Annotated in this window: 57 protein-coding genes (1 of these 57 cut by a window edge); 20 read left to right on the top strand and 37 right to left on the bottom strand. The window is 37.0% G+C overall.

What is annotated here, in order from left to right; genetic code table 11:
* The 4 genes from B3C16_RS07080 to recA form a co-directional block, all read right to left on the bottom strand.
* Window positions 1-1,075 carry the 5' portion of a hypothetical protein gene (locus B3C16_RS07080; protein WP_291130293.1) on the bottom strand. It extends 557 nt beyond the left edge of the window, so only the first 1,075 of its 1,632 coding nucleotides appear in the window; its start codon is at window positions 1,073-1,075; its stop codon lies beyond the left edge, outside the window.
* Window positions 1,072-1,623 carry an RNA polymerase sigma factor gene (locus tag B3C16_RS07075; RefSeq protein WP_291130291.1) on the bottom strand — a complete coding sequence of 184 codons (552 nt, stop codon included), beginning with the start codon at window positions 1,621-1,623 and terminating at the stop codon, window positions 1,072-1,074. Before B3C16_RS07075 ends, B3C16_RS07080 begins: the two co-directional genes overlap by 4 nt.
* Window positions 1,624-1,649: 26 nt before the next feature.
* A complete protein-coding gene (locus tag B3C16_RS07070) occupies window positions 1,650-2,060 on the bottom strand; it encodes a hypothetical protein (RefSeq protein ID WP_291130288.1) in 411 nt (136 codons plus the stop codon).
* Between the two features lie 102 nt (window positions 2,061-2,162).
* Complete coding sequence (gene recA, locus B3C16_RS07065) at window positions 2,163-3,167, bottom strand: recombinase RecA (RefSeq protein ID WP_291130286.1); 1,005 nt, start codon at window positions 3,165-3,167, stop codon at window positions 2,163-2,165.
* 247 nt (window positions 3,168-3,414) lie between these two features.
* Here recA and B3C16_RS07060 point away from each other — a divergent pair, with 247 nt between their 5' ends.
* From B3C16_RS07060 to B3C16_RS07050, 3 genes are read left to right on the top strand one after another with little or no spacing between them, the layout of a single operon-like run.
* Window positions 3,415-4,149, top strand: coding sequence for a lysophospholipid acyltransferase family protein (locus B3C16_RS07060; protein ID WP_291130283.1), 735 nt, complete (start codon window positions 3,415-3,417; stop codon window positions 4,147-4,149).
* Window positions 4,150-4,152: 3 nt separating this feature from the next.
* Window positions 4,153-5,142 carry an acyl-ACP desaturase gene (locus tag B3C16_RS07055; protein WP_121312262.1) on the top strand — a complete coding sequence of 330 codons (990 nt, stop codon included), beginning with the start codon at window positions 4,153-4,155 and terminating at the stop codon, window positions 5,140-5,142.
* 49 nt (window positions 5,143-5,191) lie between these two features.
* Complete coding sequence (locus tag B3C16_RS07050; RefSeq protein ID WP_121312263.1) at window positions 5,192-5,836, top strand: HD domain-containing protein; 645 nt, start codon at window positions 5,192-5,194, stop codon at window positions 5,834-5,836.
* Between the two features lie 68 nt (window positions 5,837-5,904).
* Here B3C16_RS07050 and B3C16_RS07045 read toward each other — a convergent pair whose 3' ends face one another.
* The 5 genes from B3C16_RS07045 to B3C16_RS07025 form a co-directional block, all read right to left on the bottom strand.
* Window positions 5,905-6,687: an enoyl-CoA hydratase/isomerase family protein gene (locus B3C16_RS07045; RefSeq protein ID WP_121312264.1), complete on the bottom strand. Its 783-nt coding sequence runs from the start codon at window positions 6,685-6,687 to the stop codon at window positions 5,905-5,907.
* A gap of 51 nt (window positions 6,688-6,738) precedes the next feature.
* Window positions 6,739-8,208 (bottom strand): sensor histidine kinase, encoded by a 1,470-nt coding sequence (locus B3C16_RS07040; protein ID WP_233549715.1) that lies wholly within the window; start codon window positions 8,206-8,208, stop codon window positions 6,739-6,741.
* 57 nt (window positions 8,209-8,265) lie between these two features.
* A complete protein-coding gene (locus B3C16_RS07035) occupies window positions 8,266-8,805 on the bottom strand; it encodes a CopD family protein (protein ID WP_291130276.1) in 540 nt (179 codons plus the stop codon).
* 68 nt (window positions 8,806-8,873) lie between these two features.
* Window positions 8,874-9,887, bottom strand: a complete 1,014-nt coding sequence (gene hemH / locus B3C16_RS07030; RefSeq protein WP_291130274.1) for a ferrochelatase — start codon at window positions 9,885-9,887, stop codon at window positions 8,874-8,876.
* Window positions 9,888-9,986: 99 nt separating this feature from the next.
* Window positions 9,987-10,859 carry an AraC family transcriptional regulator gene (locus B3C16_RS07025; RefSeq protein WP_121312268.1) on the bottom strand — a complete coding sequence of 291 codons (873 nt, stop codon included), beginning with the start codon at window positions 10,857-10,859 and terminating at the stop codon, window positions 9,987-9,989.
* A gap of 228 nt (window positions 10,860-11,087) precedes the next feature.
* On the opposite strand from B3C16_RS07025, the gene hemA reads away from it, so the two are divergent.
* The 10 genes from hemA (at window position 11,088) to B3C16_RS06975 (ending at window position 19,287) form a co-directional block, all read left to right on the top strand.
* On the top strand, window positions 11,088-12,347 hold the full coding sequence (hemA, locus tag B3C16_RS07020) for a glutamyl-tRNA reductase (RefSeq protein ID WP_121312269.1): 1,260 nt from the start codon (window positions 11,088-11,090) through the stop codon (window positions 12,345-12,347).
* A gap of 62 nt (window positions 12,348-12,409) precedes the next feature.
* A complete protein-coding gene (hemC, locus tag B3C16_RS07015) occupies window positions 12,410-13,342 on the top strand; it encodes a hydroxymethylbilane synthase (RefSeq protein WP_291130565.1) in 933 nt (310 codons plus the stop codon).
* A gap of 1 nt (window position 13,343) precedes the next feature.
* On the top strand, window positions 13,344-14,015 hold the full coding sequence (locus B3C16_RS07010) for a uroporphyrinogen-III synthase (protein WP_121312270.1): 672 nt from the start codon (window positions 13,344-13,346) through the stop codon (window positions 14,013-14,015).
* A 30-nt stretch (window positions 14,016-14,045) separates the two neighbouring features.
* Complete coding sequence (gene hemE, locus B3C16_RS07005) at window positions 14,046-15,071, top strand: uroporphyrinogen decarboxylase (RefSeq protein WP_291130268.1); 1,026 nt, start codon at window positions 14,046-14,048, stop codon at window positions 15,069-15,071.
* Between the two features lie 3 nt (window positions 15,072-15,074).
* A complete protein-coding gene (locus tag B3C16_RS07000; protein WP_291130266.1) occupies window positions 15,075-15,497 on the top strand; it encodes a hypothetical protein in 423 nt (140 codons plus the stop codon).
* Window positions 15,498-16,412, top strand: coding sequence for an oxygen-dependent coproporphyrinogen oxidase (hemF, locus tag B3C16_RS06995; protein WP_291130263.1), 915 nt, complete (start codon window positions 15,498-15,500; stop codon window positions 16,410-16,412).
* A gap of 33 nt (window positions 16,413-16,445) precedes the next feature.
* Window positions 16,446-17,441, top strand: a complete 996-nt coding sequence (hemB, locus tag B3C16_RS06990) for a porphobilinogen synthase (RefSeq protein WP_291130260.1) — start codon at window positions 16,446-16,448, stop codon at window positions 17,439-17,441.
* 146 nt (window positions 17,442-17,587) lie between these two features.
* Window positions 17,588-17,962, top strand: a complete 375-nt coding sequence (locus B3C16_RS06985) for a c-type cytochrome (protein ID WP_291130257.1) — start codon at window positions 17,588-17,590, stop codon at window positions 17,960-17,962.
* A gap of 74 nt (window positions 17,963-18,036) precedes the next feature.
* Window positions 18,037-18,507, top strand: a complete 471-nt coding sequence (locus B3C16_RS06980; RefSeq protein WP_121312276.1) for a methylated-DNA--[protein]-cysteine S-methyltransferase — start codon at window positions 18,037-18,039, stop codon at window positions 18,505-18,507.
* A 66-nt stretch (window positions 18,508-18,573) separates the two neighbouring features.
* Complete coding sequence (locus tag B3C16_RS06975) at window positions 18,574-19,287, top strand: 3'-5' exonuclease (RefSeq protein ID WP_291130252.1); 714 nt, start codon at window positions 18,574-18,576, stop codon at window positions 19,285-19,287.
* Between the two features lie 49 nt (window positions 19,288-19,336).
* Here the strand turns inward: B3C16_RS06975 and B3C16_RS06970 are convergent, their stop codons facing one another.
* The gene (locus B3C16_RS06970) at window positions 19,337-22,279 is read right to left on the bottom strand and encodes a S8 family serine peptidase (protein ID WP_291130249.1); all 2,943 of its coding nucleotides are present in this window, start codon (window positions 22,277-22,279) and stop codon (window positions 19,337-19,339) included.
* Window positions 22,280-22,510: 231 nt separating this feature from the next.
* On the opposite strand from B3C16_RS06970, the gene B3C16_RS06965 reads away from it, so the two are divergent.
* Together B3C16_RS06965 and B3C16_RS06960 are read left to right on the top strand one after the other, a co-directional pair.
* Window positions 22,511-23,953 carry a nucleoside recognition domain-containing protein gene (locus B3C16_RS06965; protein ID WP_291130246.1) on the top strand — a complete coding sequence of 481 codons (1,443 nt, stop codon included), beginning with the start codon at window positions 22,511-22,513 and terminating at the stop codon, window positions 23,951-23,953.
* Between the two features lie 183 nt (window positions 23,954-24,136).
* Window positions 24,137-24,526, top strand: a complete 390-nt coding sequence (locus B3C16_RS06960) for a hypothetical protein (RefSeq protein WP_291130243.1) — start codon at window positions 24,137-24,139, stop codon at window positions 24,524-24,526.
* An 80-nt stretch (window positions 24,527-24,606) separates the two neighbouring features.
* On the opposite strand, the gene B3C16_RS06955 is transcribed toward B3C16_RS06960, so the two are convergent.
* The 19 genes from B3C16_RS06955 to B3C16_RS06865 all read right to left on the bottom strand — a co-directional run bounded on the left by B3C16_RS06955 (window position 24,607) and on the right by B3C16_RS06865 (window position 44,220).
* On the bottom strand, window positions 24,607-25,263 hold the full coding sequence (locus B3C16_RS06955; protein WP_121312283.1) for a 3-oxoacid CoA-transferase subunit B: 657 nt from the start codon (window positions 25,261-25,263) through the stop codon (window positions 24,607-24,609).
* Window positions 25,264-25,265: 2 nt separating this feature from the next.
* Window positions 25,266-25,967, bottom strand: coding sequence for a CoA transferase subunit A (locus tag B3C16_RS06950; RefSeq protein WP_121312284.1), 702 nt, complete (start codon window positions 25,965-25,967; stop codon window positions 25,266-25,268).
* 248 nt (window positions 25,968-26,215) lie between these two features.
* Window positions 26,216-28,531: a penicillin-binding protein 1A gene (locus tag B3C16_RS06945; protein WP_291130237.1), complete on the bottom strand. Its 2,316-nt coding sequence runs from the start codon at window positions 28,529-28,531 to the stop codon at window positions 26,216-26,218.
* 5 nt (window positions 28,532-28,536) lie between these two features.
* On the bottom strand, window positions 28,537-29,028 hold the full coding sequence (locus B3C16_RS06940; RefSeq protein ID WP_291130235.1) for a gliding motility lipoprotein GldH: 492 nt from the start codon (window positions 29,026-29,028) through the stop codon (window positions 28,537-28,539).
* Window positions 29,006-30,202, bottom strand: a complete 1,197-nt coding sequence (locus B3C16_RS06935) for a PSP1 domain-containing protein (RefSeq protein ID WP_121314961.1) — start codon at window positions 30,200-30,202, stop codon at window positions 29,006-29,008. Before B3C16_RS06935 ends, B3C16_RS06940 begins: the two co-directional genes overlap by 23 nt.
* 109 nt (window positions 30,203-30,311) lie before the next feature.
* Entirely contained in the window at window positions 30,312-30,542 is a 231-nt protein-coding gene (locus B3C16_RS06930) for a ferredoxin (RefSeq protein WP_121312287.1), read from the bottom strand.
* A complete protein-coding gene (locus B3C16_RS06925) occupies window positions 30,543-31,784 on the bottom strand; it encodes a peptidase U32 family protein (protein WP_291130232.1) in 1,242 nt (413 codons plus the stop codon).
* Window positions 31,784-33,145, bottom strand: a complete 1,362-nt coding sequence (locus B3C16_RS06920; protein WP_291130230.1) for a rhodanese-related sulfurtransferase — start codon at window positions 33,143-33,145, stop codon at window positions 31,784-31,786. Before B3C16_RS06920 ends, B3C16_RS06925 begins: the two co-directional genes overlap by 1 nt.
* 206 nt (window positions 33,146-33,351) lie before the next feature.
* The gene (locus tag B3C16_RS06915) at window positions 33,352-33,762 is read right to left on the bottom strand and encodes a BrxA/BrxB family bacilliredoxin (protein WP_121312290.1); all 411 of its coding nucleotides are present in this window, start codon (window positions 33,760-33,762) and stop codon (window positions 33,352-33,354) included.
* 134 nt (window positions 33,763-33,896) lie between these two features.
* Window positions 33,897-34,490, bottom strand: coding sequence for a bifunctional phosphoribosyl-AMP cyclohydrolase/phosphoribosyl-ATP diphosphatase HisIE (hisIE, locus tag B3C16_RS06910; protein ID WP_121312291.1), 594 nt, complete (start codon window positions 34,488-34,490; stop codon window positions 33,897-33,899).
* Window positions 34,487-35,239 carry an imidazole glycerol phosphate synthase subunit HisF gene (gene hisF, locus B3C16_RS06905; protein ID WP_291130225.1) on the bottom strand — a complete coding sequence of 251 codons (753 nt, stop codon included), beginning with the start codon at window positions 35,237-35,239 and terminating at the stop codon, window positions 34,487-34,489. Before hisF ends, hisIE begins: the two co-directional genes overlap by 4 nt.
* Window positions 35,233-35,946 (bottom strand): 1-(5-phosphoribosyl)-5-[(5-phosphoribosylamino)methylideneamino]imidazole-4-carboxamide isomerase, encoded by a 714-nt coding sequence (gene hisA, locus B3C16_RS06900; protein ID WP_121312293.1) that lies wholly within the window; start codon window positions 35,944-35,946, stop codon window positions 35,233-35,235. Before hisA ends, hisF begins: the two co-directional genes overlap by 7 nt.
* On the bottom strand, window positions 35,943-36,521 hold the full coding sequence (gene hisH, locus B3C16_RS06895; protein ID WP_291130221.1) for an imidazole glycerol phosphate synthase subunit HisH: 579 nt from the start codon (window positions 36,519-36,521) through the stop codon (window positions 35,943-35,945). The genes hisA and hisH overlap by 4 nt, the downstream gene beginning before the upstream one ends.
* On the bottom strand, window positions 36,518-37,609 hold the full coding sequence (gene hisB / locus B3C16_RS06890; protein WP_121312295.1) for a bifunctional histidinol-phosphatase/imidazoleglycerol-phosphate dehydratase HisB: 1,092 nt from the start codon (window positions 37,607-37,609) through the stop codon (window positions 36,518-36,520). Before hisB ends, hisH begins: the two co-directional genes overlap by 4 nt.
* Window positions 37,606-38,619 (bottom strand): histidinol-phosphate transaminase, encoded by a 1,014-nt coding sequence (gene hisC, locus B3C16_RS06885; protein ID WP_291130216.1) that lies wholly within the window; start codon window positions 38,617-38,619, stop codon window positions 37,606-37,608. Before hisC ends, hisB begins: the two co-directional genes overlap by 4 nt.
* Window positions 38,612-39,901, bottom strand: coding sequence for a histidinol dehydrogenase (hisD, locus tag B3C16_RS06880; RefSeq protein ID WP_291130213.1), 1,290 nt, complete (start codon window positions 39,899-39,901; stop codon window positions 38,612-38,614). Before hisD ends, hisC begins: the two co-directional genes overlap by 8 nt.
* Window positions 39,902-39,916: 15 nt before the next feature.
* Window positions 39,917-40,774: an ATP phosphoribosyltransferase gene (gene hisG, locus B3C16_RS06875; protein ID WP_121312298.1), complete on the bottom strand. Its 858-nt coding sequence runs from the start codon at window positions 40,772-40,774 to the stop codon at window positions 39,917-39,919.
* A gap of 258 nt (window positions 40,775-41,032) precedes the next feature.
* Window positions 41,033-42,172: a lycopene cyclase family protein gene (locus tag B3C16_RS06870; RefSeq protein WP_291130210.1), complete on the bottom strand. Its 1,140-nt coding sequence runs from the start codon at window positions 42,170-42,172 to the stop codon at window positions 41,033-41,035.
* Window positions 42,172-44,220, bottom strand: coding sequence for a TonB-dependent receptor plug domain-containing protein (locus tag B3C16_RS06865; protein ID WP_291130207.1), 2,049 nt, complete (start codon window positions 44,218-44,220; stop codon window positions 42,172-42,174). The genes B3C16_RS06870 and B3C16_RS06865 overlap by 1 nt, the downstream gene beginning before the upstream one ends.
* 85 nt (window positions 44,221-44,305) lie before the next feature.
* Between B3C16_RS06865 and B3C16_RS06860 the strand changes: the two genes are divergently transcribed.
* Complete coding sequence (locus tag B3C16_RS06860) at window positions 44,306-44,953, top strand: metal-dependent transcriptional regulator (protein ID WP_121312301.1); 648 nt, start codon at window positions 44,306-44,308, stop codon at window positions 44,951-44,953.
* 2 nt (window positions 44,954-44,955) lie between these two features.
* Window positions 44,956-45,774, top strand: a complete 819-nt coding sequence (locus tag B3C16_RS06855) for a ZIP family metal transporter (RefSeq protein WP_121312302.1) — start codon at window positions 44,956-44,958, stop codon at window positions 45,772-45,774.
* Here the strand turns inward: B3C16_RS06855 and B3C16_RS06850 are convergent.
* From B3C16_RS06850 to B3C16_RS06835, 4 genes are all read right to left on the bottom strand, one after another.
* Window positions 45,771-45,896 (bottom strand): FeoB-associated Cys-rich membrane protein, encoded by a 126-nt coding sequence (locus tag B3C16_RS06850; RefSeq protein WP_121312303.1) that lies wholly within the window; start codon window positions 45,894-45,896, stop codon window positions 45,771-45,773. The two genes, B3C16_RS06855 and B3C16_RS06850, sit on opposite strands and share 4 nt — an antisense overlap.
* A 1-nt stretch (window position 45,897) precedes the next feature.
* Window positions 45,898-48,003: a ferrous iron transport protein B gene (gene feoB, locus B3C16_RS06845; RefSeq protein ID WP_121312304.1), complete on the bottom strand. Its 2,106-nt coding sequence runs from the start codon at window positions 48,001-48,003 to the stop codon at window positions 45,898-45,900.
* A gap of 6 nt (window positions 48,004-48,009) precedes the next feature.
* The gene (locus tag B3C16_RS06840) at window positions 48,010-48,246 is read right to left on the bottom strand and encodes a FeoA family protein (RefSeq protein WP_121312305.1); all 237 of its coding nucleotides are present in this window, start codon (window positions 48,244-48,246) and stop codon (window positions 48,010-48,012) included.
* A gap of 74 nt (window positions 48,247-48,320) precedes the next feature.
* Window positions 48,321-48,995 (bottom strand): SCO family protein, encoded by a 675-nt coding sequence (locus B3C16_RS06835; RefSeq protein WP_121312306.1) that lies wholly within the window; start codon window positions 48,993-48,995, stop codon window positions 48,321-48,323.
* Between the two features lie 139 nt (window positions 48,996-49,134).
* Here B3C16_RS06835 and B3C16_RS06830 point away from each other — a divergent pair, with 139 nt between their 5' ends.
* On the top strand, window positions 49,135-51,186 hold the full coding sequence (locus B3C16_RS06830) for a M13 family metallopeptidase (RefSeq protein ID WP_291130199.1): 2,052 nt from the start codon (window positions 49,135-49,137) through the stop codon (window positions 51,184-51,186).
* 62 nt (window positions 51,187-51,248) lie between these two features.
* Here the strand turns inward: B3C16_RS06830 and B3C16_RS06825 are convergent, their stop codons facing one another.
* The 4 genes from B3C16_RS06825 to B3C16_RS06810 form a co-directional block, all read right to left on the bottom strand.
* A complete protein-coding gene (locus tag B3C16_RS06825) occupies window positions 51,249-52,058 on the bottom strand; it encodes an SDR family oxidoreductase (protein WP_121312308.1) in 810 nt (269 codons plus the stop codon).
* Window positions 52,058-54,445, bottom strand: a complete 2,388-nt coding sequence (locus B3C16_RS06820; RefSeq protein ID WP_291130194.1) for a M28 family peptidase — start codon at window positions 54,443-54,445, stop codon at window positions 52,058-52,060. The genes B3C16_RS06825 and B3C16_RS06820 overlap by 1 nt, the downstream gene beginning before the upstream one ends.
* A gap of 76 nt (window positions 54,446-54,521) precedes the next feature.
* Entirely contained in the window at window positions 54,522-54,872 is a 351-nt protein-coding gene (locus tag B3C16_RS06815; protein WP_121312309.1) for a DUF2116 family Zn-ribbon domain-containing protein, read from the bottom strand.
* Between the two features lie 22 nt (window positions 54,873-54,894).
* The gene (locus tag B3C16_RS06810) at window positions 54,895-56,421 is read right to left on the bottom strand and encodes a bifunctional GNAT family N-acetyltransferase/carbon-nitrogen hydrolase family protein (RefSeq protein WP_121312310.1); all 1,527 of its coding nucleotides are present in this window, start codon (window positions 56,419-56,421) and stop codon (window positions 54,895-54,897) included.
* 189 nt (window positions 56,422-56,610) lie between these two features.
* Here B3C16_RS06810 and B3C16_RS06805 point away from each other — a divergent pair, with 189 nt between their 5' ends.
* On the top strand, window positions 56,611-56,943 hold the full coding sequence (locus tag B3C16_RS06805; protein ID WP_121312311.1) for a single-stranded DNA-binding protein: 333 nt from the start codon (window positions 56,611-56,613) through the stop codon (window positions 56,941-56,943).
* A 200-nt stretch (window positions 56,944-57,143) separates the two neighbouring features.
* Window positions 57,144-57,572: a hypothetical protein gene (locus B3C16_RS06800; protein WP_291130189.1), complete on the top strand. Its 429-nt coding sequence runs from the start codon at window positions 57,144-57,146 to the stop codon at window positions 57,570-57,572.
* The last annotated feature ends 99 nt before the right edge of the window (window positions 57,573-57,671 follow it).

Below are 57,671 nucleotides of genomic sequence, written 5' to 3'. Positions count from 1 at the left end.
ATCCGGTTCTAACAGTAAGTTTTTTACTGACCGCATAACTTACACCAATACCATAACCAACTCCTGTATTATATGATTTTGAATTGTTTATGAGCGTTGAATCAATTGGCGAACCATTAGAGGTTGAGCCTAAGAAAATAGGGGCGACATTTGAGGTGAGTTGCCACCTATTTAGCTTAGATTCTTGTTTTAATTTTTCTTCTTTTTTATTTAGCAATTCTTCCAACTCATTTTTGGCAATACTTTTATTGGTGGTAGTATCGTTAATTTTGTTTTCGATTTCCTTGGTTGCAATTTTTGAATTATTGTTTCCTTTTAGACCATCAAGATTGAGGTCTTTATTGATTAATAGAGGATTGATAGTATTGGATTGGTTGTTATCATTTTTGTCGGTTTGAACAAGCGGATTGGTTTCATTCAGTTCGCCTTTGGCTCGAATGTCATTAATAGATTGGTTGTTTTTTTCTTTATTGACAACTAATTGAATCTCTTCTTTGTTTAATGTTTCGTTCACCGAAGTTTTATTTTTCCCCAAATTCAATTTATTTTTCGAAGAACTGTTTTTGTTTGATTTACCGTGGGCAATGGTTGCTTTCGAATCATTAACCATTGGAGAAGGAATCAATTTTCCTGACGATTTTTGTTCGTTTGAAGTTTTGTCGACTATAACGTCATCAGAAGTATTGTCTGATTTTGGGGTAATATTCTTTGTTGTTCCGCTATTTTCTGAAACTGCTTCAGCTGTATTGGTATTCAGTTTTGGATTGACTCCATTTGTTCCCTCTTTTTCTAAAATACCATCAGTTGCTTTTCCTTTGTTTTGATTTGAATTATCCTCAACTACAATTGGATTACTTGGCGCAATGTCATCATTTAAAACTTGGTTGCCAATCAAGATTCCAATCAGAAATACAGCCGCAACGCCTGAGAATTTCCACCAAAACGGAATCACTCTTTTACGCTTTTTTTCGTCGAGCTTTGCTTCAATATTGTTCCAAAAATCATTAGCCGGATTGGCTTCGAAATCTCTGAACTTTTCTTGAAAAAGTCTGTCTATGTTCTTTTTATTACTCATTTTGCAGAAGGAAACTTTTTAGTTTCTTCATTTTTGTATTGTTCTATTTTTTCTTTTAAAATCATACGGGCTCTGGCCAAATTTGATTTTGAGGTGCCAATATTAATGGTCAACATTTCAGCAATTTCAGCATGCGAAAAGTCATCAATTACATAAAGGTTGAAAACCAATCGATACCTGTCGGGCAATTCCTGAATGATTTTCAGCAAATAATCCATTGAAATACTGTCGTCTTCGATTTCAATTTCTTGTTCATCAGCCACATCTTCATTGACTAAACTCAAAAAAGTCTGATTCCGATATTGTTGTAAAACATTGTTAATCATAACTCTTTTTAACCAACCATCGAAAGAACCTTTAAATGAAAATTGTTCAATTTTTTTAAAGATGAGAATAAACCCATCTTGTAAATTGTCTTGTGCCTCAGCATAATTGCGCGAATATTTCAAGCATACAGCAAACAGTTTTGGTGAATAAATTCGGTATAACTGTTCTTGTGCTTTCCTATTGTCATTTTTGCAATCATTTATGAGTTGTTTTAAATCCAATTTTCAAAAATTGATTGTTTAATAGTTTAGTTAACCACCGGAATTTCATATTCTAAAAATATATTATTTCCTTGATCATCTTGTCCTTGATAAAATTTAAAAAGATAAGACCCATTACTGGTTACTAAAAAGTTAAAGTGACATTCAACTAGATTGTCCTCAGTAAGCTCTTGGCAATCGTTTTCTTGTCTTACAGCACTTTCAATGGCGATGGTTCTTACATTTAAATTCTTGTCATAATAAATGGTGTTGAAGGTATGACAGGATGTCGGCCTTCTGTAATACATTCTAATTTCATAGGTTGCGCCTAGGGTAAACTCCGTCGGAATCTCAACACTCTCAACGGGCAATAATTCAAATAAATAATCCGTTTGATCTTCAGGAACACAAGAATTGAATAAAAAAATTAAAGCTATAAGAGAAACTATTTTTTTCATAATGGTAAATGATTTTTTGTGTTAGATGGAAATGTTCACAAATGGTTGCGTTAAATTAATAAAAAAAAACGTCCCGTTTTTCAACGAGACGAGTTTAAATTTTTAAGCATTATTTTCTTTGATGAGGTCTTTAATTTTTTGTTCTAATTCATCGGCTAATTCAGGATTATCCTTAATTAAAACCTTGACAGCATCTCGACCTTGCCCAAGTTTAGTGTCGCCATAACTGAACCAAGAGCCTGCTTTTTTAATCACTTCGAATTCAACGGCTAAATCCAAAATCTCTCCTGTTTTTGAAACACCTTCGCCATACATGATGTCAAATTCGGCTGTTTTAAATGGCGGAGCCACTTTGTTTTTTACCACTTTTACTTTGGTTCTGTTACCAATTACGTTTTCACCGTCTTTAATTTGTGACGAACGACGAATGTCTAAACGAACCGAAGCATAGAACTTCAATGCATTTCCACCGGTCGTTGTTTCGGGATTTCCAAACATTACGCCGATTTTCTCTCTCAACTGGTTAATGAAGAAAACGGTACAATTGGTTTTGCTGATGGTTCCGGTTAATTTTCTTAAAGCTTGTGACATTAAACGAGCATGTAATCCCATTTTAGAATCACCCATTTCGCCTTCGATTTCGCTTTTTGGTGTCAAAGCAGCAACAGAGTCAATAACCACAATATCAATCGCCCCTGAACGGATTAAGTTTTCAGCAATTTCCAAAGCTTGTTCTCCGTTATCCGGTTGGGAAATAATTAAGTTTTCGATATCTACGCCTAATTTCTGGGCATAATTTCTATCAAAAGCGTGCTCTGCATCAATGAAAGCTGCAATTCCACCGGCTTTTTGGGCTTCAGCAATAGCATGTAAGGTTAAAGTAGTTTTACCCGAAGATTCCGGGCCATATATTTCTATAACTCTTCCTCTTGGATAGCCGTTTACGCCCAAAGCTAAATCCAAACCAAGCGAACCCGAAGGAATAACTTCTACTTCTTCAACGGCTTTATCGCCCATCTTCATCACGGTTCCTTTGCCGTAGGCTTTGTCTAATTTATCTAGTGTTAGTTGTAATGCTTTTAATTTGGCTTCTTTTTCTGAACTCATTTTTTAAAAATTTAGTGGCATAAAAATAATGCTTTTTTTGATGTCCTAAGAGACTAACTAGAGGAGTTTTGAACAAATTGTTTAAACTTTTAAAGTAGCCACACTTATTTTTTTAAAGATAAAAGATTTTGGTTTTACAGTGATATACTAAAAGTGTATATTTTGTTAAATTTTTAAACTCTTTTTTCTCTTCACTTTATTCTTCATCCCTTGATTTTTCCTTACTTTTGTGTCCAATTTTTAAGTCATGGAAAAACTTATATCCTATCCAATTTCAGTAATTTATTATTTGTGTTTCGGATTGACATTGGTCATTTTTCACCCAATTCAGTGGGTTTGTGTTAATGTTTTTGGCTACCAAGCCCATAAAAAAAGTGTCGATTACTTGAATTTTTTTCTAACCAAATGCACTAATATTTTAGGAACGACTTACACTTTTGAGAACCGAGATATCATCCCCAAAGATGCGCCAATTATCTTTGTAGCCAACCACCAAAGTTTATACGATATCGTCGGAATCATTTGGTATTTAAGACGATTCCACGCCAAGTTTGTTAGCAAAAAAGAATTAGGAAAAGGCATTCCTAGTGTTTCCTATAATTTAAGGAATGGCGGTTCTATTTTGATTGACAGAAAAGACCCTAAACAAGCCATTCCGCTAATCAAAGGTTTGTCTGAATACATCGAAAAACACAAACGTTCCGCAGTAATTTTTCCCGAAGGCACGCGAAGTAAAAACGGTAAACCTAAAGAATTTGCCCAAAGTGGTTTAAAAATCCTATGTAAATATGCTCCTTCTGCTTATGTTGTGCCAATTACCATTAATAATTCGTGGAAAATGGTTAAATTTGGTGCTTTCCCGATGGGCTTAGGCAATCGTTTGCAATTTATCATTCACGAACCAATAGCTGTAAAAGATTATTCCTTTGAAGAATTAATGGCGAAAACAGAACAAGCGATAGTAGAATCTATAAAAAAATAAAAAATGCCTCAAAAAAATGTTAGACTTGAAGTCATGCAATTTCTGGAAAAAGACGTCGACAAATTTGTTGATGAGTTTCTGATTCCGGTAGAAAAAATATGGCAACCTTCAGACTTACTTCCCAATTCCGAAAGTGAAAATTTCTTTGAAGAAGTAAAAGAATTAAGAGAAATTGCCAAAGATTTACCCTATGATTTTTGGGTAGTGTTGGTTGGTGATACCATTACAGAAGAAGCTTTGCCAACTTACGAAGCTTGGTTGATGGATGTTGAAGGCATTGATAATGTGGAAAGAAATGGCTGGGCAAAATGGGTTCGCCAATGGACCGGTGAAGAAAACCGCCATGGTGATTTATTGAACAAATACCTATATTTATCCGGTCGTGTGAACATGCGCGAAGTGGAAATGACAACACAACATTTAATCAATGACGGATTTGATATTGGAACCGGTCGCGATCCTTATAAAAATTTTGTGTACACTAGTTTTCAAGAATTGGCCACTTATATTTCACACAACAGAGTTTCGCAAATTGCCAAACAGTATGGCGACAAGAAATTGTCAAAATTGTGTAAAATGATCGCCGGAGACGAAATGCGTCACCATCATGCCTATAGTGAATTTGTGAACCAAATTTTCAAAGTTGACCCAAGCGAAATGATGTTGTCGTTTCAATACATGATGAAACAAAAAATCGTGATGCCTGCGGTTTTCTTGAGAGAATCAGGAGAAAAAATAAGCACTGCTTTTGAAGAATTTTCTAACTCAGCACAAAAATTAGGTGTTTATACTGCTACGGATTATGTAGACATTTTGAAGAAATTGACTGAAAAATGGGAGATTGATAAAATAACTAATCTTACAGCGGAAGCCGAAAAAGCTAGAGATTATTTGATGAGATTACCTGAAAGAATGGCAAAAATTTCTGAAAGAATGGTCTTGCCAGAAGAAACTAAAACATTCAAATGGGTTGAACCTGCTTTGATTCGATAAATAGACTTTTAAATCCTTTCCAACGAAAGGATTTTTTTAAACCCAACAGATGTCAGTAATTGATAAAACCATACTTTTTGTAAAAGAGAAACTCGAAAACGCTGAAGGCGGACACGATTGGTTTCATATTGAACGCGTATACAAAAATGCCATTTTGATGGCGAAGGATGAAGATTGTGATTTAACGGTTGTTAAACTTGGCGCATTGCTTCATGATATTGCCGACAGTAAATTCCACGATGGCGATGAAACAATCGGGCCTAAAACGGCTCGTGCTTTTTTAGAAGTCGAAAAGGTGGATGAAGCCACAATTGTGCATGTGATTAATATTATCGAAAATATCTCGTTTAAAGGCGGCAATTTTGAAAAGAAATTTAGTTCAATTGAACTCGAAATAGTTCAAGATGCAGACAGATTAGACGCAATCGGGGCAATCGGGATTGCAAGATGTTTTAATTATGGCGGATTCAAAAACAGAGCGCTTTACAATCCGGCGATTGCTCCCAAATTAAACATGAGCAAAGAAGAATATAAGAATTCAGAATCGCCAACGCTGAATCATTTCTACGAAAAATTATTGTTGCTAAAAGACAAAATGAACACCGAAACCGGCAAAAAAATCGCATTGGAACGCCATAAATACATGGAAAACTTCCTGTCGCAGTTTTATGCGGAATGGGAAGGCGAGAAGTAGTATGCAGTGTTCAGTTGTTAGTAAGCAGAAGAACTGAACACTAATTGCTGAACAATGAACACTAAAAATTATTTCCCTGTAAAACTGGCTTTCCTTTTTTCCAAAAATGCCGTTGTTCCTTCTTTAAAATCTTCTGTTCCAAAACATTTTCCAAAGTTTCTGATTTCCACATCAAAACCGTCAACATCGTGTTTGTAATTGGCATTGATTGCTTTTATCGCTTTTCCGATAGCGTTTGGAGAATTGCGCATGATTTTCGAAGCAATGTTTTGGGTAAATTCTAATAGTTCGGCTTGAGGCACTACGTGATTGACCAAGCCATAAGACTTAGCCGTTTCTGCATCAATCATTCCTGCAGTCATTATCATTTCCATGGCGCGTCCTTTTCCGACTAATTGTGGCAAACGCTGTGTTCCGCCATAACCCGGAATAACACCTAAAGAAGTTTCAGGCAATCCCATTTTAGCATTATCGGAAGCAATTCGGAAATGACAAGCCATTGCCAATTCTAAGCCGCCGCCAAGCGCAAAGCCATTCACAGCTGCAATAACCGGAGTTCTCAATTTTTCTACAAAATCAAATAATAATTCTTGTCCTTGAGCCGCTAATTGTGCGCCTTCTTCAATAGAAAAACTAGCAAATTCCGAGATGTCAGCGCCGGCTACAAAAGCTTTTTCGCCTTCGCCAGTGATGATAATTACTCGAACATCAGTATTGTTTTCTAGGCTTTCAAAAGCATCGTGTAATTCCTGAATAGTTGCTTTGTTCAAAGCATTTAATTTTGCCGGACGATTAATAGTAATTTGTCCGATGCCGTTGTCAATAGCAACAAGTATGTTTTCGAAGTTCATAGTTTATAGTTTTAAGTAAAAACAATTTGTGGTAATTTGTGAAATCTGTGTTTATTTAACAATAGGAAGCGACACAATAAACGTTGAGCCTTTTCCAAGTTCGGTTTCAAATGTAATAGTTCCTTTGTAATTTTCTATAATGTTTTTGATAATTCCCAATCCCAATCCCATACCGCTGGTTTTGGTGGTGAATTTTGGTTCGAAAATATAATCGATGTTTTCTGAACTAATTCCGATTCCATTGTCTTTAACCGAAATAATGACATTGTCTTTCACTTCATTTACCGAAACCAAAACCTGCTTTTCTTCTTGATCTTCCGGAATGGATTGCGTGGCATTTTTAACTAAATTGGTAATGATTCTAATCAATTGTGTTCGGTCCAGTTTCGATATAATTTCTTCTTTATCACTTTCAAAAACGATATAATCTTCATTAAAAATATCCAAAGCCAATTCAACCACATCAACCACATTCAGATTTTCATTCTGCTGCGCCGGCATCGAAGCAAAGTTAGAAAACGCCGATGCGACTGAACTCATCGTGTCAATTTGCTGAATCATGGTTTTAGAATAATCATTCAGTTTTTGCTTCAAATCAGGATCATTTGGGTCAAATTTTCTTTCGAAACTTTGCACCGTTAAACGCATTGGTGTCAACGGATTTTTGATTTCGTGGGCGACTTGCTTTGCCATTTCACGCCAAGCTTGTTCACGTTCGCTTTGGGCCAACATGGAGGCACTTTCTTCCAGTTTGTCTACCATTTGGTTATAAGCATTGATCAAAGAGTTGATTTCTTTACTATTGGCTTCAATGACAATTTTTTCGTTTTTTTGGTTCAGACTGGTTTCGTTGATTTTATCCGAAATGGTTTTCAGCGATTTGGTGATATAACTGGATAGAAAATAGGCCAAAGCGAAAGCAATAACCAACATAAAAGAATATACCTGACTCAAGCGGAGTAAAAATTCACGCAGTTCAGTCTCATAAAAACCATCGTCTTCAACATAAGGAAGATTTAGAATGCCCAAGGGTTTAAATTTGTCATCTTTGATTTGGCTATAAGAGGAACGGTTTTTTACACCGTCAATATTTTTAATGTCAACATATCTTTTGTCAACAGAAGATTGAACGAGTTTCAGGATATAGTTAGGAATTGGCGGCGCCACTTTATCCACGGAAAAGGTTGACTTAGAAGATTTGACCAATTTTCCTTCTAAAGAATAAATATTGATTTCAAGGTTGTGAATGTCTGACAGTTCGTGTATTTTATCCTTAAAAATCAATCGAAGATTTTCAGGTGTCAGCGGATACGTTGTCGTGGAAAGCACATAGTTGATGTGCTCTTTGATGGCAAATTCTTTTCTGTCTAACCGTTCTTGATGGTAATCTTTGGCTTCATTCTTAAACTGAATAATCGAAATAGAAGCCATCAAAATCGAGGCAATTAATATCAATATAATCATCGACAGGAAAATCCTGATGCGAAGCGAAAGCATTGACATTTTGAAGCCGTTTATCATTTTTATAGGCATTAGGCATTAGGCATTAGTTACTATTACCTAGTGGCTTTTACCTTATTATTTTTTCTCCCGAATTCGTTTGTAAAATTTAAAACCAAGCATAATCAAAATCGAAAACAAAACAATTCCGACCACGCCATAAATCCAGTTGAAAGCATTTTTTAAAATTACTAAAAAAACGACAGAAAATAGGATAATCGTGGCGCCTTCATTCCACAGTCGCATAAAGTTAGAGCTGTATTTGAATTCGTCATTTTGCAACTGATTGTAAATTTGATGGCATTTGAAATGATAAGCAAATAATAAAACTACAAAACCTAATTTCACTTGCATCCAAGGCATATGAATCCATGCGGGCATCAAATGTAACAACCACAAAGCGAATATTGTTGCCAAAACCGCACTAGGCCAAGTGATGATATACCAAAGACGGTAAGTCATAATTTTGTATTGCTTTTGCAAAATTTCTTTCTCAGGCGAAGGTTTGTCGTTGGCTTCAATTTGGTACACAAACAAGCGAACAATATAAAACAAACCCGCAAACCAAGTGATGACAAAGATGAGATGCAAAGATTTTATGTAGTTGTAGAGTTCCATTCGTTTAATTTATAAACCGCAGATTCGCAGATTAAAATAAAATTTGCGAATCTGCGGTTAATTTTAATTTATTTACTCCAATCTTTTACCCAATTGGCCACCACTTGACACCATTCGTCTTCGTCGTTCAAACAAGGCACCGCAAAGAATTCTTCGCCACCGTGTTCTTTGAAATCTTCATTGGCACGCATGGCAATTTCTTCTAAAGTTTCCAAACAATCGCTAACGAATGCCGGCGTAACTACGGCTAATTTTTTAATGCCTTTTTCGGGCATTTTATTGATTTCAACATCGGTGTAAGGTGTCAACCATTTGTCACCGGCTAAGCGAGATTGGAAAGTCTGACTGTATTTGCCTTCCGGAATTCCTAGTAATTCAACCACTTGTCTTGTCGTTTCATAACATTGGTGTCGATAGCAAAATTCATGTGCCGGCGAAGCGGTTACACAACATTTACCATCAATAGTACAATGTGATTTGGTTATATCGGTTTTGCGAATATGACGTTTCGGAATGCCGTGATAGGAAAACAATAAATGATCGTATTCAAATCCGGCTAAGTGTTTTTTAATCGAATGGGCTAAGGTTTTGATAAAATCAGGTTTGTTGTAAAAAGCCGGAACTTTGGAAATCGTCATTTCAGGGAAATGTTTCTGTTGCAATTCATCGGCTAAAGCCCAAATTGTGGTCGTAGAAGCCATCGCATATTGCGGATACAAAGCCAACAACATCACTTCGGTTACACCTTTGTCTTTCAATTCCTGTAATCCTTTTTGCATCGTCATCGTTCCGTAACGCATCGCTAAGGCCACCGGTACATCAACCAATTTCTCCACTTTTTGGTGCATTTTCTTCGAGAAAACAATTAGCGGCGAACCTTCATCCGTCCATATTTGACTGTAAGCCTCGGCTGATTTTTTTGGGCGTGTTTGTAAAATAATCCCGCGTACTAAAAGTGCTCTTAATAAAAATGGAACGTCGATCACGTATTTATCCATTAAAAATTCATCTAAATACGGTTTTACATCTTTGGCAGTTGGACTTTCGGGCGAACCGAGATTGACTAATAATACTCCTTTCATTTTGGCAATTTTAATTTTGTTAAAAGTAATGAAACTTCTTTTTTGACTTTAGTTTAAACAGTTTTTTTGCTAATGGTTTGATATACGAAATCAATTGGATTAGGTATTGGCATTCAGACTCATTAAATATTTTTTGGGTGTCGTGGCAAATTTCTTTTTGAACGCTGCAATAAAATGACTTCCGGTGCTGTAGCCGATTTTGAGCCCAACTTCATTCACATTATATGAACCGGAATCCAATAATTGTCGGGCGTAATCCATTTTATAATCGAATAAAAAACCATAAACCGTGTCGCCGTAAATTTGCTTGAACCCCATTTTTAATTTTTTCAAACTCAATCCAACTTGCTCCGAAAGCTCTTCTAATCCTGGCGGTTCAGCCATATTGGCAATCATGATTTCTTTGGCTTTTTTGATTTTCATGACATTGTCTTCGTCAATTAGGAATGGACATTGTTCAGCATTCGGGTCTTCGTTTCTATTGAAATACAAACTCAACAATTCATAACCTTTCCCTTTATAATATAGATTTTTGATGGAAGGATTGAGTGAGTAATGAAACATTTGACTCAAAACAATCGCCATTGACGGACTAATATTTTCTTCTTGGTAATATTTTTTATCGTTGTTCTCCGGACTCAAGAACGGAATATGGTCAGACTGATTGGTGAACAAAGAATGAAACTTTTGGATGGAAATAATCACCGAAATCACCCAAGAATTTGGAGCCAATTCTAAATCTAAAGGCAGTTCTTTTTGTGGATTGTAGAACAACAATGACTTTTCTTCTTTTAAATCTAACGCATAATTTCCCTGATTGAAGACAAATTTTGCTTTGCCTTTAATGCCGAAGTGAAATTGTATAAGTCCTTGACTGATATGTCTTTTTACATGAAAATTGTCATTTCCATCGTTTTGAAAACGAATTAAAGTAAAATCATTTTCAATAGTTATAACTTCTTGAGAACCCATAGCGATATTTTTTCGTATATGATTTCGAAAGCAAGTGAAATTCTTATTTAGAATGAATCTACATAAAGAATTTGCGAAGACTTGATTTCATTGCAAATTTATAATAAATAACGCTAAAAAGATATTTAGCAATCAAAATATCTCACAGCGACACAAAAAGTCCCTACAGCGTTACTTTTATAAATTGTATAGTAATATTTTTGTTGAACTTTTTAAGGAAAGTAGTCTATGGAAAATTTTAATATGTCGAAACATACCTCTTTTTACGCCGTTGGATTAAGTTATAAAAAAGCAGATGCTGAAATCAGAGGAAAGTTCAGTTTGGATGCCAAAGCAAAATCAACTTTATTGATGCAAGCCGAAGCAGAAGGAATCGAGGCCTTAATCGTTACATCAACCTGTAACCGAACTGAAATATACGGTTTTGCTAATCATCCTTACGAGTTAATCAAATTGCTTTGCGAAAACAGCCAAGGTTCTGTACAAGAGTTTCAAGAAGTGGCTTACATTTATAAAAATCAAGAAGCAATTAACCACATGTTTCGCGTTGGAACCGGTTTAGACAGTCAAATCTTAGGTGATTTTGAAATCATCAGCCAGATGAAGATTGCTTTTGTTGAGAGTAAATCAAATGGTTTGGTGAATTCGTTCTTAGAAAGATTAGTGAATTCCGTTATTCAAGCCAGCAAAAAAATCAAAACCGATACCAATATTTCTACCGGAGCCACTTCAGTTTCATTTGCTTCAGTACAATACATTATCAAAAATGTTGAAGATATTGCCAATAAAAATATTCTGCTTTTTGGAACGGGAAAAATAGGCAGAAACACTTGCGAAAATTTGGTTAAACATACCAAGCATGAGCAAATCACGTTAATCAATCGTACCAAAGACAAAGCCGAAAAATTAGGTCAAAAGTTAGATCTAGTCGTTAAAGACTATGCTGATTTACAATTGGAACTGCAAAAAGCTGACGTTGTAGTTGTAGCGACCGGTGCTCAAAATCCAACGATTGATAAAGCCATTTTAAATTTGAAAAAACCGTTGTTGATTTTAGATTTATCGATTCCGAAAAATGTAAACGAAAATGTACAGGAAATAGAAGGTGTGACTTTAATTCATTTAGACCATCTTTCTCAAATTACGGATGAGACTTTAGAAAACAGAAAATTGCACATTCCGGCAGCGGAAGCGATTATTGAAGAAATCAAAGAAGAGTTTATGGCTTGGGCCAAAAACCGAAAGTTTGCACCAACTATTCAAGCGTTGAAAGAAAAACTCAATTCTATCAAAGATGGCGAATTGAATGTACAACGCAAAAAATTATCCAATTTTGATGAAGAGCAAGCCGAATTAATCAGCAATAGAATTATCCAAAAAATCACCAATCATTTTGTAAATCATCTGAAAGATGGCGATTCTATGGACGAAGGCATCGAATGGATTGAAAAAGTTTTCCAGTTAGACCAGGAAAAATCATTTTTTTAAAACCCTGCGTCTTCGCTCCCGAAGCTTCGGGATTGCGAGAAATATAAAAACCCATGCACAAAGTGACTGAAAAAACCATACGTATAGGAACTCGCGATAGCGAATTAGCCCTTTGGCAAGCGCATACGGTTCAAAAAAAGCTAAACGATTTAGGGTATAAAACCACTATTGTTGCCGTGAAATCTCAAGGCGATATTATTCTCGACAAACCTTTATACGAACTCGGAATCACGGGAATTTTCACCAAAACGTTAGACATAGCCATGATTAATGGCGAAGTTGATATTGCCGTACATTCTATGAAAGATGTGCCAACGGCTTTGCCAATCGGCATTGTTCAAGCAGCAGTTTTGGAAAGGGCGAATGTGTTAGATATTTTAGTGCACAAAGGCAATCTCGATTTTTTAAACACAAACGGAACTATTGCTACCGGAAGCTTACGCCGACAAGCGCAATGGCTGAATAAATACCCAAATCACACGGTTGCCGATTTACGCGGTAACGTAAATACACGCATGCAAAAGTTGCAAGACAACGATTGGAGCGGAGCTGTTTTTGCTGCGGCTGGTCTGGAAAGAATCAATTTAAAACCGGAAACTTTTATCGATTTAGATTGGATGATTCCGGCTCCGGCACAAGGAGCTATGGTAGTAGTAGCGATGGGTAATGACGATTATACAATCGATGCAATTTCGCAATTGAATGATATCGAAACCGAAATTTGCACCTATATAGAGAGACAATTTTTAAGAACATTGGAAGGCGGTTGTACGGCGCCAATAGGAGCTTTAGCCAAATACAATCAGAACGATGATACGATAGAATTTCATGGATGTCTTCTTTCTCTTGACGGAAAACAGAAGTTCGAAATCAAGAAAGCAGTAGATCTTTCGGAGTGGAAAAAAATAGGCTTTCATTCGGCACAAGAAATTCTTGAAAATGGGGGAAGTGAGTTGATGGTTGAAATCAAGAAACAACTTAAACCTAAATTGTAAAATGGAAAATCAAATTCGCATATTATCAACCAAAAAGCTTTCTGAAAATCAAAAGCAATTGTTGTTGAGTGCGAATTTTGCAGTCGAAGAAGCCGATTTTATCAATGTAGAAAGTAAATATTTTGATATCGAAAGTGTTAATGACTTTCTGATTTTCACCAGTCAAAATGCCGTTGAGAGTGTTTTAGAGAATAAAAAGATAAACGAAATAAAAACGCGAAAATGTTTCTGCGTAGGCGAAAAAACCAGAACGTTATTAGAACAAAATGACTTTGAAGTAATAGTAAGCTCGGATTACGCCTCGGAATTGGCTTCGATTATTTGTAACCAATATTTCAAAAGCAGTTTCACGTTCTTTTGCGGGAATTTGAGAAGAGATATTCTACCGGATTCACTTACATTAGCCGAAGTTATTTTTGAGGAGATTGAAGTTTACGAGACTGTTTTAACGCCTCACAAGGCAGATGATAATTTGAATGCAGTTTTGTTTTTTAGTCCATCAGGCATACAAAGTTTTTTGAAAACCAATGTCATTCGGGATGAAATATGTTTTTGTATAGGCAGTACGACAGCAAAGGCATTAAGAAATATTACGAAGAAAGCGGTTATTGCAAACCAACCCACAATAGAAAGTACCATTTTAAAAAGTATAGAATTTTTTAATAAAATATAGTTTAGCCTTGGCTAACACAAAACCAAAAATATGATTAAAAACGATTTATTCCTTCGCGCCTTAAACAATGAAACAGTAGAACGTCCACCGGTTTGGATGATGCGTCAAGCGGGAAGATATTTGCCTGAATTCAGAGCCTTACGCGATAAATATGATTTCTTCACCCGTTGTGAAACACCGGAATTAGCCGCAGAGATCACGGTTCAACCGATTAGAATTGTAAAGCCGGATGCGGCGATTTTGTTTTCGGATATTTTGGTAGTACCAAGAGCGATGGGTATACACGTTGAGTTGAAAGACAATTTGGGACCTATTATTCCGAACCCAATTCGTACGATGGAACAAGTCAATCAAGTCTTCGTTCCGGATGTTCACGAGACTTTAGGTTATGTTTTTGATGCCATTAAATTAACCAAAGAAATGCTAAACGATGAGGTGCCACTTATCGGTTTCGCCGGTTCGCCATGGACTATTTTTTGTTATGCAGTTGAAGGAAAAGGCTCTAAAAGTTTCGATACCGCCAAAGGATTTTGTTTCTCCAATCCGGTTGCGGCACATACTTTATTGAAAAAAATCACTGATACGACCATTTTATATTTAAAAGAAAAAGTAAAAGCAGGTTGTAACGCCATTCAGATTTTTGATTCTTGGGGCGGAATGTTATCACCGGTTGATTATCAAGAATTCTCGTGGCCTTACATCAACCAAATCGTAGAAGCATTGGCCGATGACACTAAAGTAATCGTATTCGGAAAAGGATGTTGGTTTGCACTTGGTGACATGGCCAAATCTAAAGCGTCAGCCCTTGGCGTAGATTGGACTTGCTCGGCCAGAAATGCTCGTTATTTATCAGGTGGAAAAATTACACTACAAGGAAACTTCGATCCTTCAAGATTATTGTCTCCAATTCCAACCATCAAAAAAATGGTGCACGAAATGATAAACGAATTCGGAAAAGACAGTTACATCGTAAACCTTGGTCACGGGATTTTACCCAATATTCCGGTAGATCATGCGAAAGCATTTATTGAAGCTGTGAAAGAATATAAATCATAGTTGATGAAAAATACACTTCTAATTTTAGTGTTGATTTTGATTCTCGGATGCTCTTCAAAAGAGGATCTTTTGATAGGAAAATGGGAAAAAGCGGAAGAACATTTTGGAGGTAATTTAGGCAATAAAGTTGTGGTGAATAAAGTCAAAAACAGTAAAACCTATACCTTTAAAAAAGACAATAAACTATCACTAATTGCTGACGGTTTGAATTATGAAGGGATTTTCGAAGTAGTGCAAAATGAAAAAGATTATATTCTTCACACCATTACATTTTCTCAAATAGGAAATCAAACGTTTGATAGTTATTTTCGAATTCATTTTGAAGACAGTATCACCATGAAGAAAATATCATTTGTACCGATACATCCGGATAATCAAGTGATGTATAGTGTTGGGCGTAAAGATATTTACGAAAAAAAGGATTAGATGAAAGATAAATTTTATCAATATATATTACAATTACAAAACCAAATCACTTCCGCTTTAGAAGCGGTAGATGGTGTAGCAAAATTCCGTGAAGATATTTGGCAACGACCGGAAGGCGGCGGCGGAAGAACCCGCGTGATGGAGAATGGAAATGTTTTTGAAAAAGGCGGCGTAAACATTTCAGCCGTTCACGGTAAATTACCCGAAACGATGCGTCAACTGTTTAACGTTGGCGAAGCTGATTTCTTTGCGTGTGGACTGAGTTTAGTGATTCACCCAAAAAGCCCAATGGTGCCAACGGTTCACGCCAATTGGCGCTATTTCGAAATGTATGACGATAATGGAAATGTAATTAATAGTTGGTTTGGTGGCGGACAAGATTTAACGCCTTATTATTTGTTTGAAGAAGATGCGAAACATTTTCACCAAACCTGTAAAACCGCTTGCGACAAACACTCCCGAAGCTTCGGGACCGATTTTTATCCGAAATATAAAAAACAATGCGACGCCTATTTTTGGAATGCCCATAGAAATGAAGCACGAGGTATAGGCGGTTTGTTTTTCGATTATTGCAAAGCAACAGAATCAATGTCAATGGAAGATTGGTACAATTTTGTGACTGAAGTCGGCAACAGTTTCTGTGAAGCTTACGTTCCCATTGTAGAAAGAAGAAAAACATTATCTTATACGCCCGAACAAAAAACTTGGCAAGAAATCCGTCGCGGTCGTTATGTCGAATTCAATTTGGTACACGACAAAGGCACGCTATTCGGTTTAAAAACCAATGGTAGAATCGAGAGCATCTTGATGTCTTTACCACCGCAGGTACAATGGGTTTACGATCATCATCCGGAAATCGGAAGCGAAGAAGAAAAATTAGTCAAAATATTAGAAAAACCAATTGACTGGATATAATTATCAATTGTCAATTATAAATTATCCATTAATATGTTCCCACTACAAAGAGGCAGAAGATTAAGAGTTAACGAAAGCATTCGTTCCCTAGTCCGCGAAACAACCCTAAGTCCATCCGACTTTATGTTCCCCATGTTCATCGCGGAAGGCGAAAACTACAAATTCGAAATTCCATCAATGCCTGGTATTTTCCGCCGTTCTGTCGATTTAACGGTAGAAGAAGTCAAAGAAATTTACGCTTTAGGCATTCGTGCTGTAAACATCTATGTAAAAGTGGATGAAAGCCTAAAAGACAACACCGGAAAGGAAGCTTGGAATCCCAACGGATTAATGCAACGCGCCATCAAAGCCATTAAAACCGCTTGTCCGGAAATGATTGTCATGCCCGATGTCGCTTTAGATCCATACTCCATTTACGGTCATGACGGTATTATCGAAAATGGCGATATTGCCAACGATGCGACCAATGAAGCTTTGGTAAAAATGGCCGTTTCTCATGCACAAGCCGGAGCCGATTTTGTAGCGCCAAGCGACATGATGGACGGACGCGTTTTAAGATTACGCCAAGGTTTAGACGCTGCCGGTTTTTCAAACGTAGGCATTATGAGTTATTCGGCTAAATATGCTTCGGCATTTTATGGGCCATTTCGCGATGCTTTAGACAGCGCGCCAAGAGAAGCCGATGTAGTTGTTCCTAAAGACAAAAAGACTTACCAAATGGATTACGCCAATCGTATCGAAGCTATTAAAGAAGCCCTAATGGACGTAGAAGAAGGCGCCGATATGGTTATGGTCAAACCCGGAATTGCCTATTTGGATATCGTTCGCGAAGTTAAAAATGCAGTCAACGTTCCCGTGACGGTTTTCCACGTGTCGGGCGAATATGCCATGATCAAAGCCGCTTCTGAAAGAGGTTGGCTCGACCACGACAAAATTATGATGGAGCAATTAATGTGTATTAAACGCGCCGGCGCGAGTTTGATTTCGACTTATTTTGCTAAGGAAGCTGCTATTTTATTAAATCAATAATTGTCATCCAGTCCCGAAGCTTTGGGAGTCGAAGGAAGGAGCGAAAGACTTGGATTTATTGGTTGTCCATGTTCCCGCTTTCCGCGCTACACGGTAGCTAGCTTCAATCGGGGCTAATTAGAATTTGTATTGAATTTTTGTACACTATGAAAAAAATTATATTACTAGCTTTTATCATCACATTCGTGTCTTGTAAAAAAGAAACCGAAGACAATTACGGTCAACCCAAACAAGACGACACAGCAATAGCCATTTCCGGTCAAGAGCTATTTGAAGGAAAAGGAACTTGCAACGCTTGTCATTTACCAGACCAAAAAGTAATCGGACCAAGTATCGCTGAGATTGCCAACACCTACAAAGAAAAAAAAGGAAGTATTGTTAGTTTTTTGAAAGAAGAAAGCGAACCCATAGTTGACCCAAGTCAGTATGAGGTAATGAAAACCAACTTCGCCATCACCAAGCTAATGAGCGACGAAGAACTAAAAGCCTTAGAAAATTATATCTATAGTTTCTCGAAATAAATCTCTGCGAACTTCGCGACATCTTTACTCCCGAAACTTCGAGACTTTGCGGTTAAAATAATTATCTTTATCCTATGGAAACCGCATTCATCAAAACACCACTCGGAATAGCCAAAATTGCTGGCGATGACAACGGTATTGCCATAATTTCAATTTTGGAAGAAGGCGAACTTACCATTACAATTCCATCTGTTTTGACAGAAGCAGTACAACAACTCCAAGATTATTTCCAAGGAAATCGAATTGATTTTGATTTTAAAATAAATCCTAACGGAACCGATTTCCAACAAAAAGTTTGGCAAGAATTGTTGAATATTCCGTTTGGCAAAACCATGTCTTATCTTGATTTGTCTAAAAAGTTAGGCGATGTCAAAGCCATTCGAGCAGTAGCATCAGCCAATGGTAAAAACCCTTTATGGATTGTCGTTCCGTGTCATCGCGTTATTGGAACGGATGGATCTTTAACCGGTTATGCCGGCGGACTTTGGCGCAAAAAATGGTTATTGGAGCACGAAAGTCCGAGTGCTCAACAATCACTTTTTTAACTATTTTTCTTTCATATTTAAAATAAATTACTAATTTTAAGTCGGTTAATTCTTAAATTTATTCTTATGATAGAAAAGATTCCACTCAATAATATTCTCTTTCTCGATATCGAAACCGTTCCGGAGGAAGAAAACTTTAATGTTCTGGATAACGAGATGAAAGTCCTTTGGGAACAAAAAACCCAGTACCAAAGAAAAGATGAATACACTCCGGAAGACTTTTATGAACGCGCCGGCATTTGGGCTGAGTTTGGAAAGATTGTCTGTATTTCAGTAGGCTATTTTGCCAATAAAAACGATATTCGAAACTTTAGAGTAACTTCCTTTTTTGGTGATGAGAAAAAGATTTTAAAGGATTTCTCCAATTTGTTAGATACTCATTTCAATGGAGCCCAACATCTTTTGTGTGGTCACAATGCCAAAGAATTTGACATACCGTTTATCGCTCGCAGAATGATTATTAATCAGATTGTCATCCCGGCTAAGTTGAATTTATTTGGAAAGAAACCTTGGGAAATTCCACATTTGGATACTTTGGAATTATGGAAGTTTGGCGACTACAAACATTTCACCTCTTTAAAATTGTTGACCAAGATTCTGGGCATACCTTCTCCAAAAGGCGATATAGATGGTAGTCAAGTCGCGCATGTGTTTTATGTAGAAAAAGACATTGACCGAATTGTGACATACTGTGAAAAAGATGTGATTGCGGTAGCACAGATTTTCCTTCGACTGCGCAGAGAGGATTTATTGATAGATGATGAAATTTTACACGTATAAAAAAAGAGGTCAATTTGGACCTCTTTTTTATTTCTTTTATGCTGTTGGATTAGTTTCTTCTCAAAACTATTTTTTTAGTAACAGCACCTTGATCATTAGCAATGTTTACTAAATAAACACCATCTTGAAGATTCTCTATACCAAAGGAAGTATATACTTGGTTAGTATCTTTGGTCATAATAGCTCTTCCTTGTAAATCAAACAAAGTAATGGTTGCTTTATCGATTAAAGAAGGAATGGCAACATTCACAATTCCTTTCGTTGGATTTGGATACACACTGCTATTCAAAATAGGATTAGAAATCACAGAAAGAGCAGCTTCTACATTACAAATATCGATACTGAAACTGTTGATAATACCTCCATCTTCATTATAAGGGTCAACAACTCTCAATGTCCATATTCCATCTGCCGGTAAAGTATTCAAAGCACTTAATGGATTAACAGGAGTAATACTTCCACTAATTGCAGGACTTCCGGCACAAGCAGGTTCAGTACCATCATCATCCATAGTACAATCAATATCAGACTGACCGCCACAAGCTTCTTCGAGTAAGGTAATGATTGGGCTTCCAATAGCTACTGGTCCTTCAAGAACAATAGTCATATCTTGTACCCAAGTGTGACTAATATTAATATTCACATTTAAATCACCAATAGTATAACCACCAGTAATGGTTAAGGGAACAGAAGCGGATGAGTTTGGAACATCTGCAATAACAGCATCAGAATAGTCTTCAGCAGCAAAATTGATGTCACAAACAAGATTTCCGGTATCAAAATAGTAAACAATAGCGTTGTTAGTTGTAGCAGTACCACAATTGTTTTGTGGAATCACTCTCCAATAATACCTCGTAGCCTCAGCCAAACCAGAGATGTTATATTGATTGTTGGTTACTTCATCAGTAACAAACAAAGAAGAGAAATTTGGAAATTGAGAAACCTGAATGCTATAAGTTAGTGCATTAGGTTGGGTATCCCATTTTAACAAAGCCGTAGTCGATAATCCGTTTTGTGCATTTGTTGGCGTTTGTAAAGCAACCGGTTGAAAAGAAGTTCCGTTAAAAACTCTTAATATTTTAAAACGTGTTTCAGTTTCTGTTGCACCTGTTCCTTTGATTCCAACAAAATATTCACCCGGTGTTATTCCTGACAAGCCTGAAACAGTCATAGTAACAGAACCATTACTGCTTAAGGAAGTAGGGGAAAAAGTAGCGCTAGCACCGGTTGGTAAATCTACTGCGGAGAAAGTAGTTGATCCACCACCAGATTGTGTATAGTTAAAAGTATAGACTGCATTTTGATCAGAACAAACAGTCAAGTTGTCTGAGGTTGAATTTAGGGCAAAATTGGAAGTCAAGCCAGTGATAACCAACGAGAATTTTTGGCTATCGCTAACCAAAGCACCTTTATGATTTACCGTAATTGTATATTGACCAGCAGTAGGAGCATCAATTTTAACTTGTTCAACATTGTCAACATTGTTATCCTCAATTCTAATTGCAGGGCTATTTGGATCAAAATCCAATTTCCATGGGAAATATGTTGTTGTGTTTTTAACCACTCTGATATCCAAATCATTTACCAAAGCAGGTGTTGGATCATTGGCTCCAAATCCACCGGTATTGATGGCTCCAGGAACATCAGTCCAAGTAATTGAAGCAATTAAAGGGGTTGTTCCATTGGAGTTTACTGTGATGGTATACTCTTGTCCATTGGCTAGGTTTTCTTCAGAAACCCATGAGGATAGTCCATTATTTGTTAATGTTTCTGCCGCTTTTTTACAATTCAATAATCCCCAACCAAACACTGCATCAGGTCCCTCTTCTCCGGCATCATCGGCGGTATGGCAAACCAACCCTTTAAGGGTTGAAGCACGCATAAAACTGTTGGTTAGATTATTATAGTGTTGTTGAAGTAAGATAAGACTTCCGGCTACATTTGGAGAAGCCATAGAAGTTCCGGAAAGCGGAGCGGTTGCATTTGTTCCAGAATTGCTGGTTGAAGTAACATTGGTCCCGTTTCCGGTAATATCCGGTTTGATTCTATAATCGTCTGTTGGCCCTTGACTACTTGAAGGATTGATTGTTACTGCTGAAGTAAGTGTTCCGTCAGCTGCTGTAGTGGCATCTAATGCATTCGCTACAACTAAATTATTTTTTGCGCCTTTATTTCCGACCAATTTATCAAAGCCAAAAGCTATTGGTTCCTCATTGTCATTATTACCACCTTCATTTCCGGCAGACATTACCGCTAAATAGTATGGTGCATCATAGGCGATATCGTCCCAAAGAAAAGCAGAATAGGTATAAGAGCCAATATACCATGATGGTAATGGAGTACCTGAACCTGAAATAGGAGTACCATAAGAGTGATTAGAAACTAACATGCCTTCCATGGTTTCTGAAACAACTTCTGCATCATCAAAACCCCAATCAAAAGTACGCGCATTGGCTTCAGGCGCCATTCCTTTTACATTCGCCGGATTTGCAGAAGCCACCATCGTACCCGTAACGTGAGTAGCGTGTAAAATAGTGTTTGTAGTGGCAGCATCAACCGCAACAACTCTTGAGCCAAAAGCAGTGTGATTTGTTCTTACATTACCACCGTCCCAAACTCTAACAGTCATTCCCTGTCCATCTAAATTAAGACCTAATGAACCACCGGTATTTAAATGATTGGTTCTGGTTGTTCGCGCGGCATTTACATTGTCTGTTGTGTAATATATGGGCAATCCTTCCGGCGTAAGTGCCATTAATTCTTTAATACCACCTTCGGGAGTTTCTTCATAAATTGGCCAGTTTCTTTGCTTTGCAGTGGCTATGGCTTTTTGCTTTTCAGCAGCAGCTCTTTTTCGGTAAGCAGCTTCTTTTTCTTTAAGCTTAGCCATGTCATATTCGGCGGTAATTTTTTTGATATCTTTCTGAGACTGACCGAATACAGAACTAGAAATAAAAAGGATTAGAAGTAATAATGAATAGTTCTTTTTCATGATTTTCTTAAGAGAGTAATTAGTTGGTTGTTAAAGTCTGCAAATATAAAAATCTTAGTGTAAAATGATTATTTTATTGTTAAATATTCATTATTTTTTAAGATATGTTCAAGACATGTCAAATAGGACTACAGTTATCGCTGTTTTTTTATAAAAAATTTATTTCAATACCGATTCAAAAATTATTTCTATCCAAATTTGATAAATAGTATATTTACCAAAAAACAGATTATGGTTCTCAGTAGATTTTGGCTTGTTATTTTTATCGCCTCCATCACCTTTGTGATTTTCAGTTTATTTTCGGGTAATAGTTACACTATAGATCATATATTAAACGGAAAAAAGGATGATCCGGTTTTAATTTCAGAAAAATACTTGAATGAGATTCCGAAATTTATCCAAGATAGTATCGGTAAAAATGAGGAAAAAACCTTTGTAATCAATAGCGACACGCTGAATGCCGATACTACTTATGTCTACAAAAACAAAACCGTAAAAGTTTACAGCGGCGTTCAAAAAACGGATGGTTTATTGCCAACGTGTAAAATGACGCTGTTTGATATCATCCTTCCTTTAATGGCCTATTTGGCTTTCTTTTGCGGATTGATGGAACTTTTAATCATTTCGGGCGCTTCCGAAATATTAGCCAGAAAGTTGAGTCCGGTTTTTGCCAAAGTCTTTCCTTCGGTTCCTAAAAACCACGAATCAATATCTTATATGACCTTAAACTTTGCTGCTAATTTCCTTGGTTTGGATTCAGCCGCAACGCCATTCGGTTTAAAAGCCATGCAAAGTTTACAAGAAATTAATCCCGAAAAAGACAAAGCCAGTGATGCCCAGATTATGTTTATGTGTTTGCATGCCGCTGGTTTAACCTTAATACCAACGTCTATTATTGGCTATCGCGCTGCACAAAATGCAGAAAATCCGGCGGATGTGATGTTGCCTTGTATTATTACGTCTTTTATAGGAACAATAGCAGCTATGATAATTGTTGGGATTAAACAAAAAATCAACTTCAAAAGCGCAACTTTATTGGTGGCTTTGATGAGTGTTGTGGCAGCGATTGTTGGTTTGTTATTCTATATTAACGGATTGGATTTGGTGGGTAAAAACTTTTTTACCTCTAATCTTTCCGGATTGATGTTGGTGGTCATTATTGGATTTACTTTACTTTTTGCCTTCCTTAAGGAAAAGAAATTTATTGAGAAAGAAACCACCGTTTTTGATGCTTTTGTTGTAGGTGCCAATAATGGAATACAAACCGGAGTAAAAATTTTCCCTTACGTATTGGGAATGTTAGTCGCGATATCCTTTTTCAGAAATAGTGGTTTGTTTGACATTATCAGTAACGGACTTTCCTTTGTGTTTTCCAACATTGGCGTGAGCAAACAAATTACAGATTCTTTACCGGTTGCGATGTTACGTCCTTTCAGTTCCGGAGGTTCTCGTGGATTTATGATTGATTCGATGCGTACTTTTGGTCCCGATTCTTTGACCGGAAGATTGAGTTGTATTTTCCAATGCAGTGCCGAAACCACTTTTTATGTAATTGCGGTTTATTTTGGTTCAGTTAATATCAAAAATACCCGTTACACTTTAACCACGATGCTTTTGGTTGATTTGATTTGTGTAATAACCGCAATTTTTGTGGCGAGTTGGTTTTTCAGCTAAATAGGTATAGGTTATGTTGTATCGCAATTTGGTATGTCATTTTGTTGGTAATAGTTTTATGTGGCTATGTCATGGAGGCAAAAAATCAATTGACGAAGTGGCTAAAAAAGACAATTCAAAGCTAGGACTTTTAGTTATAATTATCGTGTTTTTCATAACACTAGGCTTTAATAAATAATAAATATGTCATTCACAGCATCCTTTACAGAGTTTTATAATCAAGTCAAAACTAGTTTAGCTGACGGAACTTTTGCCAAATTGACTTTGGCTAAAACCATCGGCAACACCGATTTGAAGAATATTTACGTTCGTCCAATCATTGAAGACGGGAATTTAAGATTAGAACTCAAATTTCGTTACCAAGAAGAAGAATTGTTTGAAGTTCATGACATCGATGAAGCGTGTGAGAAACTCAAAACTTATATCAACAATCCGTTTATGTCGGCGATATTGTTTACCACAGAATTTGATTTGATTTATAAATTGAATAAAAAAAGAGCGGTGAGCATCACAGAACAATTTCCAAGTTTTACTCATGCCTCACCAATTATTTTAGAGTTTCTGAGGAAATAGATTTCACACTTTTAACCAATAAAAAAACCACAAAAATCATTGAAGTTTTGTGGTTTTCTGCTTTTATATAAAGATTTTGATTAAATCACCATTTCCGGAATATCACCTTCAATAATCAAATCGGCTTCAGTCGAAGCGATAATATGTTCAACTGAAACGCCTGGTGCTCGTTCCAGTAGTTTGAAGCCTTTGGGTGTGATTTCCATTACCGCCAATTCGGTAACCACTTTTTTCACACAACCAACACCTGTTAAGGGTAAACTGCATTTTTTTAAAATTTTGCTTTCACCGGCTTTGTTGACATGCATCATGGCTACGATAATGTTTTCGGCAGAAGCGACTAAATCCATAGCGCCGCCCATTCCTTTGACCATTTTGCCCGGGATTTTCCAGTTGGCTATGTCTCCGTTTTCGGCAACTTCCATAGCGCCGAGAATGGTTAAATCGACTTTCTGACTTCTAATCATGCCGAAACTGAAGGCAGAATCAAAAAAACTCGCTCCCGGCAAAGTCGTGATAGTTTGTTTTCCGGCGTTGATGACATCGGCATCTTCTTCGCCTTCAAAAGGAAATGGGCCCATGCCTAAAACACCGTTTTCCGATTGAAATTCAACCGAAATATCCGTACGTACATAATTAGCCACCAAAGTAGGAATTCCGATGCCAAGGTTGACAAAGTATTTGTCTTTAACTTCTTGGGCTATTCTTTTTGCGATATCGTTTTTATCTAAAGCCATGATTACTCTCTTTTTCGGGTTGTACGTTGCTCAATTCTCTTCTCAAATTTCTCGCCTTTGAATATGCGTTGCACCATAATCCCCGGAATGTGAATTTGATTTGGATCTAATGAACCAACCGGCAATAATTCTTCTACTTCGGCGATGGTGATTTTTCCGGCACCGGCCATACAAGCGTTGAAATTACGAGCCGTTCCTTTGAAAATCAGGTTTCCGGCTTCGTCGCCTTTCCATGCTTTTACGATAGCAAAATCAGCTTTGTAAGCTAGTTCCATGATGTGCATTTTGCCATTGAATTCGCGGACTTCTTTGCCTTCAGCGACTTCGGTTCCGTAACCGGCAGGCGTGAAGAAAGCTGGAATTCCGGCTTGTGCTGCACGACATTTTTCTGCCAAAGTACCTTGTGGTGTTAGTTCTACATCCAATTCGCCCGAAAGCATTTGGCGTTCGAATTCGGCATTTTCTCCTACATAAGAAGAGATCATTTTTTTGATTTGTCTTTTTTGGAGCAACAAGCCCAATCCGAAATCATCAACACCGGCATTGTTGGAAATACAGGTTAAACCGGTTGTTTCTTTTTGTACCAATTCGGCAATGCTGTTTTCCGGAATACCACAAAGTCCGAAACCACCGAGCATGATGGTCATGTTGTCTTCGATACCTTGAAGGGCTTCTTGTACAGAGTTTACTTTTTTATTAATCATAATTGATTAGTGTTTAGCGTAATTTGTTTGTGGCGTAAATTTAGGAATTTAAAAGAGAATAGGGAAGGGATTTGTTTCCGGCGTTTTAAAATAAAAAATTCCGCCTGCAGTTTGTAGACGGAATTTTTTATTATGTTAGCCCGGATTTCTTCGGTAGTCGCTTCGCTCGTGTGAAACTGGCTACCCATGTAGCGCGGAAAGCCGAAAATAGCTCCTAACCCTAGCGCAGCGAACAGGCGTAAGCAATTTTACAATTCAAAATCATCAATATTTTGTTCTTCTTCCTCGGTTGGAACTGCTGTGGAATCGGTTTCTACTTTTCTTGGTGTCCAACAATCTACTTTGATGGAGAGATTATCCGGTCTTTCGAAAGGATCTTTGGAGATTTGGAGGTCTTTGTCTTCATAACATTTTTTCATCATATAACCCCAAATTGGTAAAGCAGCAGTGGCGCCTTGTCCGTAAGTAATGCCTTTGAAACGCGCCGAACGGTCTTCACAGCCGACCCAAACGCCAGTCACCAAATTAGGTACCATTCCAATAAACCAACCGTCGGATTGGTTTTGAGAAGTTCCGGTTTTACCCGCAATTGGGTTGGTGAACATATAGGGATAACCTGTCCAACGATTGTCGCCGCTTCCGCCACCTTCCGTTCTTAAACGCACCCCCGAACCACTTTCGGTTACACCTTCTAATAATTTTACAACGGCATAAGCAATGTCTTTATTCAACACGTCATGAGAATCGGGAACAGGTTCGTAAAGGACAACCCCGTTTTTATCTTCAATCCTGCTGATGAATTGTGGTTTGATGTAAACCCCTTGATTGGCAAATGTGCTGTAAGCCGCCACCATATCTTCAACCGTAATTTCAACTGCACCTAGCGCAATAGAAGGTTGAGCAGGAATTTCTGATTTAACGCCTAGTTTTTTGGTTAGATTCACAACGGCGTCTGGTCCGGTTTTGTCAATTAATTTGGCTGAAACCGTATTGATGGAAAGCGCTAAAGCTCTTTTTAAAGTCACCATGCCTCGGTATTGATGATCAGAATTTTTTGGTTCCCAATCTTTGGTAACGTTGTGTCTTCCTTTATGAATCATAAATGGACTATCGATGATAGAATCACAAGGTGACATGCCTAGTTGCTCAATCGCAGTTGCATAAACGAAAGGTTTAAATGTTGAACCCACTTGTCTTGCGCCTTGACCAACGTGATCGTATTGGAAATATTTATAATCGATTCCGCCAACCCAAGCTTTGATATGTCCGGTTTGTGGTTCCATCGACATTAATCCCGCTTGGAGGAAGTGTTTGTAATAACGGATGGAATCCATAGGGGTCATTAACGTATCGATTTCTCCTTTCCAAGAGAAGATTTTCATTTTGGCTTTCACATCAAAGGAAGCGATGATTTCTTCTTCTGATTTGTCCATGTCTTTCATTACTCTCCAACGCTCAGAGTTTTTCATCGCTTGGTTCATGATGCGTTTGGTTTCGTCATCGGTAATGTTGATGAAAGGAGCATTTTTATTGTTTTTTTGCTCAGCAAAGAATTCTTGTTGCAGATTTTTCATATGTGCCTGAACAGCTTCTTCAGCATGTTCCTGAATTTTGGAATCGATTGTGGTGTAAATTTTCAGACCATCGCTGTAAATATCCCAATCGCTGCCATCAGCTCTTTTGTTTTCTTTGACCCAATTTTTCATGTACTCACGAAGGAATTCACGGAAATAGGTTGCCGTTCCTTCTTTATGACTTTCAGGATGGAAGTTCAAAACGATAGGTTTGCTGGCTAAAGTATCTCTCGATGTCTTATCTAAAACTTTATTTCGCACCATTTGGTCTAAAACCGTATTTCGTCTGTTTTTGACTTTTTCCAAACGACGCAAAGGATTGTAAAGGGAAGGATTTTTAAGCATTCCGACAAACATCGCTGCCTCATCAATGGATAAATCGCGTGGTTCTTTGCCAAAATATACTTTGGAAGCCGAACGAATTCCAACGGCTGTATTCACAAAATCAGCTTTGTTTAAATACATGGCGATGATTTCGTTTTTGGTATATTGACGTTCTAATTTAACGGCGATAATCCATTCTTTTACTTTTTGAATCACACGAAAAGGCTTGAAACTGGAACCTTCACCGTGAAAAAGTAATTTGGCTAACTGTTGGGTTATGGTACTCGCACCACCATCGGAACCTAATTTTATGGCTGCGCCTAAAGTTCTTCTACCATCAATTCCGGAATGTTCGTAGAAACGCTCATCTTCGGTAGCGACAAGGGCTTTTACCAAATGTGGTGGCAAATCTTCGTATTTGATTGGTGTTCGGTTTTCGTTATAAAACTTCCCAATGGTGACACCATCAGAAGAGATAATTTCGGTGGCCAAATTAGATTCCGGATTTTCTAAGTCTTCAAAGGATGGCATACTGCCGAAAAAACCCCATGATGCCAAAAAGAAAAACAATATCATTACACCAAGTCCGTAAACTAACAACTGCCAAAATTTCTTTTGGTAGTATTTAATGTCTTTAACTGTTGCGGTATTATTTTTTTGTGCCATATTTTTTATTCTGTAGATTCTATTCTAAAACCAACATCGGAGATGCCGGGAAGCGAAGGAACGCCTTCTATTTTGCCGGTTTGTCTCACTGCATGTTTGATGTGAATTTTATAAACTCCTTTTTGTGTAAAACTCACTTTATCCTTGTAAAACAACTTGTTTTCCTTAATGTCCGTGAACCCATCACCAAGAAGCGTGCCATCAGGATTGGTCATTTGGTATTCCAAAGTGTCTACTTTTATTTGTCTGTTTGGTTGTTCTAATGAAACAATCAGAAACAAATTATTGAAAGGATAATCATCGTTATCTCTAACGTTAACGTATAAATTGTACAATTTTTTTGCATCCAATTGTGGCAAATCAAAAGTAACAACACTGTCTTTGTGCCATTCCTTTCCGACGGATTTGTATTCGTCAAAGACTCTTTTTTCGTCGCAAGAAAATAAAAGTACCGCTACCAAAAGCAGGATAAAACTATTTCTTAATCTTAGGCTCATTTTTATTGTCGGATGAAGGTTTTTTATCGGCACCAAAAGGTTTGCGCTTTTTATTTTTGTTATTGTTTCTTTTCTTATTACGAGGTTGGTCAAAACGAGTCAAACTCTCTTGTCCCATGGCATTGTTGAAATCTTTTTCAGGTTCGGCTACAATTTCGATCGCAAAGTCTTCAAGCGAACTCACTTTTTTGCCTTGTTTGTTTTGGGACACAATTTCTTTGACTTGCTCGATGTTCAGCACATGCCAATTGGCAAAATTGTCAAAATAGGCAAACCACATTAGGCCTTTGAAAATGTCTTGTTTTTGACAAACGGCATCGCCTTTTTCGGTTTTTAATTTGGTTTCAAAATCCGGAAAATCTTTTAGCGCATCCATGTAAGTGTCTAATTCATAGTTCAGACAACATTTCAATTTACCACATTGACCGGCTAATTTTTGAGGATTCAAAGACAATTGTTGGTAACGTGCCGCCGAAGTATTGACGCTTCTGAAATCAGTTAACCAAGTGGAACAACACAATTCTCTTCCGCAGGAACCTATGCCGCCTAAACGAGAAGCTTCCTGACGGAAACCGACTTGTTTCATTTCAATTCTAGTACTGAATTCACGCGCGTAATCTTTGATTAACAAACGGAAATCAACACGATCGTTCGCAGTGTAATAGAAAGTCACTTTAGAACCATCGCCTTGGAATTCGATATCAGAAATTTTCATTTCCAATTTGTGAGCAATCGCCAATTCACGGGCTTTTACCTTCATCGGTTCTTCTTTGTCACGAGAATCGCTCCAAATATCGATGTCCTTTTGAGAGGCTTTTCGGTAAACTTTTGCGATTTCAGGACTGGTGTGATTTACGCCTTTTTTCTTCATTTGAATTTTAACCAATTCGCCTGTAAGGGTTACAATTCCGACATCGTGACCAGGAGAAGCTTCAGTAGCTACTACGTCACCGATGCTTAAAGTTAGTTTTTCGGTATTGCGGTAAAATTCTTTTCTTCCGTTTTTAAAACGCACTTCAATACAATCGAAAGGTGCTTCTCCATTGGGCAAACTCATGTTGGAGAGCCAATCGAAAACGGTTAATTTGTTGCAGCTATCGGTGCCGCAAGTCCCATTATTTTTGCATCCTTTTGGCGCACCGCCATCGGAAGTTGAACAACTTGTACAAGCCATAATTTGGATATAGGTATGTTGGTTGCGCCGAATATAATCAGCACTACTTATCATAAACGTTAAAAGTGTAAAGATATTGTTTTTTCGGTTAAAATTAGCCGCAAAATTTTTAAGTTTCCTTCAGGGTGATAATGTGGACAGGACACGCTTTTTCTGCCAATTCGCAATTTTCAACAATAGTATGGTCGGCTGATTTCAGGGTGTAAAATCCTTTGGCATTCACCGATTTTAAAAGCACCGATTTACCATCTTTTTTTGACATCTGAAATTGTCCCGGTGCCATTTCTACACAGTAATTGCAACCAATACATTTGTCTCTTTGTAGCGTAATAATAACCATTTAATTTTCTACAATTTTATATATTTTGTCGGACAAACGGATACGAAAAGGCACTTTTAAAGTACAACTATCTCCTTTTGAGGCTTTCTGCAACGGCAAATCGTTGACCATCATATCTTCAATAAACATTTCTTGAGCTCCGGTGCTTGGTCCTGTGATTAAGATTTTGTCGCCTTTTTTGATATCATAGGCTTCGATTTTGAATTCGGCTATATTGGTCTTTGGGAAATAATGCATGCCTTTACCAATGTAAACTTTTTTCTGAGTAGCGCTCGAACCGGGATTATCGCTCCATTCTCCCAGTTTTTGTCCCAAATAATATCCGCTCCAAAATCCACGGTTGTAAACGGTAGAAAGGGTTTCCATCCAAATATTAATTTTTTCTTTAGAAAAGGTATTTTGGTAATAGGAATCGATGGCTTCGCGATAAGTTTTTACTACGGTTGCCACATAATCGGCAGCGCGTCCTCGACCTTCAATTTTCAAAACTTTGACACCGGAATCAATGACTTGGTCTAGGAAATCAATCGTACATAAATCTTTAGGTGACATCATGTATTCATTATCGATTTCAATTTCGAATCCGCTTTCTTGGTCGATTACAGTATATTTTTTACGGCAATTTTGTTTGCAAGCACCGCGATTGGCAGAAGAATTATGAGAATGCAAACTCAAATAACATTTGCCCGAAACCGCCATACAAAGTGCACCATGACCAAAAATTTCAATTTCAACCAAATTGCCGTTTGGTCCTTTGATTCTTTCTTTTTCGATATCATTAGTGATTTTTTTTACTTGTCGTAAACTTAACTCACGAGACAAGACTATTGTATCGGCAAACATTGCGTAGAATTTTACGGTTTCAATGTTGGTCACATTCAATTGGGTTGAAATGTGTACTTCAATACCCATTGTCCTTGCGGTCATAATGACTGCTTGGTCTGATGCAATTACCGCAGTAATTTTGGCTTTTTTGGCTTTTGCCAAAAGGGTTTTCACGACAGACAAGTCGTGATCGTAAATAATAGTATTTAAAGTCAGATAGGTTCTGACGTTTTTTTCTTCACATCGGCGGGCAATTTCAGGCAAATCATCTAAAACGAAATTCACTGTAGCACGCGCACGCATGTTTAATTGTTCGACACCAAAATAAACCGAATCACATCCGTTGTCTAAAGCCGCCTGCAGTGATTCGAAATTGCCAGCCGGCGCCATCAATTCAAGTCTTTCCGAAGTAGTCATTAGTGGATGATTTTAAATAACTTATCAGACAAACGAACTCGAAACGGCACTTCAAAAGTTACTTTGTCACTAGGTTTTGCAACCACGTTATCATTGCCGTTTACTAACATTTTTTCCAAAATTAAAGTTTCGTCACCGGTTGTTGGTCCGGAGATGATGATTTTGTCACCAATATTCAGTTCTTGGTTTTCGATGATGAAAAGGCCAACTCTGGCTTTGGTGTAATAGTGTTCGACCTTACCAACCAGTACTTTTTTCACCTTTATTTTTTGGCGAATGTCGGTTGGTTTTTTTTTGGCTGTAGCCAAAGCAATATCGGAGAGTTCGCCCGAATGTTTGAATTTCAGGTTTTCAGATTTTCCTTTGCGGAAGACTTTGTTGCCGACTTGCTTTCCGCTTCTTAATCTTACTTGTTCCGCCAAAGGCAAATGGGTAATTTCCAGACATTCATTGGAACAACAATTTTCCATAGCCGCTTTACAATCGTCACATTGGATAAACAGCAAATGACAACCATCGTTGGAACAATTGGTGTGATTATCACACGGCTTTCCACATTGGTGACATTGCGAAACAATATCGTCGGTAATTCTTTCGCCTAAACGATGGTCGAAAACAAAATTCTTTCCGATGAATTTACTTTCCAGATTTTCTTCCTTGATTTGTTTGGCATAATTGATAATTCCGCCTTCTAATTGGAACACATTTTTAAAACCTTGGTGTTTAAAGTAAGCAGAAGCTTTTTCACAACGAATACCACCGGTGCAATACATCACTAGGTTTTTATCTTCTTTAAAATCTTTTAATTGTTCGTTGATGATAGGCAGACTTTCTCTAAAAGTTTCCACATCCGGAGTTATCGCGCCTTTGAAATGCCCAATTTCGCTTTCGTAATGATTTCTGAAATCAACCACAATCGTGTTAGGATCTTCTAAAATCTGATTGAATTCGTTGGCTTTTAAATGTACACCAATATTGGTTACATCAAAGGTTTCGTCGTTTAAACCATCGGCTACAATTTTGTCCCGAACTTTCACAGTCAACTTCAAAAACGAATGGTCATCGTGTTCCACAGCCACATTCAAGCGGATGTTTTTCATGAAATCATAGGCTTCTAATGTTTCGCGGAAAGCTTCAATGTTTTCGGCCGGAACCGACATTTGGGCGTTGATTCCTTCTTTGGCAACATACGTTCGGCCTAAGGCATCGAGTTGGTTCCATTGGATAAATAAATCGTCGCGAAATTTTTTTGGATCTTCAATTTTGGCATACGCATAGAAAGACAACGTTAGTCGTTGTTTGCCGGCTTGGTCAATCAATTCGGCTCTTTCTTCTGCGCTTAAGGTGTTATACAGTTGCATGCTATAAACGTTTAAGTGAGAAATATGTTGTGAGTTCTAAATGGAAGAATTCGGTGCAAATTTACATTTTTTTTGCAATAAAAAAACCCAAGCAGTTTTTAGACCGTTGGGTTTCTTTTTCATAGCATTTCTCCCATTTTCATGGCATCTTATTCAAGAGATGCAATTCAATAGAAAAGGTTGCGTGAAGTTTTTTTAATTTTTTTTTAGCAGAATTCTGCGTATGCATCTTTAAGGTTTTCTGCGATTAATTCTGCCGGACGACCTTCAATGTGGTGACGTTCTAACATGTGTACCAATTCGCCGTTTTTGAACAAAGCCATACTTGGCGATGACGGTGGAAAAGGAAACATTTGTTGGCGAGCTGCATCAACAGCTTCTTTGTCAACACCGGCAAAAACAGTGATTAAATGGTCTGGTTTTTTAGCGCCATCTAAACTCATTTTAGCTCCCGGACGAGCATTTCTTGCCGCACAACCACAAACCGAATTTACTACTACTAAAGTCGTTCCTTCTGCTTTAATCGCGTTTTCAACGTCAGCTGCTGTATATAATTCTTGAAAGCCAGCTTCTGAAAGTTCAGCGCGCATTGGCAATACCATTTCTTCTGGGTACATATTTTTTTGATTTTAAATATTAGAAATTAAATATTAGATATTGAAATCTGTTGCAAAGATAATGAGAATTCTAAAGGGAAGTTTTAAAGAAATGATAAAGATTTGTTATTGTTTGATAGTCTAAAAATCCGATTTTATTTATTCTTCATTCGGTCTTTTAAAATGGTTTCTACTTTTTCTAAACTAAAGCCTTTTGCTTTGAGCAATATTAAATAGTGAAACAGTAAATCAGCGGCTTCATTCAAGAACAAATCAGCATTGTCATCTTTGGCTTCTATGACCAATTCGACTGCTTCTTCGCCAACTTTTTGAGCAATTTTATTGAGGCCTTTTTGGAAAAGTGAAGTGACATAAGATTCTGAACTTGGGATTGAAATACGTTCTTCAATGACTTTTTCCAACTCATTTAGAAAAGAAATTTGAGGTTCATTGTCAAAACAAGAAGTCGTTCCATTGTGACACGTTGGTCCGTTTGGAATCACTTTAATCAGTAATGCATCTTGGTCGCAATCATCTTTTATGGAAACTACTTTTAGAAAATTTCCAGAAGTTTCGCCTTTGGTCCACAACCTGTTTTTACTTCGACTGAAAAAGGTCACAATGTTTTCATCTTGTGTTTTTTGGAATGCGTCTTCGTTCATGTAACCTAGCATCAACACTTGTTCCGTTTGGTTGTCCTGAATAATCGTTGGAATTAATCCGTTATATTTAGAGAAATCTAAGGTCATCTGATGGGTATGTTTTTAGTTTTTAAAATGTTTTTTAAAGTTGAAATCGGGACTTCGTTAAAGTGGAAAATACTGGCGGCTAATCCGGCGCTGACTTCGGTTTTAGTGAATAAATCGATAAAGTCTTTTGCATTTCCAGCGCCACCAGAAGCAATTATTGGAATAGAAACCGCTTCACTTATAGCATTGGTGATGTCTAATGCAAATCCGTTTTTGGAACCATCATTGTTCATAGACGTAATTAGTAATTCTCCAGCTCCTAATTCTTCGACTTTTTTTGCCCAATCGATGGCTAAAATTCCTGTGGATTCTGTTCCACCTTTTATGAAAACAAACCAATCGTTTTCCACTTTTTTGATGTCGATGGCAACCACTAAACTCTGACTTCCAAAAGCATCTGAAATTTGGGTAATCAACTCAGGATTCAAAACGGCAGCCGAATTAATACTTACTTTATCCGCACCGGATTGCAATAGTAATCGCGCCTCTTCAACCGATTGAATGCCGCCGCCAACGGTGAAGGGAATATTAATTTCTTTTGACAATTGCGTGACCATTTCCGCTAAGGTTTTTCGCTTTTCCAAGGTCGCGCTGATGTCTAAAAGTACTAACTCATCCGCTCCGTTTTTAGAATAAAATGAAGCCAATTCTACTGGATTTCCGGCATATTTTAGTGCCAAAAATTGTATACCTTTCACGACTCGTCCGTCTTTAATATCCAAACACGGAATGATTCTTTTCTTTAACATAATTCGCGTAAGTTTTCAATTTTTATTGTGCCTTCGTATAATGCTTTTCCGATGATGGCACCTTCGCATCCGATGGTTTTCAATAGTTCTAAATCCGAAATAGTTGTCACGCCGCCACTCGCAATTAAATTCACTTTGGTCTTTTCTAAAATGACCGAATACAATTCATTAGAAGTACCTTGAAGCATGCCGTCTTTTGAGATGTCGGTACAAATCACAATTGAAATTCCTTTGGAAACATAATCAGAAATATACTCCACGACATCAATTTCTGAAGTTTCTAACCAACCTTGAGTGGCAATTTTTCGGTTCAAACAATCGGCGCCTAAAATGATTTTATTACTTCCAAATTCAGTCAACCAATTTAAAAATTCGGTTGGATTTTTAGATGCAATGCTTCCGCCCGTAACTTGATTGGCTCCGTTTTCAAAAGCGATTTCGAGGTCTTTTCTTTGTTTTAATCCACCACCAAAATCGATTTTCAAATTGGTTTTTGTTGCAATTTGATACAATACTTTATGGTTGATAATCTGGTTCGATTTTGCTCCATCCAAATCCACTAAATGTAAATATTGGAAGCCGTTGTCTTCAAAATATTTGGCTACTTCCAATGGATTTTCATTGTAAATTTTTTGCGTGGCATAATCGCCTTTGGTCAATCGGACGCATTTTCCGTTGATGATGTCTATGGCTGGAATGATTCTCATAATTTTAAAAAGTTTAGTAAAAGTTGCTCGCCAACACTAGATGATTTTTCAGGATGAAATTGTGTGGCGTAAAAATTATCCTTTTGCATCGATGCACTAAACGGAACGATATAATCGCAAATGGCTGTTGTTTCTTTACTGATTTCGACGTAGTAACTGTGTACAAAATAGAAATTTTCATCTGCTGAAATTCCGTAATATAATTCAGAGTTTAACTGTGAAATGTTGTTCCAACCCATGTGAGGCACTTTCAATTTGGGTTCGAATTTTTTAACTGTTGCTTCGAAAATTCCTAAACATTCTGTGTTTCCTTCTTCAGAAAATTGACATAATAATTGTTGCCCGAGACATATTCCTAAAACCGGTTGTCTAAGGTTTTTGATTACTTGGTCCAAACCTTTTTCTTTCAAATACTTCATTGCCGAACTTGCTTCGCCCACACCAGGAAAAATTACTTTTTCAGCTTGTTTCAAAATCGTTTCATCATCGGTTACGACACATGAATACCCCAATCGTTCGATGGCATTTTTCACAGAAGTAATGTTGCCTGCGTTGTATTTTACTAATGCTATCATAATATTCCTTTGGTGCTTGGTATGCCGTTAGTTCCGTCTTTTTGAACCGCCATTTTTATTGCTTTGGCGAACGCTTTGAAAATTGATTCTATTTTGTGGTGCTCGTTTTCGCCTTCACTTTTGATGTTTAAATTGCATTTGGCACCATCACAAAACGATTTAAAAAAGTGTGAAAACATTTCGGTTGGCATTTCTCCGATTTTTTCTCGGTTGAATTTCGCATCCCAAACCAACCATGAACGACCACCAAAATCCAATGCAACTTGCGACAAACAATCGTCCATCGGAAGTAAAAAACCGTAACGCGTAATGCCTTTTTTAGAACCCAAAGCTTGCGCAAAAACGTCGCCCAAAGCTATTCCGACATCTTCAATAGTATGGTGTTCATCAACATACAAATCGCCTTCTACGTTGATGTTTAAATCTATATTTCCGTGTTTGACAATTTGGTCGAGCATATGATCGAAAAATCCTAAACCGGTTTTGATGTTGCTTTTTCCGTTTCCATCTAAGTTAATTTCAATTGCAATTTCGGTTTCTTTTGTTGTTCGAATTAATTTTCCAACGCGAGGTTGTTCCTTTAAAAATTGATAGATTTTTTCCCAAGAAGTCGTTGATAAAATCGCTCGTTCATTGGCTGTAGCTGAAATAAAAATCGCCTGACTTCCTAAATTTTCTGCTAGTTGAATATCAGTAACTCTATCTCCAATTACGAAGGAATTTTTTAAATCATAATTGCCTTTGATGTACTGTTGCAATAACGCAGTTCCAGGTTTTCGTGTTGGCAAATTTTGCTCTGGAAATGACACATCAATAATCACATCCGAAAATTGAATTCCTTCGTTTTCGAACGCTTTTATCATTTTATTTTGAGCTGGCCAAAAGGTATTTTCTGGAAACGAATTAGTTCCCATTCCATCTTGATTTGTTACCATGACCAACTCATAATCTAATTCTTTGGCAATGCGTGATAAATACTGAAAAACCTGCGGATAAAATTCCAATTTTTCCAAACTATCGACTTGAAAATCTATCGGTGGTTCGATGATTAACGTGCCATCTCTGTCTATAAATAAAGCTTTTTTCATGATGTGACTAATTGTAATGCGTAGACTAATTGTTGATTTTCTCTTGGAGTTCCGATGGTAATTCGAATCGTATTTTCAACTACCGAACTTCGGTTTCGTGTGATGATTTGTTGTTCTATTAAACTATTGTAAATGGCGGTTGCATTTTCCATTTCGACTAATAAAAAATTAGCTTCTGACGGATAAATTTTGGTTACAAAATCTAAAGCCAAAAGGGATTTCTTAAGCAATTTCCGTTCGGATTTTATCAGTTGTACATTCGATTTGAAAGTAGCTTCATCGGCAAGTGATTTTACCGCAGCTTCTTGATTCAATTGACTCACATTATATGGCGGTTTTACCTTATTCATCACCGAAATCATGTTTTCATCTGCATAAGCAATTCCGATGCGAACTGCTGCCAAACCTCGAGCTTTACTAAACGTTTGTGAAATAATTAAATTAGAATATTGTTTGATTTTAGAAACTAAAGAAGGTTGTTCACTAAAGTCGATGTAAGCTTCGTCTAAAAACACAATGCCGTTGAAGTTTTCAATGATGTATTCCAGATTTTCTAAATAATTTCCAGTCGGATTGTTGGGCGAACATAAATACAAAACTTTAGCCTTTTGCTCCAAAATAGCTTCAGTATTCAATTGAAATTCTTTGGTAAGCGGAATTGAAATGATTTCAAGATTATTGATGTTCGCATAGACTTCATACATCCCATAAGTTGGTGGACAAAGGATGATTTTGTCTTGATTTGGTTCGCAAAAAACACGTTGTACTAAATCGATGATTTCGTCGCTTCCGTTACCGATTAAAATGTTTTCAATAGCTACTTTCTTTTGACTGCTCAAAATTTGTTTCAAACGCCATTGGTATGGATCGGGATAGCGGTTTAAGTTGCCATACGGATTTTCATTGGCATCCAAAAAGACGCCTTGATTGCTTTTGTATTCATCTCTCGCGCTCGAATACGGCGTTAACGAAAGAATGTTTTTCCGAATTAAATTAGAGATATTATCCATTTTGTAATTTTTTTAATCGGATGGAAACCGCGTTTTTGTGGGCATCTAGTTGTTCGGCTGCAGCCATGAGTTCAATCGTTGAGCCAAGGTTTTGTATGCCTTTGGAAGTCAATTTTTGAAACGTGATTTTTTTGACAAAACTGTCTAACGAAACGCCGCTGTAATTCTTCGCATAACCATTAGTTGGTAACGTGTGATTGGTTCCGCTGGCGTAATCTCCGGCGCTTTCACAACTGTAATTGCCAATAAAAACCGAACCGGCATTTTCGATGAATTCAATTTTATTTTCGGCATCTTTTATAGCCAAAATCAAATGCTCTGGTGCGTAAAAATTACTGAACTCGATTCCGGTTTGAATACTATCGAAAACCAAAGCACGACTGTTTTCTAAAGCTTTTTCTACAACGGATTGTCGAGGTAAAAGTGCTTTTTGACTTTCAATGGCTGCTGCCACTTTCGAAACAATTTCCTCTGAATGGGTTACTAAAATTACCTGGCTATCGCCACCGTGTTCAGCTTGCGAAAGCAAATCGGAAGCAACAAATTCAGGGTCGCAAATGTCATCGGCAATGACCAATAATTCACTTGGTCCGGCAGGCAAATCGATGGCTAAACCCAATTGTTGTGCGTATTGTTTGGCCGCTGTGACGTATTGATTTCCGGGACCGAAGAGCTTGTCGACTTTCGGAATTTCATCGGTTCCAAAGGTCATAGCGGCAATCGCTTGGATGCCGCCGACGTTATACATTTGAGTTACACCGGTCAATTGCGCAGCATACAAAATAGCTGGATTGATGTTGCCGTTTTTATCTGGTGGCGAACACAGAATTATGTTTTTGCAACCAGCAATTTTAGCCGGAATGGCTAACATCAATACAGTAGAAAAAAGCGGTGCTGTTCCGCCGGGAATGTAAATGCCAATTGTTTCAATGGCGCGACTTTCTCTCCAGCAAAAAACACCCGAAGTGGTTTCGATTTTGGTTGGAATTTCTTTTTGAGAACTGTGAAATTTCGAAATATTATCAGCTGCAACTTGAATTGCTTTTTTTAATTCGATTGGAATTTCGGCTATAGCTTTTTCTATTTCTGCAGTTGATATGGCTATATTTTTAATAGAAATGCCATCGAAATAATTGGTGTACTTTTTTACGGCAGCCGAACCATTTTTTTCAATGTCGTTAAAAATGGATTTTACGGTTTCGTTTAAATCGGCTGTCGCTACAGTTTGTCTTTTGGACAATTCATTCCATTGTTCAGGATTTGGATTTATGTAAGTTTTCATATTTGTTAAATTGAATTATCGAATCATTTTTTCTATCGGAATAATTAAAATTCCTTCAGCACCGAGATTTTTGAGTTGTTCTATGATTTCCCAATAATCGTCTTCTCGGATGACCGAATGCAAACTGCTCCAATCTTTGTTGACCAACGGTAAAATGGTTGGTGATTTCATACCCGGAAGTAAAGAACAGATGTTGTCGATGGCTGAATTCGGAGCATTTAATAAAATATATTTATTCTGTTTGCCTTCGCGAACCGATTGGATTCGGAATAGTAATTTGTTGAGAATGGCTTGGATTTCTTGCGTCAGATTTGGATTGGCAATTAGAACGGCTTCGCTTTTAGTAACGGTTTCGACTTCTTTCAAACCATTCATCAAAAGTGTACTTCCGGTGCTGACAATATCGAACACGGCATCGGCTAAACCAATGCTGGTGGCAATTTCAACACTTCCGCTGATTTCTTCGATAAAAACATTAATGTCCTTTTTGGCAAAAAAATCAATTAGGATTTTAGGATAACTGGTCGCGATTCGTTTGCCTTCAAAATAATTCAAATCGGTGTAGATTTCGTCTTTCGGAATGGCCAATGACATGCGGCAACCGGCAAAACCTAATTGCTGAATCACATTTACTTCTTTGCCTTTTTCCCAGACTTCATTTTCGCCTAAGATGCCTATATCGGCAACGCCTTGTTCCACGTACTGCGGAATATCATCATCGCGCAGGAATAGGATTTCGACCGGAAAATTTTGTGCAACGGCTTTGAGTTTTCGTTCACCATTGGAAATTTTGATACCACATTCTTCCAGCAGTTGGAGTGATTTTTCGCTTAGTCGGCCACTTTTTTGAACAGCAATTTTTAAAGTACTCATTTTTTAATTGTGAATAAAAGCTGAGTATATCGCGAAGTGTATAAATACAAAAAACCCGTCTTGATATACTCAGACGGGTTTTTAATTATGTTTTTGGATTAGCTACAATACATCATTAACTCGCCTGGTTGCAAGAATGATGATGATGTAATTGAGCAATAATCGTGTTCATTGTTTTATTTTGATGCAGCAAAACTAGCCATAACTTTCTGAAGAAACATTACTTTTTATAAAGTTTAACATTTGTTCATTTTCGCATTACCGAATAATTCTTCTCAGCAAAGCCTTGATAAAAAGACCTTTCGGGCATTTCCAAATGACTTGCAAATCTTCCCAAAACGTAGTTTCTTCATCTAAGAACTTGAAGATAACAGTGGCATTTCCTTTTTCAAACATCGCTGAAAATATGGTGGAACCTAAATGATTTTTTTGGTCCAAAATATCTAAAAGAAGCAAATCATAAAACCAAAATTTATCAGTTTTATGAAATTTAGTTAAGTCATTTTCTTTGGATAGAAATTGCACTAAGGCTTTTGATTTTTTGACAGTGTTTTTTAAAGTATAACCTGTGCTGGCTTTTGTCCAACCACCGGCAGAACCAATGTTGAGAATGTTTTTTGAATTATGTTGCCAAAACGGATAACATGTCATCGGGATATTGCCTTGTTCTTTTTCGATTAATTCGTACTCCGTAATGCCAAGTTTTTCAATGTAGTTTTTGATTTCGGTTTCGTATTCTGCTGCCGACAATAAATCTTTGGAGAACAAAGTATATTCTAATAACGCTTCTGTTTCCGAAGTTGGTAACACGTACATAAATCTTGTATTGCCTTTTTGTTCCACTGAAAAATCCATGAATGTAGCGCAATCGGGATTGAAAGCAGCTTCCTTGCTTTTGATAAACCAACCGATAAAATGTTGGTGTAAAAATGGATATTTGGTTTGGTTTTTAACCAATTCCGAATTGAAAATGGAGTTAAAAATTTGGTTACAAGTAAAACTCTCAGAATCGGTTTTGACTTCGCAACGATGTCTTAATTCTTGAAAATCGGTTACTCTTTGATTTAGAAAAGTAATGTTTTTTTCTTTGGAAATAATTTCAAAAACATGATTGTAAAAATCGAGTCCTTTGACCATTTTGTATTTGTAAGGATTCAGGTTTAGTTGTCTTTCAAAAGATTCGTTTTTAAACCAAGCGGTATTCCATTTGGCGGAAGCCAAATCATCGTATAAACCGTTATCATTCCAAAAACACCATGTTCGGTCGTTGGTTTTTTTTGAATTTTCGTCAATCAGAAGAATGGATTTGTCTTTGAACTTTCCGGAAAGTACCATTTCATAAACCGTCATCAAAGCGGATAAACCGGCGCCGGTAAAAATGTAATGGTAGTGTTTCATTAATATAGTGTATATCTCAATCCCAGAAAACCTCTGATGCCTTGATTTGGTGCATAAACATAACTCGGGTCAAAAGTCAGCGCATAAGGATTTGATGGTGTTGCCATCACATTTCCGTTGGCGTCGTAATCGACATTTTCGTCAAAAGGATCTTCTGCTCTGGCAATCAAAAACGGATTTCCTTTGTTGGGTGTCCAATTTAGAATGTTTTTGATTCCTCCGTAAAGCTCAAAATTACGGAATTTTTTATAAGTAAACTGGATGTTCTGCAAACTCCATGGTTTTGAATACTCATCTCTTGGATCAAGCGGTCCTAAAAGCGGTAATCGCATCGGGCCATAGAGATTTCCGGTATAGTCAATAGAGAGAAACCAATCGGGAATGTCGTAGGTTATGGCCCAATTCATACTGAATTTTTCAGTTAAAACAGGTTGCGTAGTGATGCCGTCTTTCACGTTTTTCGGATCCATAAAAGTAAAACCGATTAAGGTTTTTATTCCGTAAGGTGTTACCAAATCAACATTGCCGCTTACGCCAAGTGTTTCGGAATAACCATTGAGGTTTTGGTAAATAATTTGGTTCGGATTGGTGTCATAATCCGGTATGATTTGATTGGTGAAATAAGTATACCAAGTAGAAAATTCAAAACCTAAGAAAGTAGCATCGTCAAATCTGATTTTTTTGAGGTAATTGAAATTAATGTTATACGACTTTTCAGGATTTAAGTTTTCGGTTATTATCACCTCTCTTGAACCGGTTAAGGCGGCGTGTTCTTCGGTAAACAAATTGACAATACGGAATCCGGTACCGGCGTTTATTCTGAAAACATCATTTTTGGTCGGGTTCCATTTGTACGCAATTCGCGGTGTAAAAATATTGCCGTGATTGTTGTTGTAATCATATCTGGCGCCTAGTAACAGATGGTGTTTCTCAGTCAGTTTTATTTCGTCTTGGATAAAAGTGCTGTAAATATTCGTTTTTTCAGCGGTAATTGTCGCAGTAGTATTGTCATTGTAATATTGGTGTCGAATAGCAGCGCCAAAGAGCAAATTGTGGTTTTCTAGTTTTTTATCCCAAAGGTATTGTCCAAAGCCAATTTTTTGCTGTGCCAAATACAAAGTCGTTCCATAAACCGAATTTTGGTCATGAGAGGTAGCCGAAATAGAAATAAACATATCTTCTTTTACCGGCAATTGGTACTTGCTCAACAACTCAAATCTTGTAGTATAAATGCTTTCGCCATAAACTTCATTTCCGCCACGGTAACTTTTATTCCATTGCATTTCGCCGCCCCAACGGTCTTCATAAAAAATTCTTCCGGCGAGTGTGAATTCCTTTTGACTTTTTCGGATAAAATTCCATTTGTTAAAAATAGAGATTCTTTCTTGAAGCGTTACATCGGTAAAATTATCGTTGTTGTTGTCTGTCGGGTTGTTATAATTGTAATAGTTCAATCCCAATAAAGATTCCGCATTTTGTCCGACATTGGCTTTAAAACCCAAATCAATATTGTTTTCCAGCCACGAAGTCGAAAAGACATCAGCGGAAAATAAGGGCGCGTTTTTGGTTTTTTTGGTAATGATATTGATTAATCCGCCAACCGCTTCACTGCCGTACAAACTCGACGCCGGACCTTTTATAATCTCTATTCTGTCAATCATCGAATTCGGAATTCCGGATAATCCGTAAACGGTTGACAATGCACTTACGATTGGCATTCCGTCAATAGTTACCATAGTATACGGACCTTCCAAGCCGTTGATGTGAATATCGCCGGTGTTACAAATATTGCAATTCAATTGTGGTCGAACGCCATTTACGTTTTGTAAAGCTTCAAATATATTGGACGTTGGATTTTTCTTCAAAAATGCACTTGTATAAACTTCTACCGGAACCGGAGTTTCCAAACGAGATACAGGTTTTAAAGTTCCAGAAATGACAATCTCTTCTAATGCTTCAGATTTTGAATTGATGGGAATCGTATCATTTACTTGAGCTGACAAGTCATTGAAAATCAAGATTATCGTTATTAAAGCAATATTTTTCATTAAAACAAAATAAAAATTTAGACAAAACTAAAAATTAATTTTAATTTATATTAAAAAAATAAAATATATTTGTAAAAAAGCGAATATGACCATTTCCGAAGAAAATTATATTAAGGTTATTTATCACTTGTCGTTGGTTTCTCCAAAAGGCGTAAATACAAACGCTATTGCCGGAATGTTAGAAACCAAAGCGTCTTCGGTAACCGATATGTTGAAGAAACTTTCTGAAAAAGATTTGGTTTCCTATCAAAAGTACCAAGGCGTAAATTTGACAGAGAATGGACTTCTATCTGCCAAAATGATTGTTAGAAAACACCGTTTGTGGGAAGTTTTTTTGGTGGAGAAATTGGCTTTTAATTGGGATGAAGTTCACGAAATTGCGGAAGAATTGGAACATATAAAATCGGTAGCATTAATCAATAAATTAGATGCTTTTTTAGGTTTTCCTGCCTTTGATCCGCATGGTGATCCGATTCCGAATGAAAAAGGTGTGATTCAAAAGGTCAATAAATTATTGCTTTCGGAAGCCGAATTAGACCGAGAATATTATTGCATTGGCGTAAAGGATTCTTCTTCAGAGTTTTTAAAATATTTAGACAAACAAAAAATAGCTTTGGGTTCTGTTTTTAAAGTGATAGAAAAAGAAAGTTTTGATGATACTTTGACGGTTGAAGTCAATTCGCAAGAAAAAACAATTTCGAATAAAATAGCTAATAATTTATACGTTCAATAATTATGTACGAATCAATAATAGAATATTTTAGTAGTATTGACCCAATTTTGGCGGCTTTTTATGCCACGATGTTTACTTGGTTTTTAACTGCATTGGGTGCTTCGTTTGTATTCTTTTTTAAGAATATGAATCGAATAGTTCTTGACGGAATGCTTGGTTTTACAGGCGGTGTTATGATAGCGGCTAGTTTTTGGAGTTTGTTAGCACCAGCCATAGAAATGAGTAAAGGCGAAGGTTTTGTGAAAGTAATGCCGGCCGCCATTGGTTTTGGATTAGGAGCGCTTTTCATTTTTGGTTTAGACAAAATTTTACCGCATTTACACATCAATTTTCAAGAAACTGAAGGGGTAAAATCGCCTTGGCAACGAACAACTTTATTGGTTTTAGCGATTACAATGCATAACATTCCAGAAGGTTTGGCGGTTGGTGTGCTTTTTGGTGGTGTCGCCGCCGGAATTCCGGAAGCTTCAATTGCCGGAGCGGTTACTTTAGCCATTGGAATCGGAATTCAAAATTTCCCGGAAGGAATTGCAGTTTCCATGCCGTTGCGCCGAATGGGAATGAGTCGTTGGAAGAGTTTTATGTACGGACAATCTTCTGCTTTAGTAGAACCCATTGCAGGAGTTTTGGGCGCAGTGGCCGTTACTTTTTTTACACCATTATTGCCTTATGCCTTAGCTTTTGCAGCCGGTGCTATGATATTTGTAGTAGTAGAAGAAGTAATTCCGGAAACCCAACAAGATAAGAACACTGATATCGCAACTTTAGGGTTAATCGGCGGATTTATTGTTATGATGACTTTGGATGTTGCTTTGGGTTAATGACAACCACAATCGTCTTTGTCGCAACCTTTTTTGTTCTTCTTTTTCCCAATAAATTTTTGGGCTAAAAAGCCAATAGCGATTCCTAAAGCGATATAAACCAATATTTCTTGAATATTCATCTTATTTCAAAAATTGATACGCAATCAGCGCGGTTAAATAGGCAAAACCACTCATGAAAACCAATTGAATTATTGGCCATTTCCAACTGTTGGTTTCTTTTTTTACAATGGCCAAAGTACTGATGCATTGCATCGCAAAAGCATAAAAAAGCAATAACGAAACACCTGTGGCAAAGTTGAAAACTTTTCTTCCATCGGGATGAACTTCAGCTTTCATACGGTTTTTGATAGTGGTTTCTTCATCGCCATGACTTCCAACGCTGTAAATGGTTGCCAAAGTTCCAACAAAAACTTCACGAGCCGCAAACGAGCTTACCACAGCAATTCCGATTTTCCAGTCGTAACCCAAAGGTTCAATAATAGGTTCAATAGATTTTCCCATAATCCCGATATAAGAATTCTCGAGTTTATGCGAACTGATTTGGTCGTTTACATATTCTAAATCGTCTAGTCTATTCTCTAATTTAACTTTTTTAATCACCAAGCTTTCCGCATTGTCAAACCCTTTTTTTGGTCCGTGAGAACCCAAAAACCAAAGGATAACTGAAAGGGCTAAGATGATTTTTCCGGCGCCAAAAACAAAAGCTTTCGTTTTTTCAATTACGTTAATCGCCACGTTTTTAAACAGCGGTAATTTGTAACTTGGCATTTCAACCACGAAATACGATTTGGTTTTCAGTTTTAAAATTTTGTTCAAAATATAAGCTGAAAAAATCGCCATTCCGAAACCTAAAAGATACAACAACATTAAGGTTGCGCCTTGTAAACTAAAAATGCCTAACAATCTTTTTTCGGGAATGATTAAGGCTATCAAAATCGCATAAACGGGTAAACGTGCCGAACAAGTAATAAATGGCGTAACCAAAATGGTTATCAATCGCTCTTTCCAATTTTCAATATTTCGCGCACTCATAATCGCCGGAATGGCACAAGCTGTTCCCGAAATTAAAGGCACAACACTTTTTCCGGACAAGCCGTAACGGCGCATGATTTTGTCCATCAAAAAGACCACGCGACTCATATAACCGCTTTCTTCCAGTACTGAAATAAAGAGGAATAGAAAAGCAATTTGCGGAATGAAAATCACTATGCCGCCAATTCCGGGAATGATGCCTTCGCTGATCAAATTGGTGAATTCGCCACTCGGAAGATTGGTTTTAGCATAATTGGCCAAATTGGCAAAAGTACTATCAATAAATTCCATCGGAATGCTTGACCAATCAAAAATCGATTGGAAAATCAGCAATAAGATCCCAAAGAAAATAACGTATCCAAAGATTTTATGGGTTAATACTTTATCTAATTTGGAACGCAAATCAGAAGCGTTTTCGGTATCAATTTTCTGCCCGATTTTCAATGTATCATTGATAAATTGGTAACGCTTAATCGTCTCTTTTTGTTGCAAGCGTTTTAAATCGGAATGTGATTTGGCAAAAGAACTTTGGATTTCTTTTCGTTCCAAATTCAAGAAATTAACGTCCTGAGTAATTACCAGCCAAAGTTTGTACAACAATTGATCAGGGAAAGCGATTCGAAGTTTATTAAAATAATCCACATCAATGCTCGAAGCATTCAAACAAGGTTCAGTCGATATATTTTTATAGTCAACGATAGTTTTTTTCAGCTCGTCAATACCAATGCTTTTTCGCGTGCTGACCAAAACGATTTTCGTTTTTAACTTTTCTTCCAAATAAGGAATGTCAAGCGTTATGCCTTTCGCCTTCATTCGATCAGTCATGTTGATGACTAAAATGGTTGGAATTTCAAGGTCTTTTATTTGGGTAAAAAGTAAAAGGTTTCTTTTCAGATTTTCAACATCGGTTACCACAACTGCAACATCCGGAAAAAGCTTGTCTTTTTTGTTGAGTAATAATTCGATAACCACATTTTCATCAATGGAACTCGCATTCAAACTATACGTTCCCGGTAAATCAAGAATGTTGGCTTTGACATTATTGGGCAATTTGCAAAAACCGAGTTTTTTTTCAACGGTAATTCCGGGATAATTTCCAACCTGTTGGTTCAATCCTGTGAGTTGATTGAACACCGAAGTTTTCCCTGTATTCGGATTCCCAATAAGCGCTACGTTGATGTTTTGAATGCTCATTTTTGATTAATTGTCACGGATTTCGACTTCAATCTCATGAGCCGTTTCTTTTCTTATGGCCAAATGAGAACCGTTGTTCACGTTGATATAAATAGGATCGCCAAACGGTGCAATTTGAATAATCTCGATGTCATTATCCGGTAAACATCCCATTTCTAAAAGTTTTAGCGGGATTTTATCCAAATCAACATAAGTGATAACTGCTTTGTCTCCAATTTTTAATAAATCAACGGTAGTTTTCAATGCTTATTTAGATTGAATTAAGATTGCAAAAGTAGGCATAAAAAAAGAATACTAGGTGATAATTGTCAGTTTAACTAATTTTTATCGTCTTCCAATAACCAATTGATATCTTCAATTAATTTTTGAATGTCTTCTTTTTTGGTGCCGTCATAAAACCCACGAACACGTCTTTCGGCATCGACAAGGACAAAATTTTCGGTGTGAACCATATCGTATAGTTCATCGGGCTTGCCTAATTTAACAGCCAAATATGATTTTCGCGCCATACTGTAGATTTCTTTTTTGTCTCCGGTAACCAAGTTCCATTTAGAATCAACAACACCATGTTTTATGGCATATTTCTTCAAAACCGGAACACTGTCAATTTCAGGAGTTACACTGTGTGACAAGAGCATCACTTTTGGGTTATTCAAAAATGCTTTTTGAACATCAACCATATTTTTACTCATCACAGGACAAATAGAACCACAAGTAGTGAAGAAAAAATCGGCGACATATATTTTGCCTTCGTAGTCTTTTGGAGTAATTATTTTACCATTTTGATTGGTAAAAGAAAAGTCGGATATTTTATGGTATTTCTCTACAAATTGAACTGTGCTGTCAACCAATTCCGGATTTACATCGGCCGGATTGTATATAGGAAGTGTTTTACTTGGTTTTAAAACATTGTAAAAAAGCGAAACCGTTATGATAGAGAAGATGACAAAAGTGCCAATAAAGATTCGGTATTTTTTGAGAAAAGCAAGCATTGTTTTTTTTGACAAAAATACAAAAGCAAAACCAACGATTGTCGTTTTTGAGACTAATCAACACTTATAATTTTGTTAAAAGTGCATTTCTAAATTGAGAATCTATAAATTTGTGTAAACTAACAAAATTTCAATCTTTATGAAAAAGAAGACCATATCAAAAGCACTGCTTGCCACGGTATTATTGGCGGGTGTTTTGCAAATTAATGCACAGGAGAAAAAACCCGGAATCGACTTGTCTTTGATGGACAAATCGGTCAGGCCAAATGATGATTTCTTCAATTTTGTTAATGGAACTTGGGTAAAAAATACTGAAATCCCGGCAGACAGAGTTCGTTGGGGTAGTTTTGATGAATTGCGTCAAAAAACAGATACCGATGCATTAGCCATTTTAGAAGAAGCTTCAAAAAATCCGGCATACAAATCAAATACCGATCAAGGCAAAGCCATCAATCTTTACAAATCGATTATGGATACCGTAGCTAGAAACAAAGCCGGAATTGCTCCGTTAAAACCTTATTTAGCCAAAATCAATGCCGTTAAAAATATAGCCGATCTGCAAAAGCTAATGGTTGAAATGGCACCTAAAGGCGGTATTGGATTCTTTGGCGTTGGTGTAGGAACCGATGCGAAAAACAGCAATAGAAATGTGGTGAATGTCGGTCCGGGTTCTTTAGGGCTGCCGGACAGAGATTATTATGTTTCCGAAGAAGCAGATTCTAAAGAAAAAAGAGCCAAATATGTAGCACACGTAACCAGAATGCTTCAACTTATTGGTGACAAACCGGATGTTGCTAAGAAAAATGCCGAGAAAATATTGGCTTTAGAAACCGCCATGTCTAAACCAAGATTAGACCGAGTAGAAAGAAGAGACCGAAGAAAAACGTATAACCCAATGACGGTAGCCGATTTGCAAAAATTAACACCTTCTATCAATTGGGATGGCTATGTTACCGGAATCGGTTTGCCAAAAGTGGATTCTGTAATTGTGGCTCAACCAAGATACATGGAAGCTTTGCAAGGTATTTTTACCGAAAACAAAGTAGAAGATTGGAAAGCCTATATGCGTTGGACGTTGCTAAACGATGCGGCAAGTAAACTATCAACCACGATTGAAAAAGCCAATTGGGATTTTTACAGCAAAACATTAAGTGGCGCGGTAAAACAAAGACCGCTGAATGAAAGAGCGCTTCAAGTAATTAACGGAGCAACCGGTGAAGCTTTAGGGAAATTATATGTAGAAAAAATGTTTCCGGCTGAAGCCAAAATCAAAGCCGAAAAAATGATTAAAAATGTCATTAGAGCCTATGAAATCAGAATCAATAACTTGACTTGGATGTCACCACAAACTAAATTAAGTGCTATCGAAAAGTTGAATAAAATGACCATTAAAATTGGCTATCCGGACAAATGGAAAGACTATTCGGCATTGACAGTGAAAAGTGTGGCTGAAGGCGGAACTTATTTTGACAATGCGATGAGTATTTCCAATTGGAACTTCAAAAGAAATATTGATAAATTAGGCAAACCGGTTGATAAAACCGAATGGGGAATGTCACCACAAACGGTAAATGCTTATTTTAATCCGTCTAATAATGAGATTGTATTTCCGGCGGCTATTTTACAACCCCCATTTTATGATTATAAAGCAGATGAAGCAGTTAATTATGGCGGAATTGGAGCAGTTATTGGTCATGAAATTTCACACGGATTTGACGATTCAGGATCAAGATATAATGCTGATGGGAATTTAGTAAATTGGTGGACAGACGAAGATTTGAAACAATTCACGGCTTTAGGGAATGCGTTGGCCGATCAGTATTCGGCTTTAGAACCGCTACCGGGAATCAAAGTGGACGGCAAATTTACTTTAGGGGAAAACATCGGAGATTTAGGCGGAATTAATGCAGCTTACGATGGTTTGCAATTGTATTTAAAAGAAAACGGCAATCCCGGATTGATTGACGGTTACACTCCGGAACAACGTTTGTTTATTTCATGGGCGACCATTTGGAGAAGCAAAATGCGTGACGAAGCCATTAAAAATCAAGTAAAAACCGATCCGCATTCACCGGGAATGTACCGAGCTTATGTGCCGTTGTTGAACTTGGAAACTTTCTACAAAGCGTTCGATATCAAACCGGGCGATGGCATGTATGTTGAACCGGATAAACGAGTAAAAATCTGGTAAGAATAAATCAAAAACCTCAAGAATAGCTTGAGGTTTTTTTTATTTTAATATAGTGACATTATTTAAATTGATAAGTTTTGATTTTGAAATTCGTAGCCTAAAATAACTTCAATTTTATCACTCAAAATAGTTTTCCCAACAGAAGGGTTACTTTCGTCAAATAAAGGCAATGGTAAATTAAGTCCCAATGCTTTTTTGGTATAATATTCTTTTCGTGTTGGATGAAAAGGACCAACGGCGTTAAAGGTTTCGCCAAAACAATTTTGCTCGATTATGTTTTCAATAATTCCAATGCAATCCACTTGATGAATCAAATTAATCGGCGCATCAGGATTTTTAAGGTTTTGCCTTCCGGCCAAAAGACGAATCGGATGTCGGTCTTTACCAATCAATCCGCCAAAACGAATGACTGTGGTTTTGAAGTTAGGATTACTTTGCAAAAGATTTTCAGCTTCCAATAATTGCTTCCCGCTTTCTGAATCGGGTTGTGGTTTTGTTTCTTCTGTAATAGTTGAATTGTCATCTGAATAAACCGAAGTTGAACTTACAAAAATCACTTTTTGTACACTATTTTTTTCTATAAATGGAATCAGACGCTCCATTTTGGCCACAAAATTTTCTGCAGTATTGCCTCTTAATTTAGGCGGAATATCAATGATTAAGATTTCTGAATTGGATAGAAATGAATCAATTTTACCGCTGATTTCGTTTTCGGATAACGCAATTTGGAAAGCGTCAATTCCGGTATTTTTCAATGTGGACATTTTTTCCAAAGAAGTCGTCGAACCTTTTACCGAAAATCCTTTTGATAATAAAGATTTTGCTAAAGGCAAACCCAACCAACCACAACCTAAAATACTAATTTTTTTCATTATCGTAAACTATCAACGGCAACGGTTAAACTATCTCTTTGAGTTGTTCTTCCAATCGGATAAGGTTTTGGATTGTCTTCTAAAACTGTTGAAGCTTTGACTTTTTGGCGAATAATTATAGCGTCATTTAAAACAAACGGTGTTGGCATCATCCAGTCTTTTCTTTTGGTAATCGTAAACAATGGATTGTTCATTAAATCAAACGAACTTTCCACCAAATTCAAATCCAGTTTTTGATTGGATGCAATAGAAAATTCTAATTCTAATGGAAGATTATCAACTACATAATAACTTAGTAATTTCCCGCTGGATTTACTTGAAATATTGCTGCTAAAATCAATCGATTTTACGCCGTTGGCCTTAAAGTTATTGATGGTAATGTTATTGTTAGAGAAGATATCGTACCGATTTACTTTTCGGTTTGGCGTGATTTTGATTCGGTACAAACGTTGGTTGCCTTGTAAAGTATCACGCAGAAATTCAATAGTTGGTTTGGCGATGTTTTTGACTGGTGCTGTAGCCATGAAAGTATATTGTGAACCGTATTTGCTATACAGTTTATTGGTGTTTAAAATTGCTCCACTTTTCGGATTTTCGCCTAAATAGCTTTTCGTCCATTCGTCTAAATTGACATCATAAGTAGCCCAATGCGCTTTGTTTTGATCAGCATCTAATATATAAACCAAGCTGTTTGGTTTGGCTTTACCATAAGTGTAGCCTGAACCTTGATGCGCTTTGATAAATAATCCTATTGACAATAAAAAGAAGACCAATGACCAAATTCCTTTTCGTGGAAACGAACCAAAAACAGGTAACAATAAGCCAAAAGTTAAAACAGTCAAAATGGAACTGCCAAATAGGATTTTCAATCCCAAACCAATGGGGAACATTTGGATAAACGGCATAATAATAACAATGGTCGGAATCGCTAACAAACAATTGATTAACCAATTAGACTTTTGTGTCAACACAAAAATGCCCAACATCAAAGCACTCGAAAGCACCGGAATAATCAAAAATCCGGCTCCGGGTAATTGTAATGCGATGCCGATATTGATTAGTAACCAAATAAATAACGGTGCAATCATTTGGTTCATTTCCGGATTGCGTTTGCCGTTATTTTGGTAAAACAAAAAGCAAATCGCCAAAGTCAAACTTACAAAAGCGTAAATATAATCGTGACCGTTATAGGTAAATCCGTGAAGAATGTCTTGGTATTCGGGATAAAAATTGAGTAATAATTTCCAACCAACATAAGTCAACAAACCGGCGGTAATTAAGGAAGCCAAGAGCGGAATAAAACCTTTGATGATTTCGTCCATGCGTAAAACGTGTTTGCCCATTCCGATAAATAGGAACAAGAATACTAAACCGAATCCGATAATGACCATCGGCAAAATCCAACCAAAAGGATAACTCAAGAAACCAAAAGGAACACTGAAATAAACTTTATCATCGGTAGCATTCAGGTTTTTCAAATCCGCATTCGCAAAATGGTTCAATAGCGGAAACAAATAAGTGCCTTGATGTGCCAAGGTTTTTGGGTCTAAATGTTCGAATTTGTCTTGGGAAGTATGATAGTCATAATGGCCATCAATAAACGCAAAATTAAAGCCTTGAATTTTTCCTTCTTCTCTAAAGACTGTTAAATCAGTATCATTCGGCAACATTTTGTAAATGCTGTACATCAAAGAATTTGAAACGGGATATTGCGCTTTGCCATCGCTAAAAGCTTCGACCATTTTGGCATTGCCTTCATTGGTTTCCATTAACATATAACTCGGTCCGGAACTTCCTCTCGCTTCAAAATTTAAGACCAAACCAACTGCTGGAGCCCATTGATGTTGTGTTACGAAAAGCGCAGCACCATTCAATCCCAATTCTTCCGCATCACTAAAGAGAATGATAATGTCATTTTTATGGGTTGTTTTATTGTGTAAAAAAGCACGAACACTTTCGATAATTGTTGCTACACCGGAAGCATCATCGCTCGCACCATGCGAAAATGAATGTGGCGCACTGTCGTAATGGGACAGTAATAATAGTGATTTGGAATTGGCAGTTCCTTTGATTTTGGCCAAAATATTTTTCGACTTCACCAAAGTGCCTTTTTCAGTCATCGTAAAACCTTCTTGAAGAGAAGTTTCTAAGCCTAAATTTTGCAATTCTTTTTGCAGATATTGCGCCACAACTTCATGGTTTTTAGAACCAACATAATGTGGTTTCAAGGTCATCGCTTTGACGGTTTGCAAAGCTCTTGTGGTAGAAAATTCGGAAAGTGGCGCTTCTGTTTTGTCGTAGTTTTGAGGCATCATAAAGTAAAATACGCCCGTAATAACAGCTACTAAAAAAAGAAAGCTTAGCAATGATGGTTGGTTGTTTTTCATTCTTGGCTAATTGTTTGTTCAGAACAAGAATTACAAATTCAAGCGGTAATTTCTCATTTTGTACAGGGTAAATTTACTAAATATCTTTTTTAACTAACACATAAAAATCATTGTCCAAAACCATATAACCTTGGTCATAAACAAAATGGTAAGTGTTTCCGGTTTTTGTGCTCAAAATATTGGTCAGATAATCAAAGTCGAACCCTTTGGTAAGTAGTTTGGTTTTTGTTGTTTTCGTCTTGCCTTCCACATTCAGCTCCGAAAGGATACGATAATTTTTGCGCAACTTGTTGTTAATGTTTCGCATATAATTGGTGCTGTCCTTGTTGATTTTGTTGTTGTAAGCATTGCGACAGCCATCACTACAGAACTTTTTGTCCTCGCGACCGACAATCTTTTCGCCACATTCTAAACAGTTTTTATGCATACGAATCCTTTTTAATGGAACATTATTTCAATTTTTTAATCTGATATAAATCGTGTCTTCTGTCTTTTAGAATTCGGACACTTCCGTGTTCATGGAGTTTTTTCAGCAAATCCAAATCAACATCCACAATCAAAGTCATTTCGGTATTTGGCGTGGCTTCTGCTTTTATTCCATTACTTGGAAAAGCAAAATCAGAAGGTGTAAAAACGGCTGTTTGCGCATATTGGATGTCCATGTTGTTTACTTTGGGTAAATTCCCAACGCATCCCGCTATCGCTACATAACATTCATTTTCGATGGCTCGGGCTTGTGCGCAAAGTTTTACACGAGTATAGCCGTTTTGGGTATCGGTTAGGAACGGAACAAATAAAATTTCCATGCCTTGGTCTGACATTAATCGGGATAATTCAGGAAATTCAACATCATAACAAATCATAATTCCAATTTTTCCGCAATCGGTATCAAAGGTTTTGATTTCGGATCCGCCTTTCATTCCCCAATATTGCACTTCGTTTGGCGTGATGTGAATTTTAGTGTACATTTCAAATGTTCCGTCTCTTTTGCACAAAAATCCAACATTGTACAAAACGCCATCTTCTAAATAAGGCATGCTTCCTGTAATGATGTTGATGTTGTATGAAATGGCGAATTCTTGAAATCTTTTGCGAATCGGCTCACTGTAATTGGCAATTTCTCGGATAGCATCTGCTTCCGATAAATGATTGAAATCGGCCATCAAAGGTGCGATGAAGAGCTCCGGGAAAAGTGCAAAATCACTTCCGTAACCAGAAACAACGTCTATAAAAAATTCAGATTGTTCGAAAAGTGCTTCCAAATTGGCTAGCGGACGCATTTGCCATTGTACTAAACCAATCCGAATAACACTTTTTCTGGTGTTGATTAGTTTGGGACTTTTATCATAATAGATATTGTTCCATTCGAGTAAAACGGCAAATTCCTTTGAGCTTTTATCTCCTTCGAGATAATTTCGCATGATTTTGATTACGTGAAAATCATTGCTCAGTTGAAAGGAAAGTACGGGATCATAAATTTCTTTTTGGCGTACTTTATCGATATATATTTTTGGCGTAATCTCTTCGGAATATTTAGTGTAATTGGGAATTCGGCCTGCAAACATAATGGCTTTTAGGTTCAATTGTTCGCATAACTCTTTTCGGGTATCATATAAACGACGACCGAGGCGTAAACCTCTGTATTTTGGATGAATGAAAACATCAATACCATACAATACATCACCCAAAGGATCGTGCGTTGAAAAAGTATAGTTCCCAGTAATGTCAGCATAATTGTGTGTGCTGTTGGCCGTGTCTTCATTTACAATTAATGAAAGCGCAGAACCTACCACTTTGCCATCAACTAAAATCACTAATTGCCCTTCGGGGAAAATAGTCAAAAGTTTGTTGATATGATGTTCTTTCCAATAGGCGTTTTCCAACTCGCTATAGGCTTCCATCATTGATTTTTTTAATTCTTTGTAATCTTCGATGCGTAAATTTCGCAGTTCAACTTTGTTTATTTCAGTTTGCATAAAAACCTAATTTTGATAAAGGTAGGTAAATTAATTCCCGTTTACAAACGTTTACAAACAATTACAACCGAAAGTAAACGGTAAGAAACCGACTAATTTTTTCTAACCGTCACAACTTTGCCTTGTTGATTTGAAACAACAGTCAACACGAGAAGTAATTTTAACAATAACATTTAAATTTTAAACGCCATGAATGCAATGAAAAACAGAGTACAGTTAATTGGTCACGTAGGACAAGAACCGGAAGTAAAAACTTTTGACGGAGGAAAAAAAGTAGCTAATATTACTATCGCCACGAATGATTATTACACCAACGACAAAGGTGAAAAAGTAGAAAATACCGAATGGCACAAAGTAGTTGCTTGGGGCAAAACTGCCGAAATCATTGAGAAGTATGTAACCAAAGGCAAAGAAATTGCTATAGAAGGTAAATTAACCCACAGGAGTTATGACGACAAAGACGGTACCAAACGTTATGTTAGCGAAGTGGTTGTAAATGACATTTTGTTGTTAGGTAAATAACATTTTACAGTCACTTAGTTAAAACGGCAAAGTCTATACTTTGCCGTTTTTTATTTAGAATTTCGTAATAATTTAACTCAATAAATATAAAGTTGTCAACACGAAAACGTTTTCGGTGTCTATTTGAAAATAGAGAAGTAACGATTGTCCAATAATTTAATTACATTTATTTCGGTCAATTTGTCAAACAAACCAAAAACATGAAAAAATTAAAATTAATGTTGATTTTAATTACGGCTTTATTTGTCGTTGATTTTGGTTTGGCACAAGTGGGAATTAACACTTCAAATCCATTAAGTACTTTAGATATTAATGGGAATCTATCGGTTAAAACTATTACTCTTACTGGAAGTGGTTCGGCAACTTTAATTAGTGATGGGGTGTATATTTCTATTGCTCCGCAAGCAACGGATCAGGAGTTTAGATTGCCAAGTGCGGTAGCTTTTCCGGGTAGAGTTTACATTATCAGAAATATTCAAAATTCGATTACGGCCAAGTTAACTTCAGCCGTTGGTTTGTTATTTCCAAAAGGGTCCACTGTAGGGAGTGCCGATATTTATATGTTTGAAGGCAGTAAAAGAAGTATAATTGTAATTAGTGATGGTGCTAATTGGACCTATTTTGACTAAATAAAAAAACCTTCAATGTTGAAGGCTTTTTATTTTATTCAGTTTTTTAATCAAATCAAACATCGGACACCTTTTGCATCTTTTGTCTTCTGACTTTTT

The sequence above is a fragment of the Flavobacterium sp. UBA7682 genome (assembly GCF_002482945.1).
In the GTDB taxonomy this organism is placed as follows: Bacteria; Bacteroidota; Bacteroidia; order Flavobacteriales; family Flavobacteriaceae; genus Flavobacterium.
This window is presented reverse-complemented; position numbering and strand designations above follow the sequence as displayed.

What these genes read in the sequence shown, in the direction of transcription:
- B3C16_RS06980 (WP_121312276.1), top strand. Translation starts at nt 18,037, where the DNA reads ATGGAAACCGCATTCATCAAAACACCACTCGGAATAGCCAAAATTGCT.
- B3C16_RS06825 (WP_121312308.1), bottom strand. Translation starts at nt 52,058, where the DNA reads ATGAAAAAAATTAGTATTTTAGGTTGTGGTTGGTTGGGTTTGCCTTTA.
- hisB (WP_121312295.1), bottom strand. Translation starts at nt 37,609, where the DNA reads ATGAAAAAAGCTTTATTTATAGACAGAGATGGCACGTTAATCATCGAA.
- B3C16_RS06830 (WP_291130199.1), top strand. Translation starts at nt 49,135, where the DNA reads ATGAAAAAGAAGACCATATCAAAAGCACTGCTTGCCACGGTATTATTG.
- B3C16_RS07060 (WP_291130283.1), top strand. Translation starts at nt 3,415, where the DNA reads ATGGAAAAACTTATATCCTATCCAATTTCAGTAATTTATTATTTGTGT.
- B3C16_RS06975 (WP_291130252.1), top strand. Translation starts at nt 18,574, where the DNA reads ATGATAGAAAAGATTCCACTCAATAATATTCTCTTTCTCGATATCGAA.
- recA (WP_291130286.1), bottom strand. Translation starts at nt 3,167, where the DNA reads ATGAGTTCAGAAAAAGAAGCCAAATTAAAAGCATTACAACTAACACTA.
- B3C16_RS06850 (WP_121312303.1), bottom strand. Translation starts at nt 45,896, where the DNA reads ATGAATATTCAAGAAATATTGGTTTATATCGCTTTAGGAATCGCTATT.
- B3C16_RS06925 (WP_291130232.1), bottom strand. Translation starts at nt 31,784, where the DNA reads ATGACTACTTCGGAAAGACTTGAATTGATGGCGCCGGCTGGCAATTTC.
- B3C16_RS06800 (WP_291130189.1), top strand. Translation starts at nt 57,144, where the DNA reads ATGAAAAAATTAAAATTAATGTTGATTTTAATTACGGCTTTATTTGTC.
- hisC (WP_291130216.1), bottom strand. Translation starts at nt 38,619, where the DNA reads ATGGATAATATCTCTAATTTAATTCGGAAAAACATTCTTTCGTTAACG.
- B3C16_RS06955 (WP_121312283.1), bottom strand. Translation starts at nt 25,263, where the DNA reads ATGGCTTTAGATAAAAACGATATCGCAAAAAGAATAGCCCAAGAAGTT.
- B3C16_RS06965 (WP_291130246.1), top strand. Translation starts at nt 22,511, where the DNA reads ATGGTTCTCAGTAGATTTTGGCTTGTTATTTTTATCGCCTCCATCACC.
- hemA (WP_121312269.1), top strand. Translation starts at nt 11,088, where the DNA reads ATGGAAAATTTTAATATGTCGAAACATACCTCTTTTTACGCCGTTGGA.
- hisA (WP_121312293.1), bottom strand. Translation starts at nt 35,946, where the DNA reads ATGAGAATCATTCCAGCCATAGACATCATCAACGGAAAATGCGTCCGA.
- B3C16_RS07045 (WP_121312264.1), bottom strand. Translation starts at nt 6,687, where the DNA reads ATGAACTTCGAAAACATACTTGTTGCTATTGACAACGGCATCGGACAA.
- hisIE (WP_121312291.1), bottom strand. Translation starts at nt 34,490, where the DNA reads ATGACCTTAGATTTCTCTAAATATAACGGATTAATTCCAACGATTATT.
- B3C16_RS06915 (WP_121312290.1), bottom strand. Translation starts at nt 33,762, where the DNA reads ATGTACCCAGAAGAAATGGTATTGCCAATGCGCGCTGAACTTTCAGAA.
- B3C16_RS06820 (WP_291130194.1), bottom strand. Translation starts at nt 54,445, where the DNA reads ATGAAAAACAACCAACCATCATTGCTAAGCTTTCTTTTTTTAGTAGCT.
- B3C16_RS06805 (WP_121312311.1), top strand. Translation starts at nt 56,611, where the DNA reads ATGAATGCAATGAAAAACAGAGTACAGTTAATTGGTCACGTAGGACAA.
- feoB (WP_121312304.1), bottom strand. Translation starts at nt 48,003, where the DNA reads ATGAGCATTCAAAACATCAACGTAGCGCTTATTGGGAATCCGAATACA.
- B3C16_RS06815 (WP_121312309.1), bottom strand. Translation starts at nt 54,872, where the DNA reads ATGCATAAAAACTGTTTAGAATGTGGCGAAAAGATTGTCGGTCGCGAG.
- B3C16_RS06930 (WP_121312287.1), bottom strand. Translation starts at nt 30,542, where the DNA reads ATGGTTATTATTACGCTACAAAGAGACAAATGTATTGGTTGCAATTAC.
- B3C16_RS06950 (WP_121312284.1), bottom strand. Translation starts at nt 25,967, where the DNA reads ATGATTAATAAAAAAGTAAACTCTGTACAAGAAGCCCTTCAAGGTATC.
- B3C16_RS06865 (WP_291130207.1), bottom strand. Translation starts at nt 44,220, where the DNA reads ATGAAAAATATTGCTTTAATAACGATAATCTTGATTTTCAATGACTTG.
- B3C16_RS06920 (WP_291130230.1), bottom strand. Translation starts at nt 33,145, where the DNA reads ATGCAACTGTATAACACCTTAAGCGCAGAAGAAAGAGCCGAATTGATT.
- B3C16_RS07025 (WP_121312268.1), bottom strand. Translation starts at nt 10,859, where the DNA reads ATGGGTTCTCAAGAAGTTATAACTATTGAAAATGATTTTACTTTAATT.
- B3C16_RS06935 (WP_121314961.1), bottom strand. Translation starts at nt 30,202, where the DNA reads ATGGCTTGTACAAGTTGTTCAACTTCCGATGGCGGTGCGCCAAAAGGA.
- B3C16_RS07040 (WP_233549715.1), bottom strand. Translation starts at nt 8,208, where the DNA reads ATGATAAACGGCTTCAAAATGTCAATGCTTTCGCTTCGCATCAGGATT.
- hisH (WP_291130221.1), bottom strand. Translation starts at nt 36,521, where the DNA reads ATGATAGCATTAGTAAAATACAACGCAGGCAACATTACTTCTGTGAAA.
- B3C16_RS06985 (WP_291130257.1), top strand. Translation starts at nt 17,588, where the DNA reads ATGAAAAAAATTATATTACTAGCTTTTATCATCACATTCGTGTCTTGT.
- B3C16_RS06810 (WP_121312310.1), bottom strand. Translation starts at nt 56,421, where the DNA reads ATGCAAACTGAAATAAACAAAGTTGAACTGCGAAATTTACGCATCGAA.
- B3C16_RS07010 (WP_121312270.1), top strand. Translation starts at nt 13,344, where the DNA reads ATGGAAAATCAAATTCGCATATTATCAACCAAAAAGCTTTCTGAAAAT.
- B3C16_RS06970 (WP_291130249.1), bottom strand. Translation starts at nt 22,279, where the DNA reads ATGAAAAAGAACTATTCATTATTACTTCTAATCCTTTTTATTTCTAGT.
- hemE (WP_291130268.1), top strand. Translation starts at nt 14,046, where the DNA reads ATGATTAAAAACGATTTATTCCTTCGCGCCTTAAACAATGAAACAGTA.
- hemH (WP_291130274.1), bottom strand. Translation starts at nt 9,887, where the DNA reads ATGAAAGGAGTATTATTAGTCAATCTCGGTTCGCCCGAAAGTCCAACT.
- B3C16_RS06870 (WP_291130210.1), bottom strand. Translation starts at nt 42,172, where the DNA reads ATGAAACACTACCATTACATTTTTACCGGCGCCGGTTTATCCGCTTTG.
- B3C16_RS07070 (WP_291130288.1), bottom strand. Translation starts at nt 2,060, where the DNA reads ATGAAAAAAATAGTTTCTCTTATAGCTTTAATTTTTTTATTCAATTCT.
- B3C16_RS07035 (WP_291130276.1), bottom strand. Translation starts at nt 8,805, where the DNA reads ATGGAACTCTACAACTACATAAAATCTTTGCATCTCATCTTTGTCATC.
- B3C16_RS06940 (WP_291130235.1), bottom strand. Translation starts at nt 29,028, where the DNA reads ATGAGCCTAAGATTAAGAAATAGTTTTATCCTGCTTTTGGTAGCGGTA.
- hisG (WP_121312298.1), bottom strand. Translation starts at nt 40,774, where the DNA reads ATGAGTACTTTAAAAATTGCTGTTCAAAAAAGTGGCCGACTAAGCGAA.
- B3C16_RS06945 (WP_291130237.1), bottom strand. Translation starts at nt 28,531, where the DNA reads ATGGCACAAAAAAATAATACCGCAACAGTTAAAGACATTAAATACTAC.
- B3C16_RS07050 (WP_121312263.1), top strand. Translation starts at nt 5,192, where the DNA reads ATGTCAGTAATTGATAAAACCATACTTTTTGTAAAAGAGAAACTCGAA.
- B3C16_RS06860 (WP_121312301.1), top strand. Translation starts at nt 44,306, where the DNA reads ATGACCATTTCCGAAGAAAATTATATTAAGGTTATTTATCACTTGTCG.
- B3C16_RS07000 (WP_291130266.1), top strand. Translation starts at nt 15,075, where the DNA reads ATGAAAAATACACTTCTAATTTTAGTGTTGATTTTGATTCTCGGATGC.
- hisF (WP_291130225.1), bottom strand. Translation starts at nt 35,239, where the DNA reads ATGTTAAAGAAAAGAATCATTCCGTGTTTGGATATTAAAGACGGACGA.
- hisD (WP_291130213.1), bottom strand. Translation starts at nt 39,901, where the DNA reads ATGAAAACTTACATAAATCCAAATCCTGAACAATGGAATGAATTGTCC.
- hemB (WP_291130260.1), top strand. Translation starts at nt 16,446, where the DNA reads ATGTTCCCACTACAAAGAGGCAGAAGATTAAGAGTTAACGAAAGCATT.
- B3C16_RS07055 (WP_121312262.1), top strand. Translation starts at nt 4,153, where the DNA reads ATGCCTCAAAAAAATGTTAGACTTGAAGTCATGCAATTTCTGGAAAAA.
- B3C16_RS06960 (WP_291130243.1), top strand. Translation starts at nt 24,137, where the DNA reads ATGTCATTCACAGCATCCTTTACAGAGTTTTATAATCAAGTCAAAACT.
- B3C16_RS06835 (WP_121312306.1), bottom strand. Translation starts at nt 48,995, where the DNA reads ATGCTTGCTTTTCTCAAAAAATACCGAATCTTTATTGGCACTTTTGTC.
- hemF (WP_291130263.1), top strand. Translation starts at nt 15,498, where the DNA reads ATGAAAGATAAATTTTATCAATATATATTACAATTACAAAACCAAATC.
- B3C16_RS06855 (WP_121312302.1), top strand. Translation starts at nt 44,956, where the DNA reads ATGTACGAATCAATAATAGAATATTTTAGTAGTATTGACCCAATTTTG.